Source organism: Pseudomonas botevensis (assembly GCF_019145475.1).
Lineage (GTDB): Bacteria > Pseudomonadota > Gammaproteobacteria > Pseudomonadales > Pseudomonadaceae > Aquipseudomonas > Aquipseudomonas botevensis.
The window spans coordinates 55,184-112,854 of the sequence record NZ_JAHTKI010000011.1; the positions used below are offsets into that span (position 1 = coordinate 55,184).

The 57,671-nt window shown below is 60.9% G+C and carries 51 protein-coding genes (2 of these 51 running past the window's edge); 19 read left to right on the forward strand and 32 right to left on the reverse strand.

The features are described 5' to 3' along the window. Window positions 1-57, reverse strand: partial view of a PaaI family thioesterase gene (locus KVQ74_RS15925; protein WP_217832126.1) — the beginning only. 420 nt of this gene lie to the left of the window's left edge; only the first 57 of its 477 coding nucleotides appear in the window; it begins with the start codon at window positions 55-57; its stop codon lies beyond the left edge, outside the window. A gap of 158 nt (window positions 58-215) precedes the next feature. Here KVQ74_RS15925 and KVQ74_RS15930 point away from each other — a divergent pair, with 158 nt between their 5' ends. Continuing rightward, window positions 216-452 carry a hypothetical protein gene (locus KVQ74_RS15930; RefSeq protein WP_011333123.1) on the forward strand — a complete coding sequence of 79 codons (237 nt, stop codon included), beginning with the start codon at window positions 216-218 and terminating at the stop codon, window positions 450-452. 77 nt (window positions 453-529) lie between these two features. Here the strand turns inward: KVQ74_RS15930 and KVQ74_RS15935 are convergent, their stop codons facing one another. The 12 genes from KVQ74_RS15935 to sdhC form a co-directional block, all read right to left on the reverse strand. Next, window positions 530-931, reverse strand: coding sequence for an MAPEG family protein (locus tag KVQ74_RS15935; protein WP_217832128.1), 402 nt, complete (start codon window positions 929-931; stop codon window positions 530-532). Then, window positions 931-1,668 (reverse strand): DUF599 domain-containing protein, encoded by a 738-nt coding sequence (locus KVQ74_RS15940; protein ID WP_217832130.1) that lies wholly within the window; start codon window positions 1,666-1,668, stop codon window positions 931-933. Before KVQ74_RS15940 ends, KVQ74_RS15935 begins: the two co-directional genes overlap by 1 nt. A gap of 156 nt (window positions 1,669-1,824) precedes the next feature. Continuing rightward, on the reverse strand, window positions 1,825-3,138 hold the full coding sequence (brnQ, locus tag KVQ74_RS15945) for a branched-chain amino acid transport system II carrier protein (RefSeq protein WP_217832131.1): 1,314 nt from the start codon (window positions 3,136-3,138) through the stop codon (window positions 1,825-1,827). Between the two features lie 358 nt (window positions 3,139-3,496). Beyond that, entirely contained in the window at window positions 3,497-4,381 is an 885-nt protein-coding gene (gene sucD, locus KVQ74_RS15950) for a succinate--CoA ligase subunit alpha (protein ID WP_011333119.1), read from the reverse strand. Further along, window positions 4,381-5,547 (reverse strand): ADP-forming succinate--CoA ligase subunit beta, encoded by a 1,167-nt coding sequence (gene sucC, locus KVQ74_RS15955; RefSeq protein ID WP_217832133.1) that lies wholly within the window; start codon window positions 5,545-5,547, stop codon window positions 4,381-4,383. The genes sucD and sucC overlap by 1 nt, the downstream gene beginning before the upstream one ends. A 199-nt stretch (window positions 5,548-5,746) precedes the next feature. Further along, complete coding sequence (lpdA, locus tag KVQ74_RS15960; protein WP_217832134.1) at window positions 5,747-7,183, reverse strand: dihydrolipoyl dehydrogenase; 1,437 nt, start codon at window positions 7,181-7,183, stop codon at window positions 5,747-5,749. A gap of 97 nt (window positions 7,184-7,280) precedes the next feature. Further along, window positions 7,281-8,501, reverse strand: coding sequence for a 2-oxoglutarate dehydrogenase complex dihydrolipoyllysine-residue succinyltransferase (odhB, locus tag KVQ74_RS15965; RefSeq protein ID WP_217832135.1), 1,221 nt, complete (start codon window positions 8,499-8,501; stop codon window positions 7,281-7,283). A gap of 42 nt (window positions 8,502-8,543) precedes the next feature. Continuing rightward, entirely contained in the window at window positions 8,544-11,375 is a 2,832-nt protein-coding gene (locus KVQ74_RS15970; RefSeq protein ID WP_217832137.1) for a 2-oxoglutarate dehydrogenase E1 component, read from the reverse strand. Between the two features lie 252 nt (window positions 11,376-11,627). Continuing rightward, on the reverse strand, window positions 11,628-12,332 hold the full coding sequence (locus tag KVQ74_RS15975; RefSeq protein WP_217832139.1) for a succinate dehydrogenase iron-sulfur subunit: 705 nt from the start codon (window positions 12,330-12,332) through the stop codon (window positions 11,628-11,630). A gap of 11 nt (window positions 12,333-12,343) precedes the next feature. Further along, entirely contained in the window at window positions 12,344-14,116 is a 1,773-nt protein-coding gene (sdhA, locus tag KVQ74_RS15980) for a succinate dehydrogenase flavoprotein subunit (protein WP_217832141.1), read from the reverse strand. A 3-nt stretch (window positions 14,117-14,119) separates the two neighbouring features. After that, window positions 14,120-14,488 carry a succinate dehydrogenase, hydrophobic membrane anchor protein gene (sdhD, locus tag KVQ74_RS15985; protein WP_055137329.1) on the reverse strand — a complete coding sequence of 123 codons (369 nt, stop codon included), beginning with the start codon at window positions 14,486-14,488 and terminating at the stop codon, window positions 14,120-14,122. Further along, window positions 14,482-14,856: a succinate dehydrogenase, cytochrome b556 subunit gene (sdhC, locus tag KVQ74_RS15990; protein ID WP_055137330.1), complete on the reverse strand. Its 375-nt coding sequence runs from the start codon at window positions 14,854-14,856 to the stop codon at window positions 14,482-14,484. The genes sdhD and sdhC overlap by 7 nt, the downstream gene beginning before the upstream one ends. A 364-nt stretch (window positions 14,857-15,220) precedes the next feature. Here sdhC and gltA point away from each other — a divergent pair, with 364 nt between their 5' ends. Continuing rightward, window positions 15,221-16,510, forward strand: coding sequence for a citrate synthase (gene gltA, locus KVQ74_RS15995; RefSeq protein ID WP_003222994.1), 1,290 nt, complete (start codon window positions 15,221-15,223; stop codon window positions 16,508-16,510). Window positions 16,511-17,402: 892 nt separating this feature from the next. Here the strand turns inward: gltA and KVQ74_RS16000 are convergent. The 3 genes from KVQ74_RS16000 to KVQ74_RS16010 all read right to left on the reverse strand — a co-directional run bounded on the left by KVQ74_RS16000 (window position 17,403) and on the right by KVQ74_RS16010 (window position 20,464). Then, complete coding sequence (locus tag KVQ74_RS16000) at window positions 17,403-19,061, reverse strand: cation acetate symporter (RefSeq protein ID WP_217832142.1); 1,659 nt, start codon at window positions 19,059-19,061, stop codon at window positions 17,403-17,405. After that, the gene (locus KVQ74_RS16005) at window positions 19,058-19,369 is read right to left on the reverse strand and encodes a DUF485 domain-containing protein (protein ID WP_217832144.1); all 312 of its coding nucleotides are present in this window, start codon (window positions 19,367-19,369) and stop codon (window positions 19,058-19,060) included. Before KVQ74_RS16005 ends, KVQ74_RS16000 begins: the two co-directional genes overlap by 4 nt. Before the next feature lie 243 nt (window positions 19,370-19,612). After that, on the reverse strand, window positions 19,613-20,464 hold the full coding sequence (locus KVQ74_RS16010; RefSeq protein WP_217832146.1) for a glycine betaine ABC transporter substrate-binding protein: 852 nt from the start codon (window positions 20,462-20,464) through the stop codon (window positions 19,613-19,615). Window positions 20,465-20,751: 287 nt separating this feature from the next. Between KVQ74_RS16010 and KVQ74_RS16015 the strand changes: the two genes are divergently transcribed. After that, complete coding sequence (locus KVQ74_RS16015; protein WP_217832148.1) at window positions 20,752-22,347, forward strand: glycoside hydrolase family 17 protein; 1,596 nt, start codon at window positions 20,752-20,754, stop codon at window positions 22,345-22,347. Between the two features lie 101 nt (window positions 22,348-22,448). Here KVQ74_RS16015 and KVQ74_RS16020 read toward each other — a convergent pair whose 3' ends face one another. Further along, the gene (locus tag KVQ74_RS16020; RefSeq protein WP_217832150.1) at window positions 22,449-22,817 is read right to left on the reverse strand and encodes a hypothetical protein; all 369 of its coding nucleotides are present in this window, start codon (window positions 22,815-22,817) and stop codon (window positions 22,449-22,451) included. Between the two features lie 223 nt (window positions 22,818-23,040). Here KVQ74_RS16020 and KVQ74_RS16025 point away from each other — a divergent pair, with 223 nt between their 5' ends. Next, on the forward strand, window positions 23,041-24,339 hold the full coding sequence (locus KVQ74_RS16025) for a serine/threonine protein kinase (protein WP_217832152.1): 1,299 nt from the start codon (window positions 23,041-23,043) through the stop codon (window positions 24,337-24,339). Next, entirely contained in the window at window positions 24,332-25,120 is a 789-nt protein-coding gene (locus KVQ74_RS16030) for an MlaA family lipoprotein (protein ID WP_217832153.1), read from the forward strand. The genes KVQ74_RS16025 and KVQ74_RS16030 overlap by 8 nt, the downstream gene beginning before the upstream one ends. Window positions 25,121-25,193: 73 nt before the next feature. Here the strand turns inward: KVQ74_RS16030 and KVQ74_RS16035 are convergent, their stop codons facing one another. From KVQ74_RS16035 to KVQ74_RS16055, 5 genes are all read right to left on the reverse strand, one after another. Beyond that, complete coding sequence (locus KVQ74_RS16035) at window positions 25,194-26,108, reverse strand: DUF808 domain-containing protein (RefSeq protein WP_217832154.1); 915 nt, start codon at window positions 26,106-26,108, stop codon at window positions 25,194-25,196. A 68-nt stretch (window positions 26,109-26,176) separates the two neighbouring features. Beyond that, entirely contained in the window at window positions 26,177-27,613 is a 1,437-nt protein-coding gene (locus KVQ74_RS16040; protein WP_217832155.1) for an efflux transporter outer membrane subunit, read from the reverse strand. Continuing rightward, entirely contained in the window at window positions 27,614-30,736 is a 3,123-nt protein-coding gene (locus KVQ74_RS16045) for an efflux RND transporter permease subunit (RefSeq protein WP_217832156.1), read from the reverse strand. Further along, window positions 30,726-33,809 carry an efflux RND transporter permease subunit gene (locus KVQ74_RS16050; protein ID WP_217832157.1) on the reverse strand — a complete coding sequence of 1,028 codons (3,084 nt, stop codon included), beginning with the start codon at window positions 33,807-33,809 and terminating at the stop codon, window positions 30,726-30,728. The genes KVQ74_RS16045 and KVQ74_RS16050 overlap by 11 nt, the downstream gene beginning before the upstream one ends. A gap of 12 nt (window positions 33,810-33,821) precedes the next feature. Continuing rightward, window positions 33,822-34,949 carry an efflux RND transporter periplasmic adaptor subunit gene (locus KVQ74_RS16055; protein ID WP_217832158.1) on the reverse strand — a complete coding sequence of 376 codons (1,128 nt, stop codon included), beginning with the start codon at window positions 34,947-34,949 and terminating at the stop codon, window positions 33,822-33,824. A 193-nt stretch (window positions 34,950-35,142) separates the two neighbouring features. Here KVQ74_RS16055 and KVQ74_RS16060 point away from each other — a divergent pair, with 193 nt between their 5' ends. Next, the gene (locus tag KVQ74_RS16060) at window positions 35,143-35,748 is read left to right on the forward strand and encodes a TetR/AcrR family transcriptional regulator (RefSeq protein WP_096822132.1); all 606 of its coding nucleotides are present in this window, start codon (window positions 35,143-35,145) and stop codon (window positions 35,746-35,748) included. Window positions 35,749-35,829: 81 nt separating this feature from the next. On the opposite strand, the gene KVQ74_RS16065 is transcribed toward KVQ74_RS16060, so the two are convergent. Both KVQ74_RS16065 and KVQ74_RS16070 read right to left on the reverse strand, forming a co-directional pair. Beyond that, window positions 35,830-36,900, reverse strand: coding sequence for an alpha/beta hydrolase-fold protein (locus KVQ74_RS16065; protein ID WP_217832159.1), 1,071 nt, complete (start codon window positions 36,898-36,900; stop codon window positions 35,830-35,832). A 95-nt stretch (window positions 36,901-36,995) separates the two neighbouring features. Beyond that, window positions 36,996-37,436, reverse strand: coding sequence for a GlcG/HbpS family heme-binding protein (locus KVQ74_RS16070; RefSeq protein ID WP_217832160.1), 441 nt, complete (start codon window positions 37,434-37,436; stop codon window positions 36,996-36,998). Between the two features lie 279 nt (window positions 37,437-37,715). On the opposite strand from KVQ74_RS16070, the gene gcl reads away from it, so the two are divergent. The 8 genes from gcl (at window position 37,716) to KVQ74_RS16110 (ending at window position 47,362) form a co-directional block, all read left to right on the forward strand. Further along, window positions 37,716-39,491: a glyoxylate carboligase gene (gcl, locus tag KVQ74_RS16075; RefSeq protein WP_217832161.1), complete on the forward strand. Its 1,776-nt coding sequence runs from the start codon at window positions 37,716-37,718 to the stop codon at window positions 39,489-39,491. Window positions 39,492-39,652: 161 nt separating this feature from the next. After that, the gene (gene hyi / locus KVQ74_RS16080) at window positions 39,653-40,435 is read left to right on the forward strand and encodes a hydroxypyruvate isomerase (RefSeq protein ID WP_095050211.1); all 783 of its coding nucleotides are present in this window, start codon (window positions 39,653-39,655) and stop codon (window positions 40,433-40,435) included. A 153-nt stretch (window positions 40,436-40,588) separates the two neighbouring features. Further along, complete coding sequence (locus KVQ74_RS16085; protein WP_217832162.1) at window positions 40,589-41,482, forward strand: 2-hydroxy-3-oxopropionate reductase; 894 nt, start codon at window positions 40,589-40,591, stop codon at window positions 41,480-41,482. A 157-nt stretch (window positions 41,483-41,639) separates the two neighbouring features. Further along, window positions 41,640-42,920 carry a glycerate kinase type-2 family protein gene (locus KVQ74_RS16090; RefSeq protein ID WP_217832163.1) on the forward strand — a complete coding sequence of 427 codons (1,281 nt, stop codon included), beginning with the start codon at window positions 41,640-41,642 and terminating at the stop codon, window positions 42,918-42,920. Then, window positions 42,910-44,325 (forward strand): pyruvate kinase, encoded by a 1,416-nt coding sequence (pyk, locus tag KVQ74_RS16095; protein ID WP_217832164.1) that lies wholly within the window; start codon window positions 42,910-42,912, stop codon window positions 44,323-44,325. Before KVQ74_RS16090 ends, pyk begins: the two co-directional genes overlap by 11 nt. A gap of 170 nt (window positions 44,326-44,495) precedes the next feature. Next, complete coding sequence (locus KVQ74_RS16100; protein ID WP_217832165.1) at window positions 44,496-45,410, forward strand: urea transporter; 915 nt, start codon at window positions 44,496-44,498, stop codon at window positions 45,408-45,410. Between the two features lie 21 nt (window positions 45,411-45,431). Continuing rightward, window positions 45,432-46,256 (forward strand): ion transporter, encoded by an 825-nt coding sequence (locus tag KVQ74_RS16105; protein ID WP_217832166.1) that lies wholly within the window; start codon window positions 45,432-45,434, stop codon window positions 46,254-46,256. Between the two features lie 107 nt (window positions 46,257-46,363). Then, complete coding sequence (locus tag KVQ74_RS16110; RefSeq protein WP_217832167.1) at window positions 46,364-47,362, forward strand: sulfate ABC transporter substrate-binding protein; 999 nt, start codon at window positions 46,364-46,366, stop codon at window positions 47,360-47,362. Window positions 47,363-47,443: 81 nt separating this feature from the next. Here the strand turns inward: KVQ74_RS16110 and KVQ74_RS16115 are convergent, their stop codons facing one another. Next, a complete protein-coding gene (locus KVQ74_RS16115; RefSeq protein WP_217832168.1) occupies window positions 47,444-48,064 on the reverse strand; it encodes a DUF5666 domain-containing protein in 621 nt (206 codons plus the stop codon). Between the two features lie 242 nt (window positions 48,065-48,306). Between KVQ74_RS16115 and KVQ74_RS16120 the strand changes: the two genes are divergently transcribed. Further along, entirely contained in the window at window positions 48,307-49,494 is a 1,188-nt protein-coding gene (locus KVQ74_RS16120; protein WP_217832169.1) for an MFS transporter, read from the forward strand. A 55-nt stretch (window positions 49,495-49,549) separates the two neighbouring features. Here the strand turns inward: KVQ74_RS16120 and KVQ74_RS16125 are convergent, their stop codons facing one another. Together KVQ74_RS16125 and KVQ74_RS16130 are read right to left on the reverse strand one after the other, a co-directional pair. Next, entirely contained in the window at window positions 49,550-49,954 is a 405-nt protein-coding gene (locus KVQ74_RS16125; protein WP_217832170.1) for a type II toxin-antitoxin system HicB family antitoxin, read from the reverse strand. After that, on the reverse strand, window positions 49,954-50,166 hold the full coding sequence (locus KVQ74_RS16130; protein WP_217832171.1) for a type II toxin-antitoxin system HicA family toxin: 213 nt from the start codon (window positions 50,164-50,166) through the stop codon (window positions 49,954-49,956). The genes KVQ74_RS16125 and KVQ74_RS16130 overlap by 1 nt, the downstream gene beginning before the upstream one ends. Window positions 50,167-50,386: 220 nt before the next feature. Here KVQ74_RS16130 and KVQ74_RS16135 point away from each other — a divergent pair, with 220 nt between their 5' ends. The 4 genes from KVQ74_RS16135 (at window position 50,387) to KVQ74_RS16150 (ending at window position 53,184) form a co-directional block, all read left to right on the forward strand. After that, window positions 50,387-51,043: a peroxiredoxin-like family protein gene (locus KVQ74_RS16135; RefSeq protein ID WP_217832172.1), complete on the forward strand. Its 657-nt coding sequence runs from the start codon at window positions 50,387-50,389 to the stop codon at window positions 51,041-51,043. Between the two features lie 129 nt (window positions 51,044-51,172). Beyond that, window positions 51,173-52,060, forward strand: coding sequence for a LysR family transcriptional regulator (locus tag KVQ74_RS16140; protein WP_217832173.1), 888 nt, complete (start codon window positions 51,173-51,175; stop codon window positions 52,058-52,060). An 84-nt stretch (window positions 52,061-52,144) separates the two neighbouring features. Further along, on the forward strand, window positions 52,145-52,612 hold the full coding sequence (locus KVQ74_RS16145) for a helix-turn-helix domain-containing protein (protein WP_217832174.1): 468 nt from the start codon (window positions 52,145-52,147) through the stop codon (window positions 52,610-52,612). After that, window positions 52,609-53,184 (forward strand): PIN domain-containing protein, encoded by a 576-nt coding sequence (locus KVQ74_RS16150; protein WP_217832175.1) that lies wholly within the window; start codon window positions 52,609-52,611, stop codon window positions 53,182-53,184. Before KVQ74_RS16145 ends, KVQ74_RS16150 begins: the two co-directional genes overlap by 4 nt. Before the next feature lie 57 nt (window positions 53,185-53,241). Here the strand turns inward: KVQ74_RS16150 and KVQ74_RS16155 are convergent, their stop codons facing one another. The 5 genes in view from KVQ74_RS16155 to KVQ74_RS16175 are tightly spaced (at most 26 nt apart) and all read right to left on the reverse strand, a layout consistent with a single transcriptional unit that may run on beyond the window. After that, window positions 53,242-53,649 carry a hypothetical protein gene (locus KVQ74_RS16155; RefSeq protein WP_217832176.1) on the reverse strand — a complete coding sequence of 136 codons (408 nt, stop codon included), beginning with the start codon at window positions 53,647-53,649 and terminating at the stop codon, window positions 53,242-53,244. Between the two features lie 26 nt (window positions 53,650-53,675). After that, complete coding sequence (gene ccmI / locus KVQ74_RS16160) at window positions 53,676-54,878, reverse strand: c-type cytochrome biogenesis protein CcmI (protein ID WP_217832177.1); 1,203 nt, start codon at window positions 54,876-54,878, stop codon at window positions 53,676-53,678. After that, window positions 54,875-55,345, reverse strand: a complete 471-nt coding sequence (locus KVQ74_RS16165) for a cytochrome c-type biogenesis protein (RefSeq protein WP_217832178.1) — start codon at window positions 55,343-55,345, stop codon at window positions 54,875-54,877. The genes ccmI and KVQ74_RS16165 overlap by 4 nt, the downstream gene beginning before the upstream one ends. Further along, window positions 55,342-55,878 (reverse strand): DsbE family thiol:disulfide interchange protein, encoded by a 537-nt coding sequence (locus tag KVQ74_RS16170; RefSeq protein WP_085611514.1) that lies wholly within the window; start codon window positions 55,876-55,878, stop codon window positions 55,342-55,344. The genes KVQ74_RS16165 and KVQ74_RS16170 overlap by 4 nt, the downstream gene beginning before the upstream one ends. Continuing rightward, window positions 55,875-57,671, reverse strand: partial view of a heme lyase CcmF/NrfE family subunit gene (locus tag KVQ74_RS16175; protein WP_217832179.1) — the 3' portion only. The gene runs 192 nt beyond the window's last position; 1,797 of the gene's 1,989 nt are visible here — the last part of the coding sequence; the start codon falls outside the window, past its right edge; it ends in the stop codon at window positions 55,875-55,877. Before KVQ74_RS16175 ends, KVQ74_RS16170 begins: the two co-directional genes overlap by 4 nt.

The window sequence follows — 57,671 nt, forward strand, 5'->3', positions numbered from 1 at the left end:
ATGACGCAACGCCGAAAGAAATCGTATCGCACGCTCAAAAATGGGGTTTTCGGCCATTTGATGATTACTCGTATTAGTCGCTGTTTGCGGTAGTGGAGAGAACAGCAAAAGTTCCATTGCAAAACAAACTTATATATCTGTGAGAAATGAGGAACTTAACCCTTGGCGTCGCGCTCTTAAGGCCAGTAGTTATTTTCCATAAGGAGAAACACCCCATGCGTAAGACTTTAGCTATTGCCTTGATGTTGACCGCTTCCCTCGGTCTCGCCGCCTGCGATAAAAAATCCGAGGACAAAGCTCAAGATGCCAACCAACATGCTGAACAAGCTCAGCAGAAAATGAATGAGGCTCAGGATAAAGTGAACGACGCGGCGAAAGAAAACGCCGAAGCCGCCAAAGATCAGGCCGAATCGAACGCTGCCGCGCAAGAAGAAGCCGCCAAGAAGCAATAAGTCGCTTCTCGCTGCAATAAAAGAAAACCCGCCAAGTGCGGGTTTTCTTTTGCCTGTCAATTTTCGGTGATACGCCATTAGAGCACTAAGGTTCTAAAAGTCGGACTAATCATCAGTAACAAGCTGCACACTAACCCGACCAGCCAGACCAGGCTGCGCTGCCAGGCCAGATCAGCCCAGTAACACAACAAGTAGATGATTCGCGCAATCACAAAGATGATTGCCAGAGTATCGATCAACCACCCCGCCGTCTGTGTGGTGTGCGCCATCAGCACACCGACCGCAAACAGAATGAACGCTTCGATGCTGTTCTGATGTGCGGCCAGCGCCCGGGCGCCAAACCCGGTCAATTGCGCCTGCTGCTGACGCGGCAAATGGTTGTTGTAACCACCCTGCTCTTTCATCGCTCGAGCCACCGGCATACGCGCGATGTAAATCAACAATGCACTGATAAACACACACCAGAACGGAATACTCATCAAGCAGCCTCTTTGTTCGCTTCGGGCAACGGCGCCTCTGTAGGGGTATAGACCATTACATCCAGAACATCGGAATGAAACTCCCGGCGATACAAAACCAGCACCACGCCGGCGCTCATCAACATGAACAGCCACGGGCTGACGAACCACGCCAGCATGCTCATGCCGAAGTAATAGGAACGCAGGCCGAAGTTGAACTGATTGGCCGCCATCGAAATCACCCTTGCGGCCCGCGAAGCGAACGCCTTGCGTTCCTGTTCGGAGACTTGCCGCTCACCGATCATCGGCGCCGAACCGACCAGAATGGCCGCGAAGTTGTACTGGCGCATGCACCAACTGAACGTGAAGAAGGCGTAGACGAACACCAGCGCCAGGCACAGCAGCTTGATTTCCGACATGCCCTGGGAGGCCTGCTGCACCATCGGAATGTCCGCCAGCAACGACACCGCGCGCTCGGATGCGCCGAGGACAGTGAGAATGCCGGCAAGAATGATCAGGGTGCTGGACGCGAAGAACGAGGCATTACGTTCAAGATTGCCGATCACGCTGGCGTCGGCGATGCGGTTGTCCCGCAGCAGCATGCGGCGCATCCAGTCTTCTCGGTACAAATGCAGCACACTGGCCAGGCAAGCCGTGTCGCGGCCCTTCCAGGTGGCATAACGGGTGTAACCGCCCCAGCAGATGACAAACCAGACAGCGGCGAGCAAGTGGATCAGGTTGGCTTGGATGAACGACATGCAATTCCTTGTGATGAAGATTTCGGCACCCCTTCGACGTTAGCTCAGGGAAAAAGACACTGCCTCACGCCCATAAAAAATGCCCCGCATCGATTGATACGGGGCATTTCTGTTTAATCGCTCCAGACCCGCTTTTGGCAGATCGGTCAGCGTTCGTTACGCCAGGGCTTCGCTGCGCTTGCCCAGCAGACGATCACACACGAAGGCGACCGCCAGGGTCATGACCGACGGCACCAGCCACGCCAGGCCCTGCTCGCTCAGTGGAAGGTGTGCCAGTTGCGACGGCATCCAGTCGGCCAGACCGGCGCCTTTGAGGGCGTCGATGGTGCCGAACAGGAACGACACCAGCATCACCGGGCCGATGATGCGGCCTTGTTCATGCCAGAAGTCCTTGCAGAAGCTCAGAGCCACCAGAACGATGCATGGCGGGTAGATCGCGGTCAGGACCGGAATCGAGAACGCGATCAGCTTGGTCAGGCCCAGGTTGGACACCAGCAGCGAGAACGCCGCCAGGATGATCACCAGGCTCTTGTAGGACAGCGGCAGCACGCGGCTGAAGTATTCGGCGCAGGCGCAGGTCAGACCGACCGCCGTCACCAGGCACGCCAGGGAAATCAGCACCGCGAGGAAACCACTGCCCAACGAGCCGAAGGTGTGTTGCACATAAGCATGCAGCACCGCCGCGCCGTTGGTGGCGCCGGCCGCGACTTCATGGCTGCCGGAACCGAGGCGGAACAGGCTGACATACACCAGCGCCAGACCGACACCGGCAATCAGACCGGCAATGATCGCGTAGCGGGTAATCAGCGCCGGTGACTCGACGCCACGGGAGCGGATCGCGTTGACGATGACGATGCCGAACACCAGTGCGCCCAGGGTATCCATGGTCAGGTAACCATTGATGAAGCCCTGGGAGAACGGCGCGGCGACGTACTCAGGCGTTGCGACACCGATATCACCGGCCGGCAGCGCGAACGCGGCGATGCCGAGTACCGCCAGGGCAATGATCTTCAGCGGCGCGAGGAAACGCCCCACGGTGTCCAGCAGACGGCCCGGATAGAGCGAAATGAAGAACACCAGCAGGAAGTACACCGAGCTATAGAGGAACAGCGCCAGCGGGCTCTCGCCGGTCAGCGGCGCCAGGCCCACTTCGAACGATACGGTCGCGGTACGCGGAGTGGCGAACAGCGGTCCGACCGCCAGGTAGCAGGCAGCAGCCAGCAGACCACCGGCGATCTTGCCGATCGGGCTGCTCAGGGTGTCCATCGCGCCACCGACCTTGGCCAGCGCGACGACAGTGATCACCGGCAGACCGACGGCGGTGATCAGGAAGCCCAGCGCCGCCATCCAGACATTGGGTCCGGACTGCAAACCGACGATAGGCGGGAAGATGATGTTGCCGGCCCCGACGAACAGGGCAAATGTCATGAAACCAAGTGCCAGGATGTCCTGACCTTTCAAAACTTTCATTAAGGAAATACCACACTACTGAATCGGAATTTAGAGGGGGATTTCCCTGTGGGGTTAGGGAAATGCTGTCAGTCCGTTTGGGACTGACCCGTTTAGCGCGTTGCCTGCCTTGTGGGCCGCAGACGCAAAAATGGCTGCTAGCCTAACGAATTTGCCCGACAAACGCACTGTTTGAGGGCGAACTATCCGATACGCGACATTCCTGTGTCGCGTTTTTGTATGAAAACCAGCGACAAGTGACAAGTTCCAGGCCGCAAGCCTTGCGTTGCAACGGTCCGCCTGAAGCTTGCAACTGCTCTAAAACGACAAAGGCCACCCGAAGGTGGCCTTTGTGCTGGAGCTTGAAGTCAGTCGAAACTTACTTCTTCACTTCCCAGCCAGTCAGCTCGGCCAGGGCCTTGCCGATGTCTGCCAGCGAACGCACGGTTTTCACGCCAGCGTCTTGCAGAGCAGCGAATTTCTCGTCTGCAGTGCCTTTGCCGCCAGAGATGATTGCACCTGCGTGGCCCATGCGCTTGCCCGGAGGAGCAGTCACACCAGCGATGTAGGAAACAACCGGCTTGGTTACGTTGGCCTTGATGTAGGCAGCCGCTTCTTCTTCAGCCGAACCGCCGATCTCGCCGATCATCACGATCGCTTCGGTCTTCGGGTCTTCCTGGAACAGCTTCAGGATGTCGATGAAGTTGGAGCCCGGGATCGGGTCACCGCCGATGCCAACGCAAGTCGACTGACCGAAACCGGCGTCAGTGGTCTGCTTCACAGCTTCGTAGGTCAGGGTGCCGGAACGGGAAACGATACCGACTTTGCCTGGCAAGTGAATGTGACCTGGCATGATGCCGATCTTGCATTCGCCCGGAGTGATCACGCCTGGGCAGTTAGGGCCGATCAGGGTAACACCCAGCTCGTCGCACTTAACCTTCGCGTCCAGCATGTCCAGGGTAGGAATGCCTTCGGTGATGCAGACGATCAGCTTGATGCCGCCGAAAGCCGCTTCCAGGATCGAGTCCTTGCAGAAAGGAGCCGGAACGTAGATCACGCTGGCGGTGGCGCCAGTGGCTTCTACGGCTTCTTTCACGGTGTTGAACACAGGCAGGTTCAGGTGAGTGGTGCCACCTTTGCCTGGAGTCACGCCGCCAACCATTTTGGTGCCGTAGGCAATGGCTTGTTCGGAGTGGAAAGTACCCTGCGCGCCGGTGAAGCCCTGGCAGATGACTTTGGTGTCTTTATTGATCAGGACGCTCATTACTTGCCCTCCGCAGCTTTGACAACTTGTTGAGCAGCGTCGGTCAGGCTGGTAGCAGCGATGATGTTCAAACCGCTTTCTGCCAGTACTTTAGCGCCCAGTTCAGCGTTGTTGCCTTCAAGACGAACAACAACCGGGATTTTCACGCCGACTTCTTTCACGGCGCCGATGATGCCTTCGGCAATCATGTCGCAACGAACGATGCCGCCGAAGATGTTGACCAGTACTGCAGCGACGTTGCTGTCGGACAGAATGATCTTGAAGGCTTCGGTCACGCGCTCTTTGGTAGCACCACCACCTACGTCGAGGAAGTTGGCTGGCTTGCCGCCGTGCAGGTTGACGATGTCCATGGTGCCCATGGCCAGACCGGCACCGTTGACCATGCAGCCGATGTTGCCTTCCAGGGCTACGTAGTTCAGTTCGAACTTGGCAGCGTGCGCTTCGCGCGGATCGTCCTGCGACGGATCGTGGAAAGTCTTCAGCTTAGGCTGACGGTACATGGCGTTGGCGTCGATGTTGATCTTGGCGTCCAGGCAGTGCAGATCGCCGTCAGCCTTGATCACCAGCGGGTTCACTTCCAGCAGAGCCAGGTCGTGATCCTTGAACAGCTTGGCCAGACCTACGAAGATCTTGGCGAACTGAGCAACCTGCTTGCCTTCCAGACCCAGCTGGAACGCCAGCTCGCGACCCTGGAATGGCTGAGCGCCAACCAGTGGATCGATAGTGGCCTTGAGGATTTTTTCTGGAGTGTCGTGAGCGATTTTCTCGATGTCCACGCCACCTTCGGTGGAAGCCATGAACACGATGCGACGGCTCGAACGGTCAACGACAGCGCCCAGGTACAGCTCTTTAGCGATATCAGTGCACGATTCAACCAGGATCTTGGTGACTGGCTGGCCGTTGGCGTCAGTCTGGTAAGTCACCAGACGCTTGCCCAGCCACTGCTGTGCGAAGGCTTTGGCGTCTTCTTTGCTGCGAACCAGCTTTACGCCGCCCGCTTTACCGCGACCACCGGCGTGAACCTGGGCTTTGACAACCCACTCGTTGCCGCCGATTTTGTCGCAAGCTTCCGCTGCTTCTTCCGGGGTGTCTACCGCGTAGCCTTTGGATACTGGCAGGCCGTACTCAGCGAACAGCTGCTTACCCTGATACTCGTGAAGATTCATGCTTTTTACCGTCTTCGTTAGGTACTGCGCATTCGGCGCTGCGCTCGTTATGAGTGCCGCGCCACCTGTGACTGCTGCTTGCGCAGCCTTTCCGGATACCCGGTGCAGCTACGCAAGACTGCGTCCAGCGGACATTCCGCGGTGAGTCTTGCACGCAAGGCTCACGACGGGCCGTACCGCCGTGGTTTCTTATTGTGTCTTAACGCTTCTTGCGGTTGGCAATGTGGATGGCGCCGCCATTCACCGCCAAAGCAGCTTCGTGCAAGGCTTCAGACAGGGTCGGATGGGAGAAAACCATCATGCCCAGGTCTTCAGCGCTGGTGCCGAATTCCATCGCGATCGCGCCTTGCTGAACCAGTTCTGCAGCGCTTGGGCCAATCACATGGACGCCCAATACACGGTCAGTCTTGGCATCGGCGATGACCTTGACGAAACCGCCGGTATCGTTGGCGGCCATTGCGCGGCCGGAGGCTGCGAACGGGAAGGTGCCGACGTTAACTTCAACGCCTTCAGCTTTCAAGGTCTGCTCGGTTTTACCGACCCACGCGATTTCCGGGTGAGTATAAATAACCGAAGGGATCAGGTCATAGTTCATCTGAGCCTTGTGGCCCTTGATGCGCTCGACAACCATGATGCCCTCTTCCGAGGCCTTGTGTGCCAGCATCATGCCGCGAACCACGTCGCCGATGGCGTAAACGCCCGGTACGGTGGTGGCGCAGTGATCGTCAACGTGCACGAAACCGCGCTCGTCCAGGGTCACGCCACTGTCGGCAGCCAGCAGATCAGTGGTCACCGGACGGCGACCAACGGCTACGATCAGCTTGTCGAAAGTGATGGTCTGTTCGCCGTTGGCATCGGTGTAGTTCACGACGACTTCAGCGCCGTTCACTTTGGAGCCGGTCACGCGAGCGCCCAGCTTGATGTCCAGGCCCTGTTTGGTCAGGGTTTTCAGCGCTTCCTTGGAAACAGCGGTGTCCGCTGCCATCAGGAAGGTGTCCAGGGCTTCCAGGACGGTCACTTCTGCACCCAGACGCGACCATACCGAACCCAGTTCCAGGCCGATCACGCCGGCACCGATCACGCCCAGGCGCTTCGGTACGGTCTGGAATTCCAGAGCGCCAGTCGAGTCGACGATAACGTTCTGGTCAACCGGGGCCGGTGGAATGTCGATTGGGCGCGAACCTGGAGCCAGGATCACGTTTTCGGCTTCGATGACTTCAACCGAACCGTCAGGCTTGGTGACTTCGACTTTCTTGCCGGCCAGCAGTTTGCCGTGGCCCTGGATCGAAGTAACGCCATTGGCCTTGAACAGGGTGGCAACACCGCCGGTCAGGTTCTTGACGATGCCAGCCTTGCGGCCAACCATCGCAGCGACGTCCATCTTGACTTCGCCGGTCGAGATACCGTGGACGTTGAAGCTTTCTTTCGCTTCCTTGTATTTCCAGGAGCTGTCCAGCAGTGCCTTGGAAGGAATGCAGCCTACGTTCAGGCAGGTGCCGCCCAGGGCTTGCTTGCCTTCAGCATCGGTGTACTTCTCGATGCAGGCAGTGCTCAGACCGAGCTGTGCAGCCTTGATGGCTGCCACGTAGCCGCCAGGGCCAGCACCGATCACTACTACGTCAAATTTCTGCGACATTCAAAAAATCCTCTTTAGCGAAAAGCTTCAGGCCGCAAGCTGCAAGCCGGGCTGCCGTTGCTTGCAGCCCGAAACTTGCAGCTCACAGCTGCTTCAATCAGATATCCAGCAACAGACGAGCCGGATCTTCCAGCAGGTTCTTGATGGTCACCAGGAAGGTTACAGCTTCTTTGCCATCGATCAGACGGTGATCGTAGGACAGTGCCAGGTACATCATCGGACGGATCACGACCTGACCGTTGATGGCCATCGGACGCTGGATGATGTTGTGCATGCCCAGAATCGCTGCCTGCGGCGGGTTGACGATCGGGGTCGACATCATCGAGCCGAAGGTACCACCGTTGGTGATGGTGAACGTACCGCCGGTCATTTCGTCCATCGACAGTTTGCCGTCACGGGCTTTCTTGCCGAAGGTCGCGATGCCGTTTTCGATTTCAGCCAGGCTCATGTGCTCGGCGTTACGCAGAACCGGAACCACCAGGCCACGGTCGCTGGAAACTGCCACACCCACGTCAGCGTAGCCGTGGTAAACGATGTCGTTGCCGTCGATCGAAGCGTTGACCGCCGGGAAGCGTTTCAGCGCTTCGGTAGCCGCTTTCACGAAGAACGACATGAAGCCCAGGCGTACGCCGTTGTGGGACTTCTCGAACAGGTCCTTGTACTTCGAACGCAGCGCCATGACTTCGGTCATGTCGACTTCGTTGAAAGTGGTCAGCATCGCCATGTTCGACTGAGCTTCTACCAGACGCTTGGCGACGGTCGCGCGAACGCGGGTCATCGGCACGCGCTTCTCGACGCGATCGCCAGCGGCGAACACAGGAGCGGCGGCGGCCGGAGCAGCAGCCTTGGCAGGTGCGGCAGCCGGAGCAGCTTTCTTGGCAGCAACAGCAGCAACCACGTCTTCCTTGGTTACGCGACCGCCCTTGCCGGTGCCGGCAACGGAAGCGATGTTGATGCCGTTCTCTTCAGCCAGCTTGCGCGCGGCAGGAGCAGCGATCGGGTCGTCTTCGCCGTCAGCGGCAGCCGGAGCGGCGGCAGCGGCCGGAGCAGCAGCGGCTGCCGGGGCAGCGGCAGCAGCGCCGCCTTCAACGATGGAGCCCAGGACTTCGTCGGACAGAACGGTGTCGCCTTCGCCCTTGACGATTGCGCCCAGCACGCCGTCAGCGGTCGCCAGAACTTCCAGCACGACCTTGTCGGTTTCGATGTCGACGATCAGTTCGTCACGCTTGACGGCGTCGCCCGGTTGTTTGTGCCAGGTGGCAACGGTGCCATCGGCAACCGATTCCGGGAAAGTGGGGGCTTTGATCTCGATAGCCATTATCTGTGGTTCCTTAAATTCGGTTTCAGGTGCGCGAAGGCGTTAAACGGTAAACGCGTCTTGCAGCAGTTTTTCCTGCTGCTCGGCGTGCATCGATGCGTAACCGCATGCAGGTGCAGCAGAAGCCTCGCGGCCCGCGTATTCGAGTACGAGAGACTTGTTGAGGTTGCTGATGCTGCGACGCAGGTGGTGCTGGCTGCAGTACCACGCACCCTGGTTCATCGGCTCTTCCTGGCACCAGACGGCATGTTTGACGTTGGTGTAAGGAGCCAGGACTTCTTTCAAGTCGTCCTCAGGGAATGGGTACAGCTGCTCGATACGCACGATGGCGATATCTTCACGGCCTTCGGCACGGCGTTTTTCCAGCAGGTCGTAGTAGACCTTGCCGCTACACAGAACAACGCGCTCGACCTTTTTCGGGTCCAGGGCATCGATTTCCGGGATCACGGTCTGGAACGAACCATCGGCCAGGTCTTCCAGCGTCGAGATGGCCAGCTTGTGGCGCAGCAACGACTTCGGAGTCAGGACCACCAGCGGCTTGCGCAGCGGGCGAATCACCTGACGACGCAGCAAGTGGTAGATCTGCGCCGGCGTGGTCGGCATGCACACCTGAATGTTGTGCTCGGCACACAGTTGCAGGTAACGCTCAAGACGCGCCGAGGAGTGCTCAGGACCCTGACCTTCGTAGCCATGCGGCAGCAGCATGGTCAGACCGCAGAGACGGCCCCACTTGTGCTCGCCGCTGGTGATGAACTGGTCGATCACGACCTGTGCACCGTTGGCGAAGTCACCGAACTGGGCTTCCCAGATCACCAGCGCGTTTGGCGTGGTGGTCGAGTAACCGTATTCGAATGCCAGTACGGCTTCTTCCGACAGGAACGAGTCGTACAGGTCGAAACGCGGCTGACCGTCGTACAGGTTCTTCAGTGGAATGTAGGTGCCGGCGTCTTTCTGGTTGTGCAGAACAGCGTGACGGTGCGAGAACGTACCGCGGCCGATGTCCTGACCGGTCATGCGAATCGGGTGACCTTCGAACGCCAGGGTCGCGTACGCCATGGTTTCGGCGTAACCCCAGTTGATCGGCAGGCCGCCGGCTTGCATCTTCTGACGGTCTTCGTAGATCTTCGCGACCTGACGCTGAACCACGAAGCCTTCCGGAATTTCCAGCAGCTTGGCGGACAGCTCCTGCAGGGTCTTCAAGTCGAAACGGGTGTCGTGACGCGCAGTCCAGGCGTGGCCCAGATACGGACGCCAGTCCACGAACAACTCTTTGTTCGGCTCTTTGACCAGGCTCTTCACTACGTGCAGACCGTTGTCCAGCGCGTTGCGGTACTCGTCGACCTTGGCCTGAACACGCTCAGCGTCCAGCACACCGCCCTGGATCAGACGATCGGCATACAGCTCACGGGTGGTGCGCTGTTTGGTGATCTGCTGATACATCAGAGGCTGGGTGCCGCTCGGTTCGTCCGCTTCGTTGTGGCCGCGACGACGGTAGCAGACCAGGTCAATCACCACGTCACGCTTGAACTGCATGCGGTAGTCGATGGCCAGCTGGGTCACGAACAACACGGCTTCCGGATCATCACCATTCACATGGAGGATCGGCGCCTGGATCATTTTCGCGACGTCGGTGGCGTACTCGGTAGAACGCGAGTCCAGCGGGTTGCTGATGGTGAAACCGACCTGGTTGTTGATCACGATGTGCACGGTGCCGCCGGTCTTGAAACCGCGGGTCTGCGACATCTGGAAGGTTTCCATCACCACGCCCTGACCTGCGAATGCAGCGTCACCGTGGATGGAGATCGGCAGGACTTTCTCGCCGGTCGGGTCGTTACGACGATCCTGACGGGCGCGAACCGAACCCTCGACCACCGGGGAAACGATTTCCAGGTGGGACGGGTTGAACGCCATGGCGAGGTGAACTTCACCGCCGGTGGTCATGACGTTGGACGAGAAACCCTGGTGGTACTTAACGTCACCGGAGCCCAGCTCGACCTTCTTCTTGCCTTCGAACTCGTCGAACAGCTCGCGCGGGTTCTTGCCGAAGGTGTTGACCAGCACGTTCAGACGGCCACGGTGGGCCATGCCGATGACGACTTCCTTGGTGCCGTAGGAACCGGAACGCTGGATCAGCTCGTCGAGCATCGGAATCAGGCTTTCGCCGCCTTCCAGGCCGAAACGCTTGGTGCCTGGGTATTTGGTGCCCAGGTATTTTTCCAGCCCTTCACCGGCGGTCACGCGCTCGAGCACGTGAGTCTTGATGTCGGCGGAGTACGTCGGACGACCGCGCACGCTTTCCAGACGCTGCTGGAACCACTGGCGCTGCTCGGAATCGGTGATGTGCGTAAATTCAGCGCCGATGGTGCGGCAATATGTCTGCTGCAACGCTTCGTGAATTTCGCGTAGGCTCGCTTCCTCTTTGCCGATGAACAGGTCGCCGGCACGGAAGGTCGTATCAAGATCGGCATTGGTCAAGCCGTAATGATTGATCGACAGGTCTGCAGGTGCAGGACGCTGCCACAGCCCCAGCGGGTCAAGCTGGGCTGCCTGGTGGCCACGCATACGGTAGGCCTGGATCAATCGCAGCACTTCAACTTGCTTCTTCTCGTGCTCAGTGCTCACGCTTGCGGCGGAAACCGGCTGGGCGCGGCGCTGGTTCTTTGCCAGCAGCACGAAATGATCGCGAATTGTGGAGTGCGAAACATCGGTGGCAGAGTTGCCTTCGGTTGGCAACTTCTGAAAGTAGGTGCGCCACTCTTCTGGCACAGCGTTAGGGTCGTGCAGGTAGAGCTCATAAAGCTCTTCCACATAGGCAGCATTTCCACCGGAAAGGTAGGCGCTGTCCCACATGCGCTGCATCACGCTCTCTTGCATGCTTGGTCACCCTCGGTTAGGGGAACACCACCGGTGTCGACACCGAGCAAGCTTGCAGAAGTCCGAATGCAGCGACCAAAACAAGCCACTTAGGATCACACTGATAGTCCGGGTACCAGCCCGGATGCCCCTGCTTGTCTCATTTCTTCAAAATAAGAGCCGCAGCTTATGACTGCTGCTCTGGTTATAGCCATGGCGCGGGTTGAAGCCCGCGCCGTGACCTTTAGCGGTCCTACGGGTACAGCAGCTGAATCACACGCCGCTCGAGAGCAGCATGTTACGGATGTGACCGATGGCCTTAGTCGGGTTCAGGCCTTTCGGACATACGTTGACGCAGTTCATGATGCCCCGGCAGCGGAATACGCTGAACGGGTCATCGAGCGAAGCCAGACGCTCGGACGTCTTGGTGTCGCGGCTGTCTGCCAGGAAGCGGTACGCTTGCAGCAGTGCGGCCGGGCCCAGGAACTTGTCCGGGTTCCACCAGAAGGACGGGCACGAGGTCGAGCAGCAGGCGCACAGGATGCACTCGTACAGACCATCGAGCTTTTCACGCTCTTCAGGGGACTGCAGACGCTCGATGGCCGGAGCCGGCGTGTCGTTCTGCAGGAATGGCTTAACCTTCTCGTATTGCTTGTAGAAGATGCTCATATCGACGACCAGGTCACGGATAACCGGCAAACCTGGCAGCGGACGAACAACCAACTTGTTGCCTTTCACGACAGCGGACAGCGGCGTGATGCACGCCAGGCCGTTCTTGCCGTTGATGTTCATGCCGTCGGAGCCGCAGACGCCTTCACGGCAGGAGCGACGATAGGAGAAACCTTCGTCCTGCTCTTTGATCAGGGCCAGCACGTCCAGCACCATCAGATCCTTGCCACCGGTGTCAACCTGGAAAACCTGGGTTTTCGGCGCGGAGTCGGTGTCAGGGTTGTAACGATAAACTTCAACTTGCAACATGGCGGTCACCCTTAATAAGTCCGGACTTTAGGTTCGAAAGTCGGAACAGTCTTCGGCGAGAAGTTCACGGCACGCTTGGTGACGCGCTTGTCACCCGGGAAGTACAGGGTGTGGCACAGCCAGTTTTCGTCGTCACGATCTTCGAAGTCTTCACGGGCGTGAGCACCGCGGGACTCTTTACGCACTTCGGCAGCGATGGCGGTAGCTTCAGCCACTTCCAGCAGGTTTTGCAGCTCGAGAGCTTCGATACGTGCAGTGTTGAATGCCTGCGACTTATCGTTGATCTTCACGTTGGCGATGCGCTTGCGCAGATCGGCCAGCTGAGCGATACCTTTCTGCATGTATTCGCCGGTACGGAATACACCGAAATAGTTCTGCATGCAGCTTTGCAGCTCGCGACGCAGGGTGGCGACGTCTTCGCCATCGGTACGCTCGTTGAGGGCGGACAGACGGGCCAGAGCGGCATTGATGTTGGCTTCGGTGGCGTCGTCGTATTCGATACCGTCGGTCAGCGCCTTTTCCAGGTGCAGGCCGGCGGCACGGCCGAATACCACCAGGTCGAGCAGCGAGTTGCCGCCCAGACGGTTGGCACCGTGAACCGATACGCAAGCCACTTCGCCTACCGCGAACAGGCCCGGGATGATGGTGTCGACGCCTTCAGCGTTCTGGGTGATCGCCTGGCCGTGAATGTTGGTGGCAACGCCGCCCATCATATAGTGGCAAGTCGGAACGACCGGAACCGGAGCGACAACAGGGTCAACGTGAGCAAACGTCTTCGACAGTTCGCAGATGCCTGGCAGACGACTGTGCAGCACTTCCTCGCCCAAGTGGTCGAGTTTGAGCATTACGTGGTCGCCATTCGGACCGCAACCGTTGCCGGCGATGATTTCCTTAACCATCGAGCGGGCAACCACGTCACGACCAGCGAGGTCTTTGGCGTTCGGAGCATAACGCTCCATGAAGCGCTCGCCGTGCTTGTTGATCAGGTAACCACCTTCACCACGGCAACCTTCGGTCACCAGAACACCGGCGCCGGCGATGCCGGTCGGGTGGAACTGCCACATTTCGATGTCTTGTACCGGTACGCCTGCACGCAGAGCCATGCCGACGCCGTCACCGGTGTTGATCAGGGCGTTGGTGGTCGAAGCGTAGATACGGCCTGCACCGCCGGTCGCCAGTACGGTGGCTTTCGCGCGGATGTAGGTGGTTTCGCCAGTTTCGATGCAAATGGCAATAACACCGACGAAGTCGCCTGCGTCGTTCTTCACCAGATCGACAGCGTAGTACTCGTTCAGGAACGTGGTACCGGCTTTCAGGTTGCCCTGATAAAGGGTGTGCAGCAGCGCGTGACCGGTACGGTCGGAAGCGGCGCAGGTACGGGCAGCCTGCCCGCCTTTACCGTAATCCTTCGACTGACCGCCGAACGGACGCTGGTAGATACGGCCTTGTTCGGTACGCGAGAATGGCAGCCCCATGTGGTCCAGCTCGAAAACGGCAGCCGGGCCTTCCTGACACATATATTCGATAGCGTCCTGGTCACCGATGTAGTCGGAACCCTTGACGGTATCGTACATGTGCCAGCGCCAGTCATCGTTCGGGTCGGCGGACGCGATCGCGCAGGTGATGCCGCCCTGGGCGGATACAGTGTGCGAACGGGTCGGGAAAACCTTGGTGATCACGGCAGTCTTGTGACCGCCCTGTGCCAGTTGCAGCGCAGCGCGCATGCCGGCACCGCCACCACCAATAATGATGGCGTCGAAAGAAATCGTTGGAATGTTAGCCATGACTCAGATACCCCAGAGAATCTGCACACCCCAGACGAAGTAAGCGAACATCGCAACGCCGCATACTGCCTGGAAAAGGAAACGTACTGCAGTCGCCGATTTGCCCAGCGCCATTGGCGTCAGGTAGTCGGTCGCGATGGTCCACATGCCGACCCAGGCGTGAGCGCCCAGGGCAACGAGTGCCAGCAGACTGAAGATACGCATCGCATTGTGGGCGAACAGACCGTGCCATTGCTCATAGCCAATGCCGGGGTTCGCGGCGAGGTAGCCGATCAGAAAAATGAAATAAGCCGCGAGAACGACCGCAGACACACGCTGTGCCATCCAGTCATAGAGGCCCGAACGCGAAAGGTTCGTAACGCTGGTTACCATATCCAAACTCCTGCCAGAACGATCAGCACCACGGAAACGGCGATGATAATTTTCGAGCCCAGGCGGCCGCCTTCCAGCGTCTCACCGATGCCCATGTCCATGATCAAGTGGCGCACACCGGCAACCAGGTGATACAGAAGAGCGGACAGGAGGCCCCATGCTACGAACTTGGCCAGCGGACTGGTCAAGCATGCCTTCACCTCGACATAACCTTCCTCGGAACCCAGGGATTTGCCCAATGCATAAAGCATGATGCCAAGGCCCAGGAAGAGGATGATGCCGGAAACACGGTGAAGAAACGACGTAACGCCGGTGATGGGGAGTTTGATGGTCCTTAGGTCTAGGTTTACAGGTCGTTGGCTTTTCACGGCTTTTTTTTCACACTGAAGAGCCCCTAACAATCAGGGCAAAGTTGTTGGGGAGTGCACTGGTCAGGTAACCACCACCCAGGGATGCGACCCCCAATGAAAGCAAGCCCAAAAGCCCTTGGCGGTCGGTCGCCGAGTATAGACAGTTAGGCTACTAATGACAACGCAATCGCCTACCCCCAATAGCTGATTGCACAAGTCGTATAAAAGGCGTAAATGGCAGGCAATTTCGAGGAAAAAGTCCGGTTAAAGCCTTCTGGAGCAAGACTTTAGGCAAATTGACATTCGAATTTATCTCACTATAGTGGTGCGGGCCCTGCGTGGGGGGTCTGTCTGATGATTTCAAGCATAAATAGGAGGCCACATGGCTGACAAAAAAGCGCAGTTGATCATCGAGGGCGCAGCCCCCGTCGAGCTGCCCATTTTAACCGGCACCGTTGGTCCCGATGTTATCGATGTTCGGGGCCTGACGGCCACGGGCCGCTTCACTTTCGACCCCGGTTTCATGTCGACCGCTTCCTGCGAATCGAAGATCACCTATATCGACGGCGATAACGGCATCCTGCTGCACCGCGGTTACCCGATCGAACAGCTGGCTGAAAAGTCGGACTACCTGGAAACCTGCTATCTGCTGCTCAACGGCGAGCTGCCGACCGCAGAGCAGAAGGCCCAGTTCGTCAGCACCGTGAAAAACCACACCATGGTTCACGAGCAGCTGAAAACCTTCTTCAACGGCTTCCGTCGCGACGCCCACCCGATGGCCGTCATGTGCGGCGTAGTCGGCGCTCTCTCGGCCTTCTACCACGACTCCCTGGACATCAATAACCCGCAGCATCGCGAAATCTCCGCGATCCGTCTGGTTGCCAAGATGCCTACCCTGGCGGCGATGGTTTACAAGTACTCCATGGGGCAACCCATGATGTACCCGCGCAACGACCTGACGTACGCGGAAAACTTCCTGCACATGATGTTCAACACCCCGTGCGAGATCAAACCGATCAGCCCGGTGCTCGCCAAGGCCATGGACCGGATCTTCATCCTCCATGCCGACCACGAGCAGAACGCTTCGACCTCCACCGTGCGTCTGGCGGGCTCCTCGGGCGCCAACCCGTTCGCCTGTATCGCCGCCGGCATCGCTGCACTGTGGGGCCCTGCCCACGGCGGTGCGAACGAAGCCGTACTGACCATGCTCGATGAAATCGGCGATGTTTCGAACATCGACAAGTTCATCGCCAAGGCCAAGGACAAGAACGATCCGTTCAAGCTGATGGGCTTCGGTCACCGCGTCTACAAGAACCGCGACCCACGCGCGACGGTCATGAAGCAGACCTGCGACGAAGTGCTGAAGGAACTGGGCATCAACAACGATCCGCAACTCGAACTGGCCATGCGCCTGGAAGAGATCGCCCTGACCGACCCGTACTTCATCGAACGCTCGCTGTACCCGAACGTCGACTTCTACTCGGGGATCATCCTCAAGGCGATCGGCATTCCAACCAGCATGTTCACCGTGATCTTCGCCCTGGCGCGTACTGTCGGCTGGATCTCCCACTGGAAAGAAATGCTCTCCAGCCCGTACAAGATCGGCCGTCCGCGCCAGCTGTACACCGGCTACGAGTCGCGTGACATCACCAAGCTGGAAGACCGCAAATAAGACCTGTCTTGCGATAACGTCTTGAGCTGTATCGAAAACGGCCTCCATGTGAATGGGGGCCGTTTTTGTTTGGTTTCAGCGGCCTTTGGGCCGACTGTTTTTTGGTTGACTGGGGGCATATCCGTTGCTGCGGGTGCTGCCGCTGGCGGTTTCGCTCTTACAGCGAGTCACTTTTGACAAACGCCTCAAAAGTAACCAAAAAGTCTTGGCCCCGGCGTACGGCACTTCGCTTAGGCTCAGTGTTCCCTCGCTACGGTGCCCATCAGGGGGCATCGCCTCCGGCTTGCTTCGCTGCACCTCCTCTCGATGTATGCGGCTTCGCCGCACGGCGCTGCGCGCCTACCCCCTGATGAACACCTCCGCTCGGCCTGCCGAAGGGGCAAAAATCAAAAGCCAGAGCCAGAGCCAGAGCAAAAGCAAAAGCAAAAGCAAAAGCAAAAGCCAGATCAAGAGCCACCCACCACACACCACGATGAGCGTTAGCTCGAGCAAAGCTTTTGATCTCAAGGCCCGTCGGCAGGCTGAGTGGAGGGATTGATCCGGGGGTGGGAGCGCAGCGACCGTTTGGCAAAGCCAAACACATCGAGAGGAGGTGCAGCGAAGCAAACCGGAGGCGATGCCCCCGGATCGATCCCGGAGCGAAGGAACCCGAGCCACAGCGAGGGCCGAACGTCAGGGTAAAGCCTTTTGGGTTACCTTTTCGGCGTTTGGAAAAGGTGACTCGCCACAGTCAGGGCGAAACCCTAAGAAGCCGTTACCGCAGCAACGGATATGTACCCAATCAAAAAAACCACACCAAGCCGTCCGATAACCGCCCACAAAAGAAATGCCCCGATCTCACGACCGGGGCATTTCACTTGAAGCTCACAACTTGAAGCTTGCAGCTCTGCTTTTAATGCGAAACCGCCCCGCTAGCCCCCAACCCAGTCTGCGAACGCACAAACTGCGGATGGAACAACTCACGCTCTTTATCCGCCGCTGCGGACTTGTCGGTAACCGAGAAGAACCAGATACCGATGAAGGCAATGATCATCGAGAACAGCGCAGGGTACTCGTATGGGAAGATCGCCTTCTCGTGGTGCAGGATCTGCACCCAGATGGTCGGGCCGAGGATCATCAGCCCCACCGCACTCACCAGCCCCAGCCAACCGCCGATCATCGCGCCACGGGTGGTCAGCTTCTTCCAGTACATCGAAAGCAGCAGCACCGGGAAATTGCAGCTCGCCGCGATGGAGAACGCCAGGCCGACCATGAACGCAATGTTCTGGCTTTCGAACAGGATGCCCAGGCCGATAGCCAGCACACCGAGTGCGACGGTGGTGATCTTCGAAACGCGGATTTCATCTTTTTCGTTGGCCTTGCCCTTCTTGACCACGCTGGCGTAAAGGTCGTGAGACACCGCCGAAGCACCGGCCAGGGTCAGCCCCGCCACCACCGCAAGAATGGTCGCGAACGCTACCGCCGAGATGAAGCCGAGGAAAATGCTGCCACCCACCGCGTTGGCCAGGTGGACCGCCGCCATGTTGTTGCCGCCGAGCAGAGCGCCCGCCGCATCCTTGAACGCCGGGTTGGTGCTGACCAGCAGGATCGCGCCGAAACCGATGATGAAGGTCAGGATGTAGAAGTAACCAATGAAACCAGTGGCGTACAGCACGCTCTTACGCGCTTCCTTGGCATCGCTCACCGTGAAGAAGCGCATCAGGATGTGCGGCAGGCCGGCCGTACCGAACATCAGCGCCAGACCCAGGGAGAACGCCGAAATCGGATCTTTCACCAGGCCGCCCGGGCTCATGATCGCCTCACCTTTGGGGTGAACCTTGATCGCCTCGGAGAACAGCGTGTTGAAGTCGAAGTTGACGTGCTTCATCACCATCAGCGCCATGAACGACGCGCCGGAGAGCAGCAAGACAGCCTTGATGATCTGCACCCAGGTGGTCGCCAGCATGCCGCCGAACAGCACGTAGAGGCACATCAGGATACCGACCAGAATCACCGCGACGTGATAGTCGAGGCCGAACAGCAGCTGGATCAGCTTGCCGGCACCGACCATTTGCGCGATCAGGTAGAACGCCACCACCACCAGCGAACCGCAGGCCGACAGGGTGCGGATCTGGGTTTGCCCGAGACGATAGGACGCCACGTCGGCAAAGGTGTATTTACCCAGGTTGCGCAGACGCTCGGCGATCAGGAACAGAATGATCGGCCAGCCCACCAGGAAGCCGATCGAGTAGATCAGGCCGTCGTAGCCGGAGGTGAACACCAGCGCGGAAATCCCCAGGAAGGACGCCGCCGACATGTAGTCACCGGCAATCGCCAGACCGTTCTGGAAACCGGTGATCTTGCCGCCCGCCGCATAGTAGTCGGCCGCCGACTTGTTGCGCTTGGAGGCCCAGTAGGTGATGCACAGGGTCGCGCCGACGAACACCACGAACATGACGATCGCGGAAACGTTGAGCGGTTGTTTATGGACTTCGCCGGTCAGGGCGTCAGCGGCCCAGACGGCTGGAGCGAACGCTGCGATGCTCAAAAGAGCCAGTAGACGCCGGATCATTGCTGAGCCTCCTTGAGAATCGCATTGTTCAGGTCGTCGAACTCGCCATTGGCGCGACGCACGTAGATGCCGGTCAGAACGAAGGCCGAAACGATCAGGCCGACACCGAGCGGAATGCCCCAGGTGATGGATGATTCAGGACTGAGTTTCGCCCCGAGCACTTGCGGCCCGTAAGCGATCAGAAGGATGAAGGCGGAGTAAAGCCCGAGCATGATCGCCGAGAGTATCCAGGCGAATCGTTCTCTTTTCTTGACCAGCTCCTTGAAGCGCGGGCTGTTCTGAATAGAGAGGTAAATGCTGTCGTTCATTGTTTTTATCCTCGCAGCACAGATTATTGTTGGAACGATATCCACTGTATGCGGCTGCGAGCGCGGTTCCAGACGACCTTAGTAGTAGAACGCCATGACACAAATGCCATTTTCCAGCACACCCGAAAAGCAATGTGGGAGCGGGCTTGCTCGCGAAGGCGTCGTATCAGTCCACCCATCAGTCGACTGACAGACCGCCATCGCGGGCAGGCCCGCTCCCACAGTTTTAACGCCTGGTGGCTGTTATTTGGTCCAGTCGGCTACGCGATCAGGGTGCTTGGCAACCCAATCCTTGGCCGCCGCTTCAGGCTTGGCGCCGTCCTGGATCGCCAGCATGACCTGGCCGATTTCATCCTTCGATGCCCACTGGAAGTTCTTCAGGAACTTGGCGACTTCCGGAGCCTTGGTATCCAGCTCTTTGCTGCCGATGCTGTTCACGGTTTCAGCCGCGCCATACACGCCTTTCGGGTCTTCGAGGAAGCGCAGTTTCCACTTGGCGAACATCCAGTGCGGCACCCAGCCGGTCACGGCGATCGACTCGTTCTTTTTCTCGGCGCGGGTAAGCTCGGCGATCATGCCGGCGCCGGAGCTGGCCTTGAGGTTGTAGCCGGTCAGGTCGTAATCCTTGATTGCCTGGTCGGTCTTGAGCATCACGCCCGAGCCGGCGTCGATGCCGACAATGCGCTTCTTGAAGCTGTCATCGGTTTTCAGGTCTTCGATGGACTTGGCTTTGACATACTCCGGCACGATCAGGCCGATTTTCGCATCCTTGAAGTTCGGACCGTAGTCGACGACCTGATCCTTGTTCTTCGCCCAATACTCACCGTGAGTGACTGGCAGCCAGGCCGAAAGCATGGCGTCGAGTTTGCCGGTAGCCACGCCTTGCCACATGATCCCGGTGGCGACGGCTTGCAGTTTCACGTCGTAGCCGAGCTTCTGCTTGATCACTTCAGCCGCTACGTGGGTGGTCGCGACGCTGTCGGACCAGCCGTCAACGTAACCGATGTTCAGGGTCTTGGTTTCAGCACTGGCCAGCGTGGAGCCCATCGCAAGTACCAGTGCGGCACCTGCGCCTAAAAGTCGTCGCATCTTCATCGTTACTTCCCCGAAATGCTGCGCCCGACGGATGCCGGACGGCGTCAACGTATTGTTATGGTGCTCGGCGCCCCCATCACGCCCGACCGCAAACTCGTGCGAACATCAGCGGAGTACTGACGGCTTCGATCATCAACCTGACGCCGTCGACGACCTGCTCTGCCAGCGACCTCAAGGCAACGAGAAACGACATCAGAAAGCCATTAATGTGGCGCCGGGAAATCCCATCGGGCAATCCGCCCGAACTTTGCATGACAAAATCATGCGAGGCCCCAAGCCCGCACTAAATGCAGGTAACATGCGTCGCTTTGCAGCCACCCGGCCTGACCATGTCCGCGACCTCCCGCTTCCCTTTTCTGCCTTATCTGTTCGCCTGCCTGCTCGGGCTGTTTGCCCTCGGCGGCTTCTGGTATGGCCTCGGCCAACCGGTGATCCTGCCGGACGTCGCGACCCCGACCCACAAGTTGCAATGTGCCTCCTACACCCCGTTCGACAAGGACCAGTCGCCGTTCGACGTGCCGTTCAAACTGCGCCCCGAGCGCATGGACGCCGACCTCGCACTGCTGGCAACGCGCTTCGAATGCATCCGCACCTACTCGATGACCGGCCTCGAAGCGTTGCCGGATCTGGCGCGCAAGCACGGCTTGAAGTTGATGATCGGCGCCTGGGTCAACAGCAACCCGGTGGACACGGAAAAGGAAGTCGATCTGCTGATCGCCTCGGCCAACGCCAACCCGGACGTGGTCAGCGCGGTGATCGTCGGCAACGAAGCACTGCTGCGCAAGGAAGTAACCGGCGCGCAACTGGCCCGGCTCATCAATAAGGTCAAGGCGCACGTCAAGCAACCGGTGACGTACGCCGACGTCTGGGAGTTCTGGCTCAAGCACCCGGAAGTCGCGCCGGCGGTGGATTTCCTGACCATCCACCTGTTGCCGTACTGGGAAGATGACCCGTCGAACATCGACGCCGCGCTGCAGCACGTAGCGGATGTGCGCCGGGAGTTCGGGATCAGGTTCGCGCCCAAGGACGTGCTGATTGGCGAAACCGGCTGGCCGAGTGAGGGACGCCAGCGCGAGACCGCCCTGCCGAGCCGGGTCAACGAGGCCAAGTTCATTCGTGGTTTTGTCACCCTGGCCGAGCAACAGGGCTGGCATTACAACCTGATCGAAGCCTTCGACCAGCCGTGGAAACGTGCCAGCGAAGGCGCGGTCGGTGGTTATTGGGGGCTGTTCGATGCCGATCGCCAGGACAAGGGCGTACTCGCCGGCCCCGTGTCGAACGTGCCGTACTGGTCGCAATGGCTGGCGGTCGGCGGCCTGATTTTTCTGGGGACGCTGCTGCTCGGCGGACGGGTTCGCAGCACGCGCTCTGCGCTGGTGCTGCCGTTGCTCGGCGCCCTCGCCGCCTGCTCGATCGGTGCCTGGGGTGATCTGGCCCGGCTGACGACGCGATTCGCCAGCGAATGGCTGTGGGTCGGATTGCTGACGATTCTGAATCTGCTGGTGCTGGCCCATGCCGCGCTGACCTTGGGCGTCCGTGATGGCTGGCGCGCGCGGGTTTTCGACGTCTTCGAGCGGCATGCCGGGTGGCTGGTGGCGGTTTCAGGGTTCGCAGCGGCGGTGATGATGCTGGAACTGGTGTTCGATCCGCGCTATCGCAGCTTTCCGAGTGTCGCGCTGATTCTGCCGGCACTGGTTTACCTGTGCCGACCGGTGTCGGTGGCACGTCGTGAAATTGCCCTGCTGACGTTCATCATCGGTGCCGGGATTGCGCCGCAGTTGTTCCGTGAAGGCTTGCAGAATCAGCAGGCCTGGGGGTGGGCGCTGGTCAGCGTGCTGATGGTGGCTGCGTTGTGGCGCTGTCTGCGGGTTCGCAAGGGCTGACTTTCAGCTCAGCCTCTGGCCCTTTCGTGGGCAAGCCCACTCCCACACTGGATCTGTGTTGTTCACGATTCCCTGTGGTGCTTGCTCGCGAAGCCTGACTGTCAGGCGCTGCGCGAAGCCCTGACCAGCCGCAACCCGGCAATCACCACGGCAAACACCGCCAGCGTCGTGTTGTACAACGCCAGTGCCGGCAATCCGCACAGCAGCGCCAGAACCGCCAGCCACCACCCTGCCCGTCCCGGCAGCACGAAACCGACCAGCGCAGTTCCAAGCGCCGCCCATCCCAGCACCTTGAAATGAATCATCAGCCCGAGAGTGGAACGCACCTGGCATTCCCAGCGGCTCGCCTCATCGACGCAGATGCCGACCCACTGTCCGTCCTCCATGAAGCCATAACGCGCGCCATAACTGGCGGCCAGCCATAACGGCAACAGCACGAGCAACAGAATCACGGGCAAACGGCGGGACATGGAACACTCCAATCGATGAAATCGCCGGCCAGCTTAATCTGCCGCCATCCATACGCAAGCAATAACAACTGTTAACTGTTCATCCAGACCGTGCAAAGTGTATCGTCCAGCTACTATTACCCCCGAAATACGTCCGTTTGGCGCCGTACATGGCACTTTGGCGCAAACCTTGTGGTCATAGCCTGCGAACTTCATTCGGCACCTTCCTTTAAGGGATCCAGTCATGCTCCGTTCCTTGCGCTTCGCCGCCCTGTTTGGCGGCCTTATTCTGAGTGCGTCCGCACTGGCGGTGGATATCGACGCCGCCAGTTATGGCTATCCCCTGACCAACCCGTTCGAAGCGACCATCGCCACCACGCCGCCGGACCTGCGCCCGGAACTGCCGCTTGACGACGACATCAACCAGACCGACCGCAGCATCACTCTGCGCCCGGAGCGTGAGTTCATCCTGCCGGACAACTTCTGGGCAGTGAAAAAGCTGACCTATCGCATCGCCACCCAGGACAAGGCCGCGCCCCTGATCTTCCTGATCGCCGGCACCGGTGCGCGCTACGACAGCACGCTCAACGAGTACCTGAAAAAGCTCTATTACAAGGCTGGCTACCACGTCGTGCAGCTGTCATCGCCGACCAGTTTCGACTTCATGAGCGCCGCCTCGCGCTTCGCCACGCCGGGCGTGACCAAGGAAGACGCCGAAGACATGTACCGGGTGATGCAGGCCGTGCGGGCGCAGAACCCCAAAGTGCCGGTCACCGACTATTACCTCAGCGGCTACAGCCTCGGCGCCCTGGATGCGGCATTCGTCGCGCATCTGGACGAAACCCGACGCAGTTTCAACTTCAAGAAAGTCCTGCTGCTCAATCCGCCGGTCAACCTGTACACCTCGGTCACCAACCTCGACAAACTGGTGCAGACCGAGGTCAAGGGCATCAACAACAGCACCACGTTCTATGAACTGGTGCTGGGCAAACTGACCCGCTACTTCCAGCAGAAGGGCTACATCGACCTCAACGATGCGCTGCTCTATGACTTCCAGCAGTCCAAGCAGCACCTGAGCAACGAGCAGATGGCGATGCTGATCGGCACCTCGTTCCGCTTCTCGGCGGCGGACATCGCCTTCACCTCGGACCTGATCAACCGTCGCGGCCTGATCACCCCGCCGAAATTCCCGATCACCGAAGGCACCAGCCTGACGCCGTTCCTCAAGCGCGCGCTGCAATGCGACTTCGACTGCTACCTGACCGAACAAGTGATTCCGATGTGGCGCGCCCGCACCGACGGCGGCAGCCTGCTGCAACTGATCGATCAGGTCAGCCTGTATGCGCTCAAGGATTATCTGCACGACAGCCCGAAAATCGCCGTGATGCACAACGCCGACGACGTGATCCTCGGCCCGGGCGACCTCGGTTTCCTGCGCAGGACATTCGGTGATCGTCTGACGGTTTATCCGCTGGGTGGCCATTGCGGCAACCTTAACTACCGCGTCAACAGCGACGCCATGCTGGAGTTCTTCCGTGGCTAAATATCTCCTGCTGATCGCAGCGTTACTCAGTGCAGGCGTGGCCCAGGCTGACAACAGCAAAGCCAATGCACCGGTGGTGGTCGACAGCGATGGCTTCAAGGAGCCGCTGTCCAAACTCAAGTTCAACCCGGGGCTGGATCAGCGCGAATTCGAGCGCTCCACCCTCAGCGCGCTGAACGTGTATGACCCGCTGGAGTCGTGGAACCGCCGCGTCTATCACTTCAACTACCGTTTCGACCAATGGGTGTTTCTGCCGGTGGTCGACGGTTACCGCTACGTGACCCCAGGCTTCGTGCGCACCGGCGTGAGCAACTTCTTCAACAACCTGGGCGACGTGCCGAACCTGGTCAACAGCCTGTTGCAGTTCAAGGGCAAGCGCTCGATGGAAACCACTGCGCGCCTGTTGCTCAACACCACCATCGGCATCGCCGGCCTGTGGGACCCGGCCACCGCCATGGGCCTGCCGCGCCAGAGTGAAGACTTCGGCCAGACCCTGGGCTTCTACGGCGTTCCGGGCGGTGCCTACTTCGTGCTGCCGATCCTCGGCCCGTCGAACCTGCGCGACACCGCCGGCCTGGCCGTCGACTACACCGCCGAGTCGGCGATCAACTATTTGAACGTCTCCGAAGTCAGTTCCAACCACCCGGAAATCTGGGCACTGCGCGCCGTCGACAAGCGCTACCAGACCAGTTTCCGCTACGGCCAGCTGAACTCGCCGTTCGAGTACGAGAAGGTGCGTTACGTGTACACCGAGTCGCGTAAGTTGCAGATTGCCGAGTAAAAACGGCAGGTAAAAAAAGGGCCATTCGATGTGAATCGAATGGCCCTTTTTTCTGCACCTATTGTGGGAGCGCTCAGCCTTTCATTGATTTGCAGATTTTGCTGAACACAGAAACCACCGCCAGCACCACCGCACCCGCGACAATCCCCGCCACACCATTGAGCAACAGCGGCACCACAAACCCGGCACCGCCCGCCGCTGCGCTGACGCCTTCGATCCAGTGATGCACCACCGGCACGCCATGGGTCAGGATGCCGCCGCCGACCAGGAACATCGCTGCCGTGCCGATCACCGACAGACCCTTCATCATGTAAGGCGCGGCACGCAGGATGCCGTTGCCGATGCTTTTAGCCATTTGCCCGGGCTTCCGGGTCAGCCACAGGCCGAGGTCGTCGAGTTTGACGATGCCGGCCACCAGGCCATAGACGCCCACGGTCATGACGATGGCGATGCCGGACATCACGATCACCTGCTGGGTCAGCGAGGCATCAGCCACGGTGCCGAGGGTGATGGCGATGATTTCTGCCGAAAGAATGAAGTCAGTGCGGATCGCGCCTTTGATCTTGTCCTTTTCATAGGCCACCAGATCGGTCGCAGGATCAGCCACCGCCTCAACCAGTTGCGCGTGCTCGGCTTCGTCTTCCGCCTTGCTGTGCAGAAACGTGTGCGCGAGCTTCTCGAAGCCTTCGAAGCACAGGTACGCGCCACCGACCATCAGCAACGGCGTCACCAGCCACGGCACGAACGCACTGATGGCCAGCGCCGACGGCACCAGGATCAGCTTGTTGACGAACGAGCCCTTGGCCACCGCCCACACCACCGGGATTTCCCGCTCGGCACGCACGCCAGAAACCTGCTGGGCGTTGAGCGCCAAGTCATCGCCGAGCACCCCGGCGGTCTTCTTCGCGGCCATTTTGGTCATCAACGCAACGTCGTCCAGAACAGTGGCGATGTCGTCGATCAGCACCAGCAAACTGCTTCCTGCCATGGGTCAGGCTTCCCTACGTGAAAAAAGTGCGCGCAGCATACCGTGCCGCGACACAGCGGGCGAAAGATTCACGGCACCTGCCAGCCACCGCCCAGGCTCTGGAACAGCGCGACACTGCCCTGACTGAGCAAACCCTGGGTATCACGCAGGTTTTGCTCGGCCTGCAACAGCACCAATTGCTGGGTCAGCACCGCTTGCTGGCTGACCGTCCCCGCCCGCTGCTGCGCCTGCTGACTGCCGAACAGTTGCTGATTACGCTGAAACATCTGATCAAAGGCTTGCGCCTGCGTGTTCAGGTGATTGATCGCCGACAGGTTGTCCTCGACGTTCTGCAACGCGCCGAGCACCGTGCCCCGATACGTGGCCACGTCCTGATCGTAAGCGGCTTCGGCTTCCTGCTTTGCCGCCTCGCGGGCGCCGCCATCGAAAATGGTTTCGGCCAGCGCCGGCCCGAGGGTCCAGATGCGGTTGGGCACGGCGAGCAGGCCACCCAGCGCCGAGCCCCGGAAGCCACCTTCGGCAGTCAGGCTCAAGGTCGGAAAAAATGCCGCTTCGGCGACCCCGATCCGCGCGTTGGCCGCCGCAGCCAGGCGTTCGGCCGACACCACATCAGGCCGGCGCAGCAGCAAGTTCGACGGCAACACCGACGGCGGCATGGGCGTCGTGAAGCGATAGTCAGCGGCTCTGGGCAGGTCGAACTGCGCCGGGGCCACTCCCACCAACACCGCCAGCGCATGTTCGGCCTGTTCCCGCGAACGCTGCGCCGTTTGCAGCGCTGCGATCACCGTACTGAGCTGATCCTGCGCCACCAGCAGTTGATCGTTGGTCGCCGTGCCCTGAACGGTCTGTGCCTGAATCATCGTCAGCAGTTGCTGATTGATGGCTTGCTGTTGCTGCAACAGGTCGATGTCGATATCCAGTTGCCGCAGCCCCAGATAGTCAGTTGCCACACTGGCGCCGATGGACAGCCGCACGCCGGCCAGCAACGCATCGGACGATTGCAGAGAAGCCTGGCTCGATTCGATGCCGCGCCGCACTTGCCCCCACAGATCCGGCTCCCAACTGGCACTGAGGGTGGCACTGACCGTTTGCTCGACGGTGCTGCCGCTGCTGCCGGTCAAACCGCTGGTGGTGCTGCCACTGGCCCCGCCGCCGACACCACGAGCGCCGGACAGCCCCACGCCTACGGTTGGCCACAACCCGGCACGGCTCGACGCCACTTGTGCCTGCGCCAGCCGATACGCCGCCTCGGCGCCGATGATCGACGAGTTGGCCTTGGCCGACCGGTCGATCAGATCGTTGAGTATCGGGTCCTGATAGACCCGCCACCACTGACTGTCCAGAGCGCCTTGCGGATTGGCCTGCGCGCGCTGCCACGGCGTGCCTTCCTTGAACGAAGTCGGCAGTTCGACGACCGGTTTGTGGTAGTCCGGGCCGACCATGCAACCGCTCAACAACAGACTCAGCACCAGGCTTGCGCCCATTGGGAACAGGCGACGTTTCATTTATTGCTCCTTACGCTTCAGGCGCTGCGACGCCCAATCCAGCCAAAGGTAGATCACTGGCGTGGTGTATAGCGTCAGTAACTGACTGAACAGCAAGCCGCCAATGATCGAAATCCCCAATGGCCGGCGCAGCTCCGAGCCATAACCGCTGCCTAGCACCAGCGGCAGTGCGCCGAGAATCGCCGCCAGCGTGGTCATCATGATCGGCCGGAAGCGGATCAGGCAGGCGCGGCGGATCGCGTCCTTGGCGCTCAAGCCGAATTCGCGGCGCTCGGTGATGGCGAAGTCGATCATCATGATTGCGTTCTTCTTCACGATCCCGATCAGCAGAATCACCCCCACCAGCGCGATGATCGACAGCTCGGTGCCGGTCAGCAGCAAGGCAATCAGCGCGCCGACGCCGGCCGACGGCAAGGTCGACAGGATCGTCAGTGGATGCACCAGGCTTTCATAGAGCATGCCCAGCACCACGTACACCGACAGCAGCGCGGCGACGATCAGCAACGGCTCGCTGGCCACCGAAGACTGGAACACCTGCGCCGTCCCGGCAAACTGGCCGACCACACTGGCCGGCATGCGCAATTGTTTGACGGCGTTGTCCACCAGCGCCGTTGCCTGGCCGATGGAGACGCCCGGCGCGAGGTTGAACGAAGCGGTCACCGCCGGAAATGTCCCCTGATGACTGATCGAGATAGCCGTGCGCCCCACCGAATAGTCGGCCAGCGTCGACAGCGGCACCAACGCCTGCGAGGCCGTGGCGCTGAGGTTCGGCGCCGCCGCAGCGCCCTTGCTGGTGACGGCGGCGGTGCCCACCGGCACGTAGAGGTTTTTCAGGCTCGCCGGGGAGTCCCAGTACGGCGGCGCGACCTCCATCACCACGTGATACTGATTGGCCGCGCGGTAGATGGTCGAAACCTGGCGTTGCCCGAACGCGTCGTACAACGTCTGGTCGATGGCCGACATGCTGACCCCGAGCCGGGCGGCGGCATCGCGGTTGACAGTGACACTGGCCATCAGGCTGTTGTCCTGCTGATCGGTGTTCACATCGGCCAGTTGCGGCAAGCCGTGCAGCACCGCGACGACTTTCGGCACCCATTCGTCGAGGGTGCTCTGGTCGTCGGCAGTCATCGTGTATTGGTACTGCGCCCCGCTCTGCCGACCGCCGACCGTGATGTCCTGCGCCGATTGCAGATACAGACGGGTGCCAGGCATGTCGCCGAGGGTGTGGCGAATCTGGCCGATGACCTGATCGGCGCTGTCCTTGCGATCCGCCAGAGGCTTGAGGGTGATGAACAACTGCGCACTGTTGACCGCCCCGCCGATCCCGCCACCGCCACCGACAAACCCGCCTACCGTCGCCACGTTCGGATTGCTCAAGACCTTTTTATTGATCGCGCTGAAGTTCGACTGGATCGCGCCAAAGGAAATGCTCTGCGCCGCGATGATGCTGCCAGACATGCGACCGGTGTCTTCCTGCGGAAAGAAACCCTTGGGCACCAGCACGTACAACACGCACGCCAACACGATCACCAGCAGCGTCAGCAGCCCCATCAGGAACGAATGCTCGACGACCCAACCGAGGGTGCGATCGTAAAAGCGGTGAAAGTACGAGTCCGGGTGATCGTCACCCTTGCCGCTCTGTTGCTGAGTACGCAGCAGCACACTGGCGAGCATCGGCGTCACCGTCAGCGACACCAGCATCGAAATCACGATGGCCACCGACAGCGAAATCGAAAACTCGCGAAACAGCCGCCCGACCACCCCGCCCATCAGCAGCAACGGAATGAACACCGCCACCAGCGACACGCTGATGGTCATCACCGTAAAGCCCACCTCCCGCACCCCAGCCAGCGCGGCTTGCACGCGGCTCTCGCCTTTTTCCAGGTGCCGCATGATGTTCTCGACCACCACGATCGCATCGTCGACCACAAACCCGGTGGAAATGGTCAGCGCCATCAGTGACAGGTTGTTGAGGCTGTAGCCGAGAAAATACATCGCCCCGAAGGTGCCGAGCAGCGAAAGCGGTACGACGATGGCCGGGATCAGCGTGCTGCGCCAGTCGCGGAAGAAGCCGAAGGTCACCAGCGTCACCAGCGCGATCGAAATCAGCAGGGTCACTTCCACGTCGTGCAATGACGCGCGAATGGTGGTGGTGCGGTCCATCAGGATGTTGATCTTGATCGCCGAGGGGATCGAACTCTGCAGAAACGGCAGGTCGGCCTTCACCGCATCCACGGTGTCGATGACGTTGGCGCCGGGCTGCTTGAACACCACCAGCAGCACCGCCGGTTTGCCGTTGGACAGGCCGAAGTTGCGCAGATCCTCGACGTCCTCGGTGACGTCGCCCAGATCGGAAATGCGCACCAGATCACCGTTGCGTTGCTTGACCACCAACGGCCCGTAATCGGTGCCCTGATACAGCATGTCGTTGGCCTTCAGACCGTAGGACTGATCACCAACTGACACGGTGCCCTTGGGCAAATTCACGTTGGACGCCTGAATCACTTGGCGAACCTGTTCCAGGCTGACGCCGTAGCGATTGAGCCGATCCGGATTGAGCTCAATCCGCACCGCCGGCAAGGCCGCGCCCCCCACCGTCACATCGCCCACACCGGTGGTCTGCAACAAGCGCTGTTCGAGCAGAGTAGAAGCCACGTCGTACATCTGGCCACGGGTCGCGGTGTCGGAAGTCAGGCTGAGGATCAGGATCGGCGAGTCGGCCGGATTGACCTTGCGGTAGGTCGGGTTGCCGGACAGATCGCTCGGCAGATTGCTGCGGGCTGCATTGATCGCCGCTTGCACGTCGCGCGCCGCGCCATCGATGTCGCGGTTGAGGTCGAACTGCAAGGTAATGCGGGTCGCCCCCAACGAACTGGACGAAGTCATTTCGGTGACCCCGGCGATCTGCCCGAACTGACGTTCCAGAGGCGTCGCCACTGACGACGCCACCGTGCTGGGGTCAGCGCCGGGTAACGACGCGCGCACGCTGATGGTCGGGAAATCCACTTCCGGCAACGGCGCCACCGGCAACAGGTTGAACGCCAGCACACCGAACAGCGCCAGCCCGACCGCCAGCAACGTGGTGGCGATGGGGCGCTGGATAAACGGCGCGCTAAGGTTCATCGCGCAAGGCCTTGGTCGCCGCTGGCCGGCGCCAGGTGAAGCGCTGCTCCAGGCCATGCATGGCGAGGAAAATCACCGGGGTCGAGAACAGCGTCAGCAACTGGCTGAGCAACAGTCCGCCGATGATCGCAATTCCCAGCGGATGACGCAGCTCCGAGCCGATCCCGGTGCCCAATGCCAGCGGGACCGCACCGAACAAGGAGGCCATGCTGGTCATCAGAATCGGCCGGAATCGCAGCTCGGCGGCCTGACGAATCGCAGCTACCGGATCGAGCCCGCCCTTGCGTTCCAGCTCCAGGGCGAAGTCGACCATCATGATGCCGTTCTTCATCACGATACCGATCAGCAGAACGATGCCGATCAAACCGATGATGTCGAACTGCGTACCGGTGATCAGCAATGCCAGCAAGGCACCGAGCGCGGCGGATAGCAGAGTCGAGAGAATCGTCACCGGATGCACGAAGCTCTCGTAGAGAATCCCCAGCATCAGGTACACCACGATGATCGCCGCCAGCACCAGAAACACCTGATTGGACAACGACGCCTCGAACGTCGCCGCCGCTCCTTCCAGGTTGGCTTGCACCGACAGCGGCAGGCCGGCCCGGGTTTCGATGTCCTTGAGCCGCGTCACCGCCGCGCCGAGGGTCTGGCCGGGGGCGAGGTTGAACGAGGCATCGGCGTAGGGAAATTGCCCCAGACGGTTGATGGTTACCGGCGCACGAATCACCTGCAGTGTCGCCATGCTCGACAACGGCGCGACCCCGCCGCCGGGAATGGCGACGTAGAGTCCGGTCAACAGGTCGGCCAGATTGTGCGGCGGATGGTCGGTGGCGATCACCACGTGATACTGGTTCAGTTGGGTGTAAATGGTCGACACCTGGCGCTGGCCGAAGGCGTCGTACAGCACGTCGTCGATGGCTTGCGGGGTGATGCCCAGACGCGAAGCCGTAGCGCGGTCAAAGTTGAGCTGGATCTGATTGCCGAACTGCATCGCCTGGCTTTGCACGTCGGTGAACATCGGGTCCTGCCTGATCGCCGCGAGCAGTTTGTTGGTCCAGGTTTCCAGTTCGCCCGGGTCGGTAGCTTGCAGTCCGAGGCGGTAACTGGTGGTCGATACCGTGGCGTCCAGCGTCAGATCCTGCACGCTGTGCAGGTACAGGCGAATCCCGGCGTCGTCGGCATTGGCATCGGAGAGCCGGCGGATCACCGCTGCGCTGCTGTCGCGCTCGCCATGGGGCTTGAGGTTGATCAGCAGATTGCCCTGATTGATCGTCGGATTGGTCTGATCGATGCCGACGAACGACGAAAGACTCGCCACCGCCGGGTCCTTGAGAATCCGGGCGGCCAGCCGCTGCTGTTCGACCTGCATCTGCTGGAAGGAAATGCCCGGCGAGGCTTGGGAAATGCCTTGGATCAGTCCGGTGTCCTGCTCAGGGAAAAAGCCTTTGGGCATGACCACGATGATCAACAGCGTCAGCAGCCCGGTGAGCACCACCGAGATCAGCGTCAGCCCGCGATGCAGCAGCACCCAATCCAGGCCTTTGACGTAATAGCCGTTGACCCGGTCGAAGAAATCGACCCGGCGCTCCTCGTGCTTGGGCTTGAGCATCCGCGAACACATCATCGGCGTCAGGGTCAGGGTGATCAGCGCCGAGATGACGATGGTCACCGCCACGGTCATGGCGAATTCGCGAAACAGCCGGCCGACCACATCGCCCATGAACAACAGCGGAATCATCACTGCGATCAGCGCCACCGACAGCGAAATGATGGTGAAGCCGATCTGCTCCGCCCCTTTGAGCGCGGCCTGCATAGGCGAGTCGCCGGCCTCGATGTAGCGGGTGATGTTTTCGATCATGACGATGGCGTCATCGACCACAAAACCGATGGCGATGGTCAGCGCCATCAGCGTCAGGTTGTTCAGCGAAAACCCCACCGCGTACGCCACCGCCAGGGTGCCGACCAGCGTCAGCGGCACGGTCACCGCCGGGATGATCGTCGCCGCCACGTTACGCAGGAACAGGAAAATCACGATCACTACCAGCAACACCGCTACCGCCAGCTCGTACTGCACGTCGGTGACCGAGGCGCGGATGGTTTGCGTGCGGTCGGTGAGCACGTTGACCTTCAGCGTCGCCGGCAAACTGGCGCGCAGCTTGGGCAGCAGTTGTTGCACGCGGTCGACCACATCGATGACGTTGGCACCGGGCTGACGCTGGATATTCAGGACAATCGATGGCGTGCTGTCGGTCCATGCCGCTTGCCGAGGATTTTCCGGACCCTGGGTCGACGAAGCGATCTGCGACAGGCGAATCGGTGCGCCATTCTTGTAGGCGATCACCAGGTCGCGGTACTCCTCGGCCGACTGCAACTGGTCGTTGGTGCCGATCGAGTACGCCTGATATTTGCCGTCGATATTACCCTTGGCCTGATTGACGTTGGCCGTGCCCAGGGAGGTGCGCAGGTCATCCAGGGACAGTCCCAGACTGTTCAGCGCCGACGTGTTGGCCTCGACCCGCACCGCCGGACGCTGACCGCCACTGAGGGTGACCAGGCCGACGCCGGTGATCTGCGAAATCTTTTGCGCCAGCCGCGTGTCAGCCAGATCCTCGACCTTGGTCAGTGGCAGCACGTCGGAGGTCAGCGACAGCGTCAGAACGGGCGCATCGGCCGGGTTGACCTTGCTGTACACCGGCGGGTACGGCAGGTTCGCCGGCAGGAAGGTGCCGGCAGCGTTGATTGCTGCCTGCACTTCCTGTTCGGCGACATCCAGCGACAGCGACAGATCGAATTGCAGGGTCACCACCGAAGCGCCGTCGGAGCTGGTGGAGTTCATCGACTTGAGCCCCGGCATCTCGCCGAGCTGGCGTTCCAGCGGCGCGGTGATCGACGAACTGATGACCTCGGGACTGGCGCCGGGGTACTGGGTGAACACCTGAATGGTCGGGTAATCCACCTCCGGCAATGCCGACACCGACAACAAGTGATAACCGAGCAGACCGAGCAACAGTACGGCGACCATCAACAGCGTGGTGGCCACCGGGCGTTCGATGAAGGGGCGCGAGACGTTCATGGGCTACGCCTCCTACGGCGCGACGACTTTCACCGCCGAGCCATCGTCGAGTTTGTCGGCACCTTCGGTGACGACCTGCTCGCCCGCCTTCACCCCGTTGTCGAGCACCGCCGAAACGTCGCCCATGGCCGGCCCGGTCTTGATGTTGCGCAGGCTGACCTTGTTGCCGGGGTCGACCACCACAAACACGAAATCGCCTTTGCTGCCATGCTGGATCGTCCGGGTTGGCACCACGGGGTTCTGACTCAGGGTGTCGGCCTTGAGCCGGGCGTTGACGAACTGATTGGGAAACAGCGCCTTGCCCGAGTCATCGAACTGCGCCTTGACCTTGATCGTGCCGGTGCTGGTATCGACCTGGTTATCCAGCGCCAGCAGAGTGCCGGTGGCCAGCAGGTTGTGTTTGTTGCGGTCGTAGGCCAGCACCGTGACTACGCCTTTGGACATCGCCTGATTGATCGAACCCAGATCGTCCTCGGGCACGGCGAACACCACGGTGGCCGGGGTCATCTGGGTGATCACGGCAATCCCGGTAGTGCTGGTGGTGGTCACGTAGTTGCCGGGATCGACCTGGCGCAAACCGACCACGCCATCCACCGGTGAAGTGATGGTGCAGTAGCTCAACTGGACTTCGAGGTTCTGCACGCTGCCCTGATCCGAAGCGACCGTACCTTGCAGTTGTTGCACCAGGGAGGCCTGGGTATCGAGAGTCTGCTGAGTGGTGGAGCCGACCTTGATCAGCTCGCGATAACGCGCCAGATCCCGCACGGCGTTGGCGAGCAACGCCTGATCGTGCATCAGCGTGCCCTTGGCCACCGCCAGTTGCGCCTTCAGCGCGCGGTCGTCGATGCGGGCGATGACCTGGCCCTTGCCGACGTGCTGGCCTTCTGTGAAATCGACCGAGCTGAGAATGCCGTTGACCTGCGTCACCACCGTCACGCTACGGGTCGGGGTCACCGTACCCAGTGCGTCAATGTAAACCGGCACGTCTTGAAGCTTGACGGCGACCGTCGCGACCGGCTCAGCGGCGGGCGGAGGCTTGACGCGATGCTGACCGGCGCTCAGATAGATCCACAAGCCAAGCCCCAGCAACAGCACAATGCCGATGATCAGCAGGACTTTGCCGCGCCTGCGTGTCGCCATGACCGCCCGCCTCTTGCCACCGAGTCTGCCTTGACTCTAGCAGCGTCCCGAAAGCCGTCGCGAGGGATGGAGAAGTTGTTCAGGCTGGCGACAGACTGACGCGACGAGCGCCACTGACGGGCATTGTTGAGCGCCGCGCGAGGCCGGTGCTACCATGCGCAACCGCCAGAACAGGCAAGGAACCACCGGGTTTATGAGCACAATCCGCGAGCGCAACAAAGAACTGATCCTGCGTGCCGCCAGCGAGGAGTTTGCCGACAAGGGCTTCGCGGCGACCAAAACCAGCGACATCGCGGCCAAGGCGGGGCTGCCCAAGCCCAACGTCTACTACTACTTCAAGTCCAAGGAAAACCTCTACCGCGAGGTACTGGAAAGCATCATCGTGCCGATCCTGCAGGCCTCGACCCCGTTCAACCCGGACGGCGTGCCGAGCGAAGTGCTCAGCGGCTATATCCGCTCGAAGATCCGCATCTCCCGCGACCTGCCGTTTGCCTCGAAGGTGTTCGCCAGCGAAATCATGCACGGCGCCCCGCACCTGAGCGCCGACCTGGTCGAACAACTGAACAGCCAGGCCAAGCACAACATCGACTGCATCCAGAGCTGGATCGACCGCGGCCAGATCGCCCCGATCGACCCCAACCACCTGATGTTCAGCATCTGGGCCGCGACCCAGACCTACGCCGACTTCGACTGGCAGATCTCCGCCGTGACCGGCAAGGAAAAGCTCGACGAGGCGGATTACGAAGCGGCGGCACAGACGATTATCCGGCTGGTCCTCAAAGGCTGCGAGCCGGACTGACGGCACGAAACACAGGCAAAAAAAATCGCAGGCCTGGCCGAGGCGTCCTGAAGACGTGGCCAGACCTGCGATTTTTTTGTTTCAGGCGTCGCTACCCATCAACCAGCGCAGTGCTTGCGGCAAGGATGTGCTCCAGTCATCCGGGAAGGAATGCCCGCCTTCATGAGTACGGGATTTGACTTCGTTGCCGTCACTGAACAGCTTGCGAAAATACGTGGCCATCTGCTGATTGCCCGCCCCTTCCAATTTGCCGTTGATCACAAACACTCTTTTGCCGTGAGCCTTGCTCACCGTTGGTGTCGGCTGCCGACCGCCAGGTGACAGCAACAGAGCGCCCGCGTAGTCATCCGGATGCTGCGCCAGCAATGCGCCTGCATGTTGTGAACCTTGAGAGAAGCCCATCAGATAGACGCGTTTGCGATCGATGCATTGCTGCGCCGCCAATTGGTTCAAGCCGTTCTGCACCGTTTGATGGGTGCCTTCGAAGCCCGGGCCGATCCAGCGAAAGCTGTCGACCGCGTTGATCATTTCTGTACCGTTGATGCCAAGGATAATGGCCCCGGTGTCCGCGAGCGGTTGATAGCTCTCATCGAGTTCACCATTGATACCGTAGCCGTGCAGCCAGACCACCACCGGACGACACGCCTTGGGCGCGGGAATATCCGCCGACGGGTTGAGCACTGAAATGGCGCCGACCTTGCCGGGAGCGATTTTCTTGTAGCGTTGCTGAGCGTTGGCCAATACGGCTTTGTAGGTGGATGTCTCGCGCAGGTCAGAAAAGTCCTCGTCGCCGGCCAACAATGGGCCGAACCACATGCCACGATCATCAGCCTCTTGCAGGAAGCGCAAGGCCAGTTTGTCATCGCCACGGCGGGCAAACAGCGCCGCGACCTGATAAGGCGCAAGCATCTGTTCGGGATCTTCACGCGTGGCCGCCAGATAAACCGCAATGGCCTGCAACGTGTCGGTGTCTTCGAGCTTCTCGGCCCGCGCCATCAATTCAGGAACATCGTCGGCATTGATCAACGCGGTGACCACCGGGCTCAGCGCCTGGAACGCGATATCTTCGGCGTCCAGCGGTTCGGCGGCGTGCAGAAAGGGAGTGACGAGGGTCATGGCCGTGGCCAGAGAAAAGCCAAGTAGCGTCTTCACGCTGATCTTCCTTGATACAAAAACGGGGCGGCAGTCTATCGACGCCGCCCCGATTCGTCATCACCGCAATACCAACCGGGGTGATTCAGTTCCCGTCAGGCCGCCACCCCCGCATCCGCCCGCAGATCCAGCGCCTCCACGGCTTTGATCGCCACCTGTTCATCGACATCCGACAGATCGCCGCTGATGCCGATCGCTCCCAGCACGTTCCCCGCCTGATCCCGGATCAGCACACCGCCCGGTGCCGGCACGACGCTGCCCTGCCCCATGCTGTTGAGCGCGGCGATGAATGCCGGGCGTTGTTGCGCGTCCAGCGCCAGCAGGCGTGAGCCCTTGCCCAGCGCAATGGCGCCCCAGGCTTTGCCGATGGCGATGTTCGGGCGCAGCAGGCTGGCGCCGTCTTCACGTTGCAGGGCAATCAGGTGCCCGCCGGTATCGAGTACCGCGATGGTCAGCGGCGCAGCGGAGATCGCCCGCCCTGCGCTGATGGCTTCACTGACCAGGTTGACTGCGACTTTCAAGGTTAAAGCGCTCATGGTGCCGTCCTCATTTTGTTATTGGAAAGCGGTGGGGCTGCGCGCTTTTGTCGCGTGACGTGCCGCAACCCGATGCAACAAATAGAACACAATGAATTATTTTTTTGTATACAATAATTTTCGAAAAGCGCCTCATGCGACGAAAAGCCACAGCAGAACAGGCTTCCGACGAATGAAACAGCTGCTTGAGAAAATGGATTGACCTGCGCCATCCGCCGTGAATACACTCTGCGCAAAGCCACTTGTATACAATTACAAAACGTAAAGAGGCACAAAACCATGAGCAAAATGAGAGCAATCGAAGCCGCCGTTCTGGTGATGCGCCGTGAAGGGGTTGATACCGCTTTTGGCATTCCGGGTGCTGCGATCAACCCGCTGTACTCCGCCCTGCAAAAAGTCGGCGGCATCGATCACGTCCTCGCGCGCCACGTTGAAGGCGCCTCGCACATGGCCGAGGGCTACACCCGCACCAAGGCCGGCAACATCGGCGTGTGCATCGGCACCTCCGGCCCGGCCGGCACCGACATGGTCACCGGGCTCTACAGCGCCTCGGCCGACTCGATTCCAATCCTGTGCATCACCGGCCAGGCCCCCCGCGCCCGCCTGCACAAGGAAGACTTCCAGGCTGTCGACATCACCAGCATCGTCAAGCCAGTGACCAAGTGGGCGACCACTGTTCTGGAGCCGGGCCAGGTGCCTTACGCGTTCCAGAAGGCCTTCTATGAAATGCGCTCCGGTCGTCCAGGTCCGGTGCTGATCGACCTGCCGTTCGACGTGCAGATGGCCGAAATCGAATTCGACATCGACGCCTACCAGCCGCTGCCACTGGCCAAGCCGAGCGCCACCCGCGTTCAGGTCGAGAAGGCCCTGGCCATGCTCGATCAGGCCGAGCGTCCATTGCTGGTGGCCGGCGGCGGCATCATCAATGCCGATGCCAGCGAGCTGCTGGTTGAGTTCGCCGAGCTGACCGGCATCCCGGTCATCCCGACCCTGATGGGCTGGGGCACCATCCCGGACGATCACCCGCTGATGGTCGGCATGGTCGGTCTGCAGACGTCGCACCGCTACGGCAACGCGACAATGCTCAAATCCGACGTGGTGCTGGGCGTCGGCAACCGTTGGGCCAACCGTCACACCGGTTCGGTGGATGTCTACACCGAAGGCCGCAAGTTCATTCACGTCGACATCGAACCGACCCAGATCGGCCGCGTGTTCACCCCGGACCTGGGTATCGTCTCCGACGCTGCCGCCGCGCTGACCGTATTCATCGAAGTCGCCCGCGAATGGCAAGCCGCCGGCAAACTGAAGAACCGCAGCGCCTGGCTGCAGGATTGCCAGCAGCGCAAACAGAGCCTGCAACGCAAGACCCACTTCGACAACGTGCCGGTCAAGCCGCAGCGCGTTTACGAAGAAATGAACCAGGTGTTCGGCAAGGACACCTGCTACGTCAGCACCATTGGTCTGTCGCAGATTGCCGGCGCGCAGTTCCTGCACGTCTACAAGCCGCGTCACTGGATCAACTGCGGCCAGGCCGGCCCGTTGGGCTGGACCATTCCGGCGGCGCTGGGCGTGGTGAAGGCCGATCCGAACCGTAAAGTCGTGGCCCTGTCGGGGGACTATGACTTCCAGTTCATGATCGAAGAACTGGCTGTCGGGGCTCAGTTCAAACTGCCGTACATCCACGTTGTGGTGAACAACTCGTACCTGGGGCTGATCCGTCAGGCCCAGCGCGGGTTCGATATGGACTACTGCGTGCAGTTGTCCTTCGATAACCTGAACGCGCCGGAACTCAACGGTTATGGTGTCGATCACGTCGCGGTCGCCGAAGGCCTCGGTTGCAAGGCGCTGCGTGTGTTCGAACCGGCTGACATCGCCCCTGCCCTGCGCAAGGCCGAAGAGCTGATCGAAGAGTTCAAGGTGCCGGTGATTGTCGAGATCATCCTGGAGCGTGTGACCAACATCTCCATGGGGACCGAGATCAACGCCGTCAACGAATTCGAAGACCTGGCGCTGGTCGGTAACGATGCGCCGACGGCGATTTCGTTGCTCGACTGACTGCTTTCAGCTCCCTCTCCCTCGGGAGAGGGCTGGGGTGAGGGGATGGTTTTGTGCCATTCGCGGAATCCGGGGCCAACCCGAATTCCCCTCACCCTAGCCCTCTCCCCCAGGAGAGGGGACTGACCGCGTCGAATTCAAATCTGTTTTAGGAGACCACCATGCCGCGTTTCGCAGCCAACCTGTCCATGCTGTTCACCGAACAGGATTTCCTTGCCCGTTTCGACGCCGCCGCCAAGGCGGGTTTCAGTGGTGTCGAATACCTGTTTCCGTACGATTTCAGCTCCGCCGAAATCAAAGCCAGGCTCGATGCCAATGGCCTGACCCAAGTGCTGTTCAACCTGCCGGCCGGTGACTGGGCCAAAGGCGAGCGCGGTATCGCGTGTCTGCCGGACCGGGTCGAAGAGTTCCGCGCCGGGGTCGATCTGGCAATCGCTTACGCGCAGGTGCTGGGCAACACCCAGGTCAACTGCCTGGCCGGCATCCGTCCGCAAGGCGTGGACGATGCCACCGTGGAAAAAACCTTCGTCGCCAACCTCAAGTACGCCGCCGACAAGCTGCAAGCGGCGGGCATCAAACTGGTGATGGAAGCGATCAACACCCGCGACATTCCGGGTTTCTACCTGAACAACACGGCGCAGGCCCTGTCGATTCGCGAGCAGGTCGGCAGCGCCAATCTGTTCCTGCAATACGACATCTACCACATGCAAATCATGGAAGGTGACCTGGCCCGCACCCTGCAATCGCACCTGGGCGAAATCAACCATGTGCAACTGGCGGACAACCCGGGGCGCAACGAGCCGGGCACCGGCGAGATCAACTATCGCTTCCTGTTCGAGCACCTGGACCGCATCGGTTATCAGGGCTGGGTCGGCTGCGAATACAAACCGCTGACCACCACTGAAGCGGGCCTCGGCTGGCTGAAAACCCACAACGCAATCTGAAGCAGAACCTGGTGGGATTGGGTTTGTTCGCGAATGCGGTGGTTCAGTCCGCACGGATGTCGAGTGTTCCACCGCATTCGCGAGCAAGCCCGCTCCCATAAAGCAGCAGCTCCCCCATTTGCTTGAGCAAGACAAAAACAAGAGGATTTTCTCATGGCTAAAATCGGATTCATCGGCACCGGCATCATGGGCCACCCAATGGCGGCGAACCTGCAGAAAGCCGGTCACAGCCTGTTCCTGTCCGCCCACCACGACGCCGCCCCGGCCGATCTGGTGGCCGCTGGCGCCGTCGCCCTGACCAACCCGCGCGATGTGGCCCAGGAAGCCGAATTCATCATCGTCATGGTGCCGGACACCCCGCAGGTCGACGACGTGCTGTTCCGCGCCGACGGCGTTGCCGCCGGTATCGGCAAGGGCAAGGTCGTGATCGACATGAGTTCGATCTCGCCGACCGCCACCAAGGCCTTCGCCGCGAAGATCAACGAGAAAGGCGCGCAATACCTCGACGCGCCGGTGTCCGGCGGTGAAGTCGGCGCCAAGGCCGCGACCCTGAGCATCATGGTCGGTGGCGACGCCGATGCCTTCGAACGCGCGCTGCCGCTGTTCCAGGCCATGGGCAAGAACATCACCCTGGTCGGCGGCAACGGTGACGGCCAGACCGCCAAGGTCGCCAACCAGATCATCGTCGCCCTGAACATTCAGGCCGTGGCCGAAGCGCTGCTGTTCGCCTCCAAGAACGGCGCCGATCCAGCCAAGGTGCGTGAAGCATTGATGGGCGGCTTCGCCTCGTCGAAGATCCTCGAAGTGCACGGTGATCGCATGATCAAGGGCACCTTCGATCCGGGCTTCCGCATCAGCCTGCACCAGAAAGACCTGAACCTGGCCCTGCAGGGCGCCAAGGAACTGAACATCAACCTGCCCAACACCGCCAACGCCCAGCAAGTGTTCAGCACCTGCGCGGCCATCGGTGGCAGCAACTGGGACCACTCGGCGCTGATCAAGGGCCTGGAACACATGGCCAACTTCTCGATCCGCGATAAGCAGTAAACCCCTGCCCCGCTTTCCATGTGGGAGCGGGCTTGCTCGCGAAGGGGGCGTGTCAGTCGGCATGGAGATTGACTGACCCACCGTATTCGCGAGCAAGAACGTTCCCACAATGGATCTGAGTTGCCCTTTCGAATAACAAGAATTCCGGGAGCCCGTCATGTCGGTCGATCCGCAACAACTGCTGCGCGAGCTGTTTGCCACAGCCATCGACGCGGCCCATCCGCAACACGTCCTCGAAGCCTATTTGCCAACTGACCGCACCGGTCGCGTGATCGTCATCGGCGCCGGCAAGGCCGCCGCCGCGATGGCCCAGGTGGTCGAGCGTTGCTGGCAGGGCGAAGTCAGCGGCCTGGTGGTGACCCGCTACGGTCACGGCGCGCCGTGCGAAAAAATCGAAGTGGTCGAAGCCGCGCATCCGGTGCCGGACGCCGCCGGCCTGGCCGTGGCGAAGCGGGTGCTGGAACTGGTCAGCAACCTGAGCGAAGACGACCGGGTGATTTTCCTGCTCTCCGGTGGCGGCTCCGCGTTGCTCGCGCTGCCGGCCGAAGGCATCACCCTGGCCGACAAGCAGTCGATCAACAAAGCCCTGCTCAAGTCCGGCGCGACCATCGGCGAAATGAATTGCGTGCGCAAGCACCTCTCGGCGATCAAGGGCGGACGCCTGGGCAAAGCCTGCTGGCCGGCGACTGTTTACACCTACGCCATTTCCGATGTGCCGGGCGACCTCGCCACGGTCATCGCCTCCGGTCCGACCGTGGCCGACCCGAGCACCAGCGCCGAAGCCCTGGCAATCCTCAAGCGCTACGGCATCGACGTCCCGGCCTCGGTGCGCAACTGGCTGAACAGCCCGGAATCGGAAACCGTCAAACCCGGCGACCCGAGCCTGGCCCGCAGCCATTTCCAGTTGATCGCCCGCCCTCAGCAATCGCTGGAAGCAGCGGCGGTGAAATGCCGCCAGGCCGGTTTCAGTCCGCTGATCCTCGGCGATCTGGAAGGCGAATCCCGCGAGGTAGCCAAGGTCCACACCGGTATCGCCCGGCAGATTATCCAGCATGGTCAACCGCTGGCGGCGCCGTGCGTGATTCTCTCCGGCGGCGAAACCACGGTCACCGTGCGCGGTAATGGCCGTGGCGGACGCAATGCCGAATTCCTCCTCAGCCTGACCGACAGTCTCAAGGGTCAGCCCGGCGTCTACGCCCTGGCCGGTGACACCGACGGCATCGACGGTTCGGAAGACAACGCCGGCGCGATCATGACCCCGGACAGCTACGCCCGTGCCGCCGCCCTGGGCCTGAGCGCCAGCGACGAACTGGATAACAACAACGGCTACGGCTATTTCGAGGCGCTCGATGCGCTGATCGTCACCGAGCCGACCCGCACCAACGTCAACGACTTCCGCGCCATCCTGATTCTCGAGAGCCCTAAATATGACGCCTGACAAAAAAGTCAAAATCCTCGCCACCCTCGGGCCGGCGGTCGATGGCATCGACGACATCCGTGAGCTGGTCGAGGCCGGGGTCAACATCTTCCGGTTGAACTTCAGCCACGGCGACCATGCCGACCACGCCAAGCGCTATCAGTGGATCCGCGAAGTCGAGCGCCAGCTCAACTATCCGCTGGGGATCCTGATGGACCTGCAAGGGCCGAAGCTGCGGGTCGGCAAGTTCGCCGAAGGCAAGGTGCAATTGCATCGCGGCCAGGCGTTCCGCCTGGATCTGGACGCCACGCCGGGCGACCAGCGCCGGGTCAACCTGCCGCATCCGGAGATCATCGCCGCCCTGGAGGCCGGCATGGATCTGCTGCTGGACGACGGCAAGCTGCGCCTGCGGGTGGTGAGCAAATACGCCGACGCGATCGACACTACCGTGCTCAACGGCGGCGAACTGTCGGATCGCAAAGGGGTGAACGTGCCGCAAGCGGTGCTCGACCTGAGCCCGCTGACCGCCAAGGATCGCCGCGACCTGAGCTTCGGCCTGGAGCTGGGCGTGGACTGGGTCGCGCTGTCGTTCGTGCAGCGTCCGGAGGATATCCGCGAAGCCCGTGCGCTGATCGGCGACAAGGCCTTTCTGATGGCGAAAATCGAGAAGCCGTCGGCCGTCGAACAACTGCGGGAAATCGCCGAGTTGAGCGACGCGATCATGGTTGCCCGGGGTGACCTGGGCGTGGAAGTGCCGGCCGAGAGCGTGCCGCAAATCCAGAAAAACATCATCACCACCTGCCGCCAGCTCGGCAAACCGGTGGTGGTGGCGACGCAGATGCTTGAGTCGATGCGCTTCTCCCCAGCCCCGACCCGTGCCGAAGTCACCGACGTCGCCAATGCCGTGGCCGAAGGTGCCGATGCGGTGATGCTGTCGGCAGAAACCGCCTCGGGCGAATACCCGCTGGAAGCCGTGCAGATGATGAGCAAGATCATCCGCCAGGTGGAGAACGGTCCGGATTACCAAACCCAGCTCGACGTCAGCCGGCCGAAAGCCGAGGCCACCGTGTCCGACGCCATCAGTTGCGCGATCCGCCGCATCAGCAACGTGCTGCCGGTGGCGGTGCTGGTCAACTACAGCGAGTCCGGCAGCTCGAGCCTGCGCGCCGCGCGGGAACGGCCGAAGGCGCCGATCCTCAACCTGACGCCGAACCTGCAGACCGCGCGCCGCCTGAGCGTGGCCTGGGGCATTCACTCGGTGGTCAACGATCGGCTGCGTCAGGTCGACGAAGTCTGCTCGACCGCTCTGGAAATCGCCCAGGCGCAAGGCATGGCCGAACGCGGCGACACGTTGTTGATCACGGCCGGTGTGCCGTTCGGGCAACCGGGATCGACTAATTCGCTGCGGATCGAAACATTGATTTAAGTAACACCTGTGTGGCGAGGGAGCTTGCTCCTGTCGCTCGGCATGACGGTTTCCAAAAAGAGACACCGCATCCACCGGACCGGGGCCAGCTAAAGCCCCACGGGAGCCGCGCCCTCGCCACAGAGTTTTGCAAGACCTTTTGATTTTCCTCCTGCCCAGATTTTCCAGACATGCCTGCCAACCACTTCAACACCCACTGCCCTGACTGGGCCGAGGCTTTGCTCAACGGCTTCAGTCAAATCTTCCTCCAGCGCCACCCGCTGTGTGGCCTGCTGTGCCTGCTGGCGATTCTGCTGACCGCACCTGTGCTGTTCGCCGGCGCGCTGCTGGGCGCGGTCGCCGGTTTGCTGACCGCGCAACGCCGCAACTACGCCAAGGCTGATCGCCAGGCCGGGTTGTTCAGCTACAACGGCGTGTTGCTCGGCCTGTTGCTGAGCCTGTATTTCCCCTGGTCGCCGATGCTGCCGCCGCTGATTCTGGCGGCCGGCGGCCTCAGTGCGATGGTCACTCAACAGTGGCTCAAGCGCGCTCGCCTGCATCATTGGCTGCCCGCCTACACCGCGCCGTTCGTTCTGCTGAGCTGGGTGTTTCTGTGCTTCGCTGAGCCGTCGGCCGCCGCGCCGCCGCTGGAATTGAACACGCCCAATCTGCTCGGCGCCGCGTTGAAAGGACTCGGCCAGGTGATGTTCCTCGACCATCCGCTGGCCGGTGCGCTGATCGGTGTCGGCCTGCTGCTCGCCGATCGTCGCGCCTTTTGCTGGGTGCTGCTGGCGTCGCTGATCGGCCTCGGCTCCAGCCTCGCCCATCACGACAGCCAGACCGCGCTGTCGGGTCTGGGCGGCTACAACGCGGTACTCGCCGCCCTCGCCTTCAGCACCCGGCGCCAGCAACCCTGGTTGCCGCTGCTCGGCATTGCCCTGGCGTTGCTGCTGACGCCGCTGTTCAGCGCCATTGGCCTGGCGACCCTCACGGCACCGTTCATTCTCGCCTGCTGGCTGCTGCGCACCGGCACCCGGCTGATGCGCCAGCCCGAGGTGAACGCCGCGCCTTGCGCTCATGGGGAGAATCAACCTAGGCTGCGCTGACCTTTGATTCAGGCGTTATCCATGGACAGCAGCAAGCACTGGCGTGAACAGCTTTACGTCATGATTTTCCAGACTGACACCCGCGCCGGGCGGCGTTTCGACGGCATCCTGTTGTTGATCATCCTCGCCAGCCTGGTGATCGTGATGCTCGACAGCATCGACAGCGTTCATCGCAACTACGCCGACGTGCTGGCGTACATCGAATGGGGCTTCACGATCATTTTTGCCGGCGAATACCTCCTGCGCCTGTACTGTTCGCCCAAGCCGCTGCGGTACGCGTTCAGCTTCTACGGGCTGGTGGACCTGCTGGCGATCGTGCCCGGGATTCTCGCCCTGTATTACAGCGATGCGCAGTACCTGCTGATTATCCGGATCATCCGGATGCTGCGGATTTTCCGCGTGCTCAAGCTCAGCCCGTACCTCAAGCAAGCCAACTATCTGATGTCGGCCTTGCGTGGCAGCAAGCAGAAGATCGTGGTGTTTCTGGTCAGCGTCTGCACCCTGGTGACGGTGTTCGGCACCCTGATGTACGTGATCGAAGGCCCGGAACACGGCTTCACCAGCATCCCCAAAGGCATTTACTGGGCTATCGTCACCCTGACCACCGTGGGCTTCGGCGACATCGTGCCGAAGACGCCGCTGGGCCAAGTGATTTCCTCGCTGGTGATGATCACCGGTTACTCGATCATTGCCGTGCCCACCGGGATTTTCACCGCCGAACTGGCCAACGCCATGCGCGGTGAGCAACTGCAACACGACTGCCCGGTGTGCGAGAAAAAAAGCCATGAACAGAACGCGGCATTCTGTTCGCGGTGCGGCAATCAGCTGTTCAAGAAAATGGAATAAGCAAAGAGCTTTTTAATCTTTAAGCGACTATGCGTGCCCCGTTTATAGTCGCTGGCAAATGGCTGTCATCTCTGTAAAAAACACCCCCACAGAACAAGGAATGCGCAGTGAAAAAACTCTTTGGCGCCTCACTTCTCGCCGCCGGTCTTGCCTTCGGCAGCGTGGCTCAAGCCGCACCGACCCTGCTGAACGTTTCCTACGACGTGATGCGCGATTTCTACAAGGACTACAACACTGCGTTCCAGAAACACTGGCAAGCCGAACACAACGAAAACATCACCGTGCAGATGTCCTTCGGCGGCTCGAGCAAACAGGCGCGCTCGGTCATCGACGGCCTGCCGGCGGATGTCATCACCATGAACATGGCCACCGACATCAATGCCCTGGCGGACAACGGGCAACTGGTGCCGAAAGACTGGGTCACGCGCCTGCCGAACAACAGCGCGCCGTTCACTTCGGCCACCGTGTTCATCGTCCGCAAGGGCAACCCGAAAGCCCTTAAAGACTGGCCGGACCTGCTCAAGGACGGGGTGCAGGTGATCGTGCCGAACCCGAAAACCTCGGGCAACGGCCGCTACACCTACCTGTCAGCCTGGGGCTACGTGCTGAAAAACGGCGGTGACGAGAACAAGGCCAAGGACTTCGTCGGCAAACTGTTCAAACAGGCGCCGGTGCTCGATACCGGCGGCCGTGCCGCCACCACCACGTTCATGACCAACCAGATCGGCGACGTGCTGGTGACCTTCGAAAACGAAGCGGAAATGATCGCCCGCGAGTTCGGCCGCGACCAGTTCGAAGTCATCTACCCAAGCGTCTCCGCCGAAGCCGAGCCGCCCGTTTCGGTGGTCGACAAAGTGGTCGACAAGAAAGGCTCCCGCGCCGCCGCCGACGAATATCTGAAGTACCTGTGGTCGCCGGAAGGCCAGGAAATCGCTGCCGCCAACTACCTGCGCCCGCGTGATGCAGCGGTGCTGGCGAAATACACCGACCGCTTCCCGAAAGTCGACTTCCTCTCGGTGGAAAAAACCTTCGGTGACTGGCGCACCGTGCAGAAGACCCACTTCAACGATGGCGGGGTCTTCGACCAGATCTACACCAACAAGTAAGCGCTGAGCGGCAATGAAAAAGGCGACCGTCAAGGGTCGCCTTTTTTGTTGCCCAGCAAATATCCGCTCCCCCAGGAATGGCTACATCGGCGGGGTGACGCCATCCTTCCCCGCCGAAATCGACTGCGCCGTCAGCGTGCCGTCCGCGCTCTGGGTCACGAAGGTAACGATCTTCACCCCGACCTTGAGCAAGCTGCGATCCCCCGGCAGCAGGTTGACGATCGGCACGTCCACCGGCACGAGGATCTTTTGCTGCCCGCCCTTGTAGTTGACGGTCAGCACCCGCCCGTTGCTCACCACCAGGTCGCCGACACTGCCATTGGTCATGCTGCTGCCCTTGGCCAGGTCGAACGGGCGATGGCCGTCGCCGCTGCCGGCCAGTTCCGGCGGGAATACGTGGACCTCCAGCGCCTTGAGCGTGCCGTCCTCCTGAGGAATGGCCGCCGAGCCGATGTAGCTGCCGGGTTTGATGTCTTCGATATTGGCGAGGGTGACAGCGCGCACCCGGGTGTCCTGGGTGAGCTGGATCACCACGTTTTCACCGCTGTTGACGTGGACTTTCAGGGCATCGGCGCTGACCCCGGTGATCTCGCCGCGCACACCGATGCGCATGCCGGGGGCATCGGCGGCCTGTACGGTGGACGCGGCCAGCAGGCCGATCAGGGCAATCGTGGTGCTGTGGCGAAGCAACTGACGGAACATCGCGATCCTCCGGTGACGAATGATGAAAACTCCAGCCACAACATAAGCACGCTATCGAACAAGATGTAAGTGAATGTATCATCGGCGCTCGACGGTCGGACGCAAAGTCCACCGATGGACGATAACCACCCGGCCGCCACTCATTCCGCAACGGAATAATTGATATCAAACGAAAGCGTCTTCCGCCGGCCCCACCCGTCCCTTAGCCTCACCGCACTCTTTTTCGCTGGATCGAGAACCCTATGACCGCCACAACTCACGCAATGACCCGAGGCATGGTGCTGCTGTTCGCTTTCTGCTGCGGCGCCATCGTTGCCAACATCTACTACGCACAGCCGATCATCGGCCTGATCGCGCCGGACATCGGCCTGACCGACACCATGGCCAGCTTCATCGTGTCGCTGACCCAGATCGGCTATGCCCTGGGCCTGTTCTTTCTGGTGCCGCTGGGCGACCTGCTGGAAAACCGCCGCCTGATGATCCTCACCACCGTGGTGGCGATTGCCAGCCTGCTCGGCGCGGCGTTCACCGATCAGCCGAATGTGTTCCTGCTGATTTCGTTGCTGGTGGGCTTCAGTTCGGTGTCGGTGCAGATCCTGATTCCACTGGCCGCGCACCTGGCGCCGGAGGAATCCCGTGGCCGCGTGGTTGGCGGGATCATGGGCGGTCTGCTGCTGGGGATCCTGCTGGCGCGGCCGGTATCGAGCGTGGTGGCCGACCATTTCGGCTGGCGGGCGATGTTCATGATCGCGGCCGCATTGATGGCGGCAATCAGCGTGGTGCTGGCGCTGACGGTGCCCAAGCGCCAACCGGATCACAGCGCATCCTACGGCCAGTTGATCGGTTCGCTGTGGACGCTGCTGTGCCAGCAACCGCTGCTGCGCCAACGTGCGTTTTACCAGGGCTGCATGTTCGCCACTTTCAGCCTGTTCTGGACCGCCGTACCGCTGGAGCTGGCACGTAACCATGGCCTGTCCCAGAGTCAGATCGCGATCTTCGCCCTGGTCGGCGCCATCGGTGCCATCGCCGCGCCCATCAGCGGACGCCTGGCGGATGCCGGCCACACCCGCATCGCCTCGTTGCTGGCCATGCTGTTCGCCAGCCTGAGCTTCCTGCCGGCCTTCATCCACCCGGCCTACAGCGTGATCGGCCTGGCGGTGACCGGCGTGGTTCTGGACTTCTGCGTGCAGATGAACATGGTGCTCGGCCAGCGCGCGGTCTATTCCCTCGACGCCAAGAGCCGTGGACGTCTCAACGCGCTGTACATGACCAGCATCTTCATCGGCGGTGCCTTCGGCTCCTCGATCGCCAGCGCGGTGTATGAACACGGCGGCTGGCTGTGGATCGTGATCGTCGGCAGCGCGTTTCCGTTGCTGGCGCTGCTGCGCTTCCTCAGTGCGGCGCAACGGCCGTCACTGGCGACCGCGTAACCCCTTCCCCATCGCGGGTCCATCGACCCGCGAGGCCAGAGGCAAGGATGCCTGCTCAATAGCGAACCAGTTTTTCCATCGCCGCATCCGCCAGGAAGGAGGAGCGGCTTTTGACATTGTGCTCTCGCACATAACGGTCAATCCGCTGAATCACGTACCCGGGCAACGTCACATTGACCTTCTCGGTCTTGCCCAGATAGGGCGAGATATCCAGCTCCAACATCCCCCAGCCCATCTCTGCGAATTCAGGGTTGTTGCGATGCGCCGCCGCAGAGGTCGGCAGGGGAATCGTCTCTCCATCTGCGGCGATCTCCTGCAACAGGATGTGCGCAATCTCGACGGCGGCGTTATAGGCATCTTCAAAGGTGTCCCCGGCCGTGACAGCACCAGGAATATCGGGGATCTGAATACCGATGGCAGTTTCCTCATCGCCCCACTCGATACAGATTGGGTATTGCATTATGGATCTCCTGTGTAACTGGCTGGCGGGCTGTACAGCCCGGCACGCTTCCTGATGCTTTTGACCGTCCCCAGTGGCAAATCCTTTTTCGGGTGAGGAACGGGGATCGTGTACGAGCTGTAACGGTGAGTGAAGATGTGATGACTGCCGGTGACTCGATCCAGCGTCCAGCCTGCCTCCTCCAGCTCCTTGATCAATAACCTGCTTTGCACCAACCGCCTCCTTGCTTCGGCTCAATAAAAATAACTCTAGAGTTATCTTTACTCAAGCACAGAAATCCGCAGAACGACGTCCGGTTGTTTTACAGCATGTAAGCCCTCCGCCCATTCCCCCCAAGCATGAATGCTATGCCCCCCGCCCGCGTTCTCCTTCGCGCGCTGCACGGTCACTCTTGAACCCGGCCACTACCGGCTGTTCCCGAGGACAATCCACATGACACTGCAAGCCCGACTCGATGCCTTCAAAGCCGATTTCAAGGCCGGCAAACCACCCTACAACGCGCCCGCCGATATCCATCCGGTGATGGAACGCGCCACGACTGAATTGATCGCGTCCGGTGCGGCAAGCCGTGCGCTGAAGGTGGGTGACAAGGCGCCGCTGTTCACTCTCAAGGACCCCGATGGCCATCCGGTTTCGTCGGCGGATCTGCTGGCTCAGGGGCCGTTGGTGTTGACGTTCTACCGTGGGGTCTGGTGCCCGTACTGCAATCTGGAGCTGCAAGCGCTCCAGGCGTTTCTGCCGTCGATCCGCCAGGCGGGGGCCAGCCTGCTGGCCATTTCGCCACAGATCGCCGCCAACAGTCGCAAGTCGCAGCGGATCAATGGGCTGGGTTTCCCGATCCTCAGCGACTCGCACAATGAAGTGGCGGCGGCGTTCGGTCTGCGCTTTGAATTGCCGGATTATCTGATCGAGTTGTACAAGAATCTGCGCAATGACCTGCCGACGTTCAACGACGATCCTTCATGGACTTTGCCGATGCCGGCGCGTTATGTGATCGGTCAGGATGGCGTGATTCGTTACGCCGAGGTCAACCCGGATTACACTCAGCGACCCGAGCCGGAAGCGATGCGGGATGCATTGCGCGGCTGAGCCGGTCAGAGGCTCGATTGCCGACCTTCACTTGGCAAAAACGCGTTCTGACCGGTACTGAAAATCCCCCGAGGGAGCAAGTCCCTACGGGGGCTCGTCGAACACTGCAAGTTTGCGCAAGGATCTGGGATGGACCGCCTCTCCGCTATGGAAACCTTCGTCTACGTCGTGGAAACCGGGTCGTTTTCCGCCGCCGCCCGGCGCCTGAATATCGGTCAGCCGGCCGTCTCGAAAACCATCGCGCACCTGGAAACCCGACTGGCCGTGCGTCTGTTGCTGCGTTCGACCCGAGGCCTGACCCCGACCGAGGCCGGACTGGCGTTTTTCGAACGGGCCAAACGTGCCCTCGAAGAAGCCGACGAGGCCGACAACGCTGCCCGGGGCGCCGCCAGCGGCCTGAGCGGCAACCTGCGCATCAGCGCCGCCGTGACCTTCGGCCGCCTGCACATCGTTCCGCACCTGGGACCCTTTCTCGATCAGCATCCGCAGTTGAACATCGACCTGATGCTCGATGATCGCAACATCAATCTGGTCGAGGAAGGCATCGATGTCGCCCTGCGCATGGGCGCGCTCACCGACTCGGGCCTGACCGTCCGCAAGGTCGCCGACTGCCGTCGCGTGGTACTCGGCACCCCCGCCTACTTCGCCAGACACGGCGAACCCACCTGCCCCGCCGACCTGAGCAAACACCAGGCCGTCGTCTACAACCTGGGCGGCGGCAACACCTGGCAATTCGCCAAAGACCTGGAAAAACAATCAGTGATCATCAGCGGGCGCATCCGCGTCAGCGCCGCCGAAGGGGTTCGCGAAGCCGTGCTGGCCGATCAGGGCCTGACCCTGGCCTCGGAATGGATGTTCGCCCCGGAACTGGCCGACGGCTCGGTGAAGACCGTGATGGACGACTGGACACTGCCGGACCTGGACTTGTGGGCGGTGTTTCCAACCGGCCGCATGGCCAGCGCCAAGGCGCGGGCGTTTGTTGAGTATGTGCAGGGGTTGTTGACCAAAGAGGTCTAAACGGCACGCTGTTTCGTTTATTGCGATTTTCGTTTGATTCGAATACTGTTCCGGCATCCCCTCTTGGAATGCTGGAACAACACCATGCCCACTGTTATCCACCCCTCGCTCAATCTTCCCGCAGAACGCGAAGTGAAAGCTGCCATCGAAGGCCAGCGTGCCCTGGCAGCCTACCTCGCCACTCATTTCGAAACTCAGCACATCCAGATATTCGACGAGCAGAACGAGGCTCATCGCGTCGAACTCCCCACCTCGGCCCTGCGTCTGCTGATCGATATTCTCGCGGAGCTGGCAGAAGGCAACGCGGTAAAGGTCGTCCCGGTGCATGCAGAACTGACCACGCAGGAAGCGGCCGACCTACTCAACGTCTCACGCCCACACCTGATAAAGCTGTTGGAAAACGGTGAGTTGTCCTACCACAAAACCGGCAAGCACCGACGTGTGCGTTTTGCCGATCTGATGGACTATAAAAACCGGCGCGACACCGCCAGCGAGCAGGCAATGGCGCTTCTCGCAGAGCAGGCACAGGCTTTAAGGACTGGATACGAGTGAGGCATTCTTCTTTCACCGCAGTATACGATGCATGTGTGCTGTACCCCGCCCCGCTGAGAGATTTTCTGATGTGGCTGGCTCTCTCCGGAAGATTCCGGGCGCGATGGACCAAGGAGATTCACAGCGAATGGAAACGCAATCTGTTGAAGAATCGAACAGACCTGACGATGGAACAACTGGATCGCACGTCCGCGTTGATGGATCGAGCGATTCCCGATGCTTGTGTTGATGACTACGAAGACCTGATTGCCGGACTGACACTACCCGACAGCAATGACCGCCACGTTCTGGCAGCAGCCATACGCTGTGGCGCCAGCGTGATCGTGACCTTCAACCGGAAAGACTTTCCCGACGCTGCGCTTCAACCGTTTGGTGTCGAAGCGCAACATCCCGACGAGTTCGTCGACAACCTCTTCGATCTTGATCCTGTATCCGTTGTCATGGCGGCCCAAAAGCAGCGTCGCCAACTGAAAATGCCGACCATGGAAGTAGAGCCGTTTCTGGACCTTCTGCAACGCCAGGGTCTGGTTCAGTCAGTCAAGGCATTGAGCGGCTATCGGGCAATTCTCTGAGTCCTTGTTGCCCACACCAGACAGCAAAACGGCGATCCATGGATCGCCGTTTTTCATTCACTCTCCGAACTGTTTGCCCAACCCCGCCGGCACGCCGTGGATGTTGGTGTCTTCCCACGGCCCGTTGGGGCTGATCGAGCGGCTCCAGCCGTTGTTCCAGCGGAAGTAGGTGCGCTGACGGTAGAAAGTATTGGGTTGGTCATCGAGGACGTAGACGCCCAGCTTCTGGTCCCAGTGGCTGTTGCCGCCTGGTGGCGGGGCGAAGCTGGCGGAGGTGCGGGGTGCCGGTTTGGCGGGTTTGACCGGAACTCCCGGTTTACCCGGCGTCGGCGAAGTCGACGGTGTGGGGCGAGGTTGCGACGGCGGGATCGGCGGCAGGTTGGTCGTCGGTTCCGGGCGTTGCACCGCACATGCGCTCAAGCCCAGGGCCAGTGTGAGGACTGTGATTCGGGCGATGGCGTTCATGGCGGTGCGTTCCTGTTTGGCGCCGGTTATTTGTCCGGGCTGTCGATGGTCAGTGTTTGTGGCGCGGTGGTGTTGCTGGCCAGCGGCCCGCTGCGACCCACCCACTCACCGGCAGTCGGCTGACCGGCCCGGGAGATGCGCGCAACCAGTTGGACTTCAGGGAAGTTCGACAGTTTCAATTGCGGCATCATGGCGTCGGCATCGCCCAGCTCGACGGTCACCGGCAGGTCGGCGACAGTCAGGCGCTTGGCCGCCAGGGGCGCCGGTGGGCCGGAAACGGCGCGGGCGAAGATGAACACGCTGTCGCCCGGCTGAACCTTGCCCTTGAGTTCGCTGGCCAGGTTCACGCTGACCTTGAGCAAGGCTGCCGCCTTCGCGGCCGGCGCCTGGGCGACCTTGCCGCCACTGGCTTGCAGCTTCTCCGTGGCACGGGCGATACCGCCCTGCAAGGCTTCACGGGATTTGTCTTCCGGCGGCAGCTGCGCCAACAGACGATTCCAGTAATCGATGGCTTGCTGATAACGCTCGCCTTCGAATGCGGCGATGCCGAGCAGGCCGAGGCTGGTGACTTCTTTCGGATCGGCCTTGAGCGCTTCGTCGGTCAGGGCCTGGACCTTGTCCGACCACTTCTTGCCGTCGGCGAAATACTGGGCCTGCGCCCACTGGCCGAGCAGCTCCGGCTGACGACCGGCGAGATTGACGGTGCGCTCGAACATTTTCGCCGCGTCCGCCGGGCGATCCTGGGCCATGTAGGTACGACCCAGGAAATACAGGCCTTCGGCGGAATCCGGTTGCGCCGCCACGGCACGCTCCAGACGACGGGTCATCTCTTCCATCGACTGCGGCGCCTGGGCGAATTCACGGGTCAGCTCAACCTTGTCGCTGGCACCAAAATGCAGATACAGCCCCAGCCCCAATACCGGCACCAACAGTGCCGCCAGCAACGGCAACGGTTTGCCCAGACGGGAAACCCGCGCCGGAGCCACACCTTCGGTATCGGCGAGCAGTTCGCGGGCCGCTTCGGCGCGGCCGCTGTCCATTTGCGCGGCGTCGAGCACACCTTCGGCCTGTTGCGCCTGCAACTCGGCGACACGCTCCTGATACAGCGCAACGTTCAGGGCAGTACGATCCTCTTCCCGCTGGGCACGGCGACCACGCAACACGGGGATCAACAAGAAACTCAGGGCGACCAGAAGCAACAGCCCTGCGGCGAGCCAGAAATCAATCATTCTTGGTTTTTATCCAACAGTTGGTCGAGGCGCTGACGCTCTTCGGTGGACAGCGAATCAGGAGTCGCGGTGCGTTGCCCGCGACGACGGCGGACAATCATCGCAATCACCACGAACCCGCCGAGCAACAGGCCGGCCGGGCCGAACCAGAGCAATGCGGTCTTGGCATTGAGCGCCGGTTTGTAGCGGACGAAATCACCGTAGCGGTCGACCATGAAGTCGATGATCTGCTGATTGTCCTTGCCCTCGCCGAGCATGCGAAAAATCTCTTTGCGCAGGTCGGCGGCGATCGGCGCGTTGGAGTCGGCGATGTCCTGGTTCTGGCACTTGGGGCAGCGCAGTTCCTTGGTCAGCTCGCGAAAACGTTCACGGTCGCCCTCTTTGGCGAACTCGTAGGTGTCGATCGCCGCGTGAGCCACGCCGGCCAGACTCAACCCCAACACCACAGCAGCGAGAAAGCGCTTCATGGCTTGGCCTCATCGACCAGCGCCTGATACTTGGCCGCCAGTTTTTCGCGCCAGACCTGCTCGTCGATCACCCCGACGTACTTGTCGCGGATGATGCCCTTGGCATCGATGAAAAAGGTTTCCGGCGCACCGTAAACGCCGAGGTTCAGGCCCAGGGAGCCTTCATCGTCGCGGATGTCTAGCTGGTACGGATTGTGGAACTCGGCCAGCCACTTCAACGCATCGGCATTGGTGTCCTTGTAGTTGATGCCGTAGATCACCACGCCGCGCTCGGCGAGTTTGTTCAGCACCGGATGCTCGACCCGGCAGGAAATGCACCAGGTGCCCCAGACGTTGACCAGCGCCGGTTTGCCGAGGATGTCGGCGCGGGTCAGGGTCTTGTCACCCTGCACCGCCGGCAGCGAAAACTCCGGGAATGGTTTGTTGATCATCGCCGACGGCAGCTCCGCCGGGTCCAGGTACAGACCGCGATAAAGGAATACCGCCACCAGCAGGAAAATCGCCAGTGGCACCAGCATCAACCAACGTCTCATGCAGCGGCTCCTTCCATGCCCAGCGCTTCACGCACCCGGCTTTTGACTTTGACCCGGTAACGCCGATCCAGCGCCGCGAGCAATCCGCCGAGACCGGTCAGCAGGCCGCCGAACCAGATCCAGCGCACGAACGGTTTGACGTGGACCCGCACCGCCCAGGCGCCATCGCCCAGCGGCTCACCGAGAGCGACGTAGAGGTCGCGGGTGAAACCGGCGTCAATCCCGGCCTCGGTCATCATCGAACTCTGCACCGTGTACAGGCGTTTTTCCGGGTGCAATACGCTGACTTCCTGGCCGTTGCGGATCACCCGTACAGTGCCCTTGTCAGAGGTGAAGTTCGGCCCTTCGAAGTGCTTGGCACCTTCGAACACGAACTGGTAACCGGCCAGCTCCATTGACTCGCCCGGCGCCAGACGCAGGTCGCGCTCGGCACTGTTCTGGCTCGACAACACTACACCCAGCGCGCATACCGCGATCCCCAGGTGCGCGAGCTGCATGCCCCAGTAACTGCGGGTCAGGCTCGGCAGACCTTTGATCAGGCCTTTGTGGCGGGTCTTGTCGAAGATGTCGCGAACACCGGCCAGCAGCACCCACGCCGCCAGCATGAAGGTCGCGAGCACCGCCCAGTTGAAATCACCGTAGGCGACCCCCGCCACCACCGACAGCGCGGCGCTGCCCAGCAGCACCGGGGTCAGCATGCTCACCAGCCATTTCACCGGGGTGTCTTTCCAGCGCACGATCACGCCGACGGCCATCACCACCATCAGCAACGCCATCAACGGAATGAACAGCGCGTTGAAGTACGGCGGGCCGACCGACAGCTTGGCGCCGCTGATCGCATCCAGGACCAGCGGGTAAAGAGTGCCGAGCAGAATCATCGACGCCGCCACCACCAGTACCAGGTTGTTGCCCAGCAACAGGGTTTCCCGCGACCACAGGTTGAAACCGACCTGGCTCTTGACCACCGGCGCACGCAAGGCGAACAGGGTCAGCGAACCGCCGACCACGAACAGCAGGAAGATCAGAATGAACACGCCGCGTTCCGGATCCGAAGCGAACGCGTGGACCGAAGTCAGCACCCCGGAACGCACCAGGAACGTCCCGAGCAGGCTGAGGGAGAACGCGGCGATCGCCAGCAACACCGTCCAGCTCTTGAACACGCCGCGTTTTTCCGTGACCGCCAGCGAGTGAATCAGCGCGGTGCCCACCAGCCAGGGCATGAACGAGGCGTTTTCCACCGGGTCCCAGAACCACCAGCCGCCCCAGCCGAGTTCGTAGTAGGCCCACCACGAACCGAGGGTGATACCGATGCCGAGGAACGCCCAGGCAACGATGGTCCATGGACGCGACCAGCGTGCCCACGCCGCATCGAGGCGACCGCCCAGCAAGGCAGCGATGGCGAAGGCGAACGCCACCGAGAAACCGACGTAGCCCATGTAGAGCATCGGCGGATGGACGATCAGGCCGATGTCCTGCAGCAGCGGGTTGAGGTCACGACCGTCGGCCGGAATCTGTGGCAAGATTCGCGAAAACGGGTTCGAGGTCAGGATCAGGAACAGCAGGAAACCGGTGCTGATCATGCCCATCACCGCCAGCACCCGGGCGAGCATGACCTGGGGCAACTGCCGGGAGAATACCGACACCGCGAAGGTCCAGCCGCCGAGGATCAATGCCCACAGCAGCAACGAACCTTCGTGGGCGCCCCACACCGCGCTGAACTTGTAGTACCACGGCAAGGCACTGTTGGAGTTCATTGCCACGTAGGCGACGGAGAAATCATCGGTCATGAACGC

Bases quoted from the DNA above. Each gene is read 5' to 3' on its own strand.
- KVQ74_RS15930 (WP_011333123.1), top strand. From the start codon at position 216: ATGCGTAAGACTTTAGCTATTGCCTTGATGTTGACCGCTTCCCTCGGT.
- KVQ74_RS15935 (WP_217832128.1), bottom strand. From the start codon at position 931: ATGAGTATTCCGTTCTGGTGTGTGTTTATCAGTGCATTGTTGATTTAC.
- KVQ74_RS15940 (WP_217832130.1), bottom strand. From the start codon at position 1,668: ATGTCGTTCATCCAAGCCAACCTGATCCACTTGCTCGCCGCTGTCTGG.
- brnQ (WP_217832131.1), bottom strand. From the start codon at position 3,138: ATGAAAGTTTTGAAAGGTCAGGACATCCTGGCACTTGGTTTCATGACA.
- sucD (WP_011333119.1), bottom strand. From the start codon at position 4,381: ATGAGCGTCCTGATCAATAAAGACACCAAAGTCATCTGCCAGGGCTTC.
- sucC (WP_217832133.1), bottom strand. From the start codon at position 5,547: ATGAATCTTCACGAGTATCAGGGTAAGCAGCTGTTCGCTGAGTACGGC.
- lpdA (WP_217832134.1), bottom strand. From the start codon at position 7,183: ATGTCGCAGAAATTTGACGTAGTAGTGATCGGTGCTGGCCCTGGCGGC.
- odhB (WP_217832135.1), bottom strand. From the start codon at position 8,501: ATGGCTATCGAGATCAAAGCCCCCACTTTCCCGGAATCGGTTGCCGAT.
- KVQ74_RS15970 (WP_217832137.1), bottom strand. From the start codon at position 11,375: ATGCAAGAGAGCGTGATGCAGCGCATGTGGGACAGCGCCTACCTTTCC.
- KVQ74_RS15975 (WP_217832139.1), bottom strand. From the start codon at position 12,332: ATGTTGCAAGTTGAAGTTTATCGTTACAACCCTGACACCGACTCCGCG.
- sdhA (WP_217832141.1), bottom strand. From the start codon at position 14,116: ATGGCTAACATTCCAACGATTTCTTTCGACGCCATCATTATTGGTGGT.
- sdhD (WP_055137329.1), bottom strand. From the start codon at position 14,488: ATGGTAACCAGCGTTACGAACCTTTCGCGTTCGGGCCTCTATGACTGG.
- gltA (WP_003222994.1), top strand. From the start codon at position 15,221: ATGGCTGACAAAAAAGCGCAGTTGATCATCGAGGGCGCAGCCCCCGTC.
- KVQ74_RS16000 (WP_217832142.1), bottom strand. From the start codon at position 19,061: ATGATCCGGCGTCTACTGGCTCTTTTGAGCATCGCAGCGTTCGCTCCA.
- KVQ74_RS16005 (WP_217832144.1), bottom strand. From the start codon at position 19,369: ATGAACGACAGCATTTACCTCTCTATTCAGAACAGCCCGCGCTTCAAG.
- KVQ74_RS16010 (WP_217832146.1), bottom strand. From the start codon at position 20,464: ATGAAGATGCGACGACTTTTAGGCGCAGGTGCCGCACTGGTACTTGCG.
- KVQ74_RS16015 (WP_217832148.1), top strand. From the start codon at position 20,752: ATGCAGGTAACATGCGTCGCTTTGCAGCCACCCGGCCTGACCATGTCC.
- KVQ74_RS16020 (WP_217832150.1), bottom strand. From the start codon at position 22,817: ATGTCCCGCCGTTTGCCCGTGATTCTGTTGCTCGTGCTGTTGCCGTTA.
- KVQ74_RS16025 (WP_217832152.1), top strand. From the start codon at position 23,041: ATGCTCCGTTCCTTGCGCTTCGCCGCCCTGTTTGGCGGCCTTATTCTG.
- KVQ74_RS16035 (WP_217832154.1), bottom strand. From the start codon at position 26,108: ATGGCAGGAAGCAGTTTGCTGGTGCTGATCGACGACATCGCCACTGTT.
- KVQ74_RS16040 (WP_217832155.1), bottom strand. From the start codon at position 27,613: ATGAAACGTCGCCTGTTCCCAATGGGCGCAAGCCTGGTGCTGAGTCTG.
- KVQ74_RS16045 (WP_217832156.1), bottom strand. From the start codon at position 30,736: ATGAACCTTAGCGCGCCGTTTATCCAGCGCCCCATCGCCACCACGTTG.
- KVQ74_RS16050 (WP_217832157.1), bottom strand. From the start codon at position 33,809: ATGAACGTCTCGCGCCCCTTCATCGAACGCCCGGTGGCCACCACGCTG.
- KVQ74_RS16055 (WP_217832158.1), bottom strand. From the start codon at position 34,949: ATGGCGACACGCAGGCGCGGCAAAGTCCTGCTGATCATCGGCATTGTG.
- KVQ74_RS16060 (WP_096822132.1), top strand. From the start codon at position 35,143: ATGAGCACAATCCGCGAGCGCAACAAAGAACTGATCCTGCGTGCCGCC.
- KVQ74_RS16070 (WP_217832160.1), bottom strand. From the start codon at position 37,436: ATGAGCGCTTTAACCTTGAAAGTCGCAGTCAACCTGGTCAGTGAAGCC.
- gcl (WP_217832161.1), top strand. From the start codon at position 37,716: ATGAGCAAAATGAGAGCAATCGAAGCCGCCGTTCTGGTGATGCGCCGT.
- hyi (WP_095050211.1), top strand. From the start codon at position 39,653: ATGCCGCGTTTCGCAGCCAACCTGTCCATGCTGTTCACCGAACAGGAT.
- KVQ74_RS16085 (WP_217832162.1), top strand. From the start codon at position 40,589: ATGGCTAAAATCGGATTCATCGGCACCGGCATCATGGGCCACCCAATG.
- KVQ74_RS16090 (WP_217832163.1), top strand. From the start codon at position 41,640: ATGTCGGTCGATCCGCAACAACTGCTGCGCGAGCTGTTTGCCACAGCC.
- pyk (WP_217832164.1), top strand. From the start codon at position 42,910: ATGACGCCTGACAAAAAAGTCAAAATCCTCGCCACCCTCGGGCCGGCG.
- KVQ74_RS16100 (WP_217832165.1), top strand. From the start codon at position 44,496: ATGCCTGCCAACCACTTCAACACCCACTGCCCTGACTGGGCCGAGGCT.
- KVQ74_RS16105 (WP_217832166.1), top strand. From the start codon at position 45,432: ATGGACAGCAGCAAGCACTGGCGTGAACAGCTTTACGTCATGATTTTC.
- KVQ74_RS16115 (WP_217832168.1), bottom strand. From the start codon at position 48,064: ATGTTCCGTCAGTTGCTTCGCCACAGCACCACGATTGCCCTGATCGGC.
- KVQ74_RS16120 (WP_217832169.1), top strand. From the start codon at position 48,307: ATGACCGCCACAACTCACGCAATGACCCGAGGCATGGTGCTGCTGTTC.
- KVQ74_RS16125 (WP_217832170.1), bottom strand. From the start codon at position 49,954: ATGCAATACCCAATCTGTATCGAGTGGGGCGATGAGGAAACTGCCATC.
- KVQ74_RS16135 (WP_217832172.1), top strand. From the start codon at position 50,387: ATGACACTGCAAGCCCGACTCGATGCCTTCAAAGCCGATTTCAAGGCC.
- KVQ74_RS16140 (WP_217832173.1), top strand. From the start codon at position 51,173: ATGGACCGCCTCTCCGCTATGGAAACCTTCGTCTACGTCGTGGAAACC.
- KVQ74_RS16145 (WP_217832174.1), top strand. From the start codon at position 52,145: ATGCCCACTGTTATCCACCCCTCGCTCAATCTTCCCGCAGAACGCGAA.
- KVQ74_RS16155 (WP_217832176.1), bottom strand. From the start codon at position 53,649: ATGAACGCCATCGCCCGAATCACAGTCCTCACACTGGCCCTGGGCTTG.
- ccmI (WP_217832177.1), bottom strand. From the start codon at position 54,878: ATGATTGATTTCTGGCTCGCCGCAGGGCTGTTGCTTCTGGTCGCCCTG.
- KVQ74_RS16165 (WP_217832178.1), bottom strand. From the start codon at position 55,345: ATGAAGCGCTTTCTCGCTGCTGTGGTGTTGGGGTTGAGTCTGGCCGGC.
- KVQ74_RS16170 (WP_085611514.1), bottom strand. From the start codon at position 55,878: ATGAGACGTTGGTTGATGCTGGTGCCACTGGCGATTTTCCTGCTGGTG.